Source organism: Streptococcus sp. 1643, from assembly GCF_006228325.1.
Classification (GTDB): Bacteria; Bacillota; Bacilli; order Lactobacillales; family Streptococcaceae; genus Streptococcus.
Genome location: NZ_CP040231.1, coordinates 1,401,935 through 1,459,605, shown reverse-complemented (window position 1 = coordinate 1,459,605; position 57,671 = coordinate 1,401,935). Strand labels below are relative to the sequence as shown.

Sequence of the window (57,671 nt, the reverse complement as noted above, 5' to 3'; positions counted from 1 at the left end):
CAAAGAAGCCTGCTATGGAGCGACAGCTGCCCTTCATTATGCTAAATTGCATGTGGAAAATTCTCCAGAGTCTAAGGTTTTGGTTATTGCCAGTGATATTGCCAAGTACGGTGTCGGAACTCCGGGTGAACCAACTCAGGGTGCTGGAAGTGTGGCGATGTTGATTACCCAAAATCCGCGCATTATGGCCTTTAACAATGATAACGTTGCCCAAACGCGCGACATCATGGATTTCTGGCGTCCGAACTATTCAAGCACTCCTTATGTAAACGGCATGTACTCGACCCAACAGTATCTTGATTGCCTGACAACGACTTGGGATGAATACAAGAAACGCTATGATTGGACTATGGATGACTTTGCGGCTATCTGCTTCCACTTGCCTTATCCTAAGTTAGCCCTAAAAGGCTTGCGTAAGATGATGGATAAGACTTTGTCTCAGGAAAAACAGGATAGTTTGCAAGAGAACTTTGACAAGTCCATTCTCTATAGTCAGATGATTGGGAATATCTACACAGGTTCCCTTTTCCTTGGGCTTCTCTCCCTTTTGGAAAATGCAGAGAATTTGAAGGCTGGAGATAAAATTGTCCTCTACAGTTACGGAAGTGGAGCGGTTTCAGAGTTCTTTAGTGGAGAACTGGTTGAAGGCTACGAGGCCCACCTTGATAAGGATCGCTTGAGCAAACTCAAGCAACGTACAGCATTGTCTGTTGCAAACTATGAAAAAGTCTTCTTCGAAGAGGTGCAGTTGGATGAATCTGGCTCAGCCCAATTTGCAGCTTATGAACATCAAGACTATGCCTTGGTGGAGATTGTCGACCACCAACGCCGTTATAGCAAGGTTGAAAAATAATGAAGATAAGTTGGAATGGATTTTCTAAAAAATCATACCATGAGCGCCTGGAGTTGTTGCGAGCTCAGGCGCTCCTTAGTCCTGAAAAGCAAACGAGTCTGGAGCAGGATGAACAAGTCAGCTTGGCTGTTGCAGACCAGCTGAGTGAGAATGTGATAGGAACTTTTTCTCTGCCTTATTCGATCGTTCCAGAACTTTTGGTGAATGGTCAGGATTACACAGTTCCTTATGTGACAGAAGAACCCTCAGTGGTTGCTGCCGCTAGCTATGCCAGCAAAATCATCAAGCGAGCAGGCGGTTTTACTGCTCAAGTACATGAGCGCCAGATGATTGGTCAGGTAGCCCTTTATCAAGTTGCTGATCCTGAACAAGCGCAAGAGAAGATTGCCAGCAAGAAAGCCGAACTCTTGGAACTTGCCAATCAAGCCTATCCTTCTATCGTCAAACGTGGTGGTGGGGCGCGTGATTTACATGTAGAGCAGATCAAAGGTGAAACAGACTTTCTCGTCGTCTATCTCCATATCGATACCCAGGAAGCCATGGGAGCCAATATGCTCAATACCATGCTAGAAGCCTTGAAACCAGTCTTAGAAGAACTCAGTCAGGGACAGAGTCTCATGGGAATTCTGTCCAATTACGCGACAGATTCTCTAGTGACAGCAAGCTGTCGTATTGCCTTTCGCTATTTGAACCCTCAAAAGGACCAAGGACGAGAAATTGCAGAGAAGATAGCTTTGGCCAGCCAGTTTGCGCAGGCTGATCCTTACCGAGCGGCTACTCACAATAAAGGGATTTTTAATGGTATCGATGCTATTTTAATCGCCACGGGTAATGACTGGCGTGCCATCGAAGCTGGGGCTCATGCCTTTGCCAGTCGAGATGGACGCTATCGAGGTCTTAGTCAATGGAAGTTGGACATGGAAAGAGAAGAATTGGTTGGTGAGATGACCCTACCTATGCCTGTAGCGACCAAGGGTGGCTCTATTGGTCTCAACCCCCGTGTAGCTCTTAGTCACGAACTACTGGGAAATCCTTCTGCCAAGGAATTAGCTCAGATTATCGTGTCCATCGGTCTTGCCCAAAACTTTGCGGCTCTGAAAGCCTTGGTGAGTACGGGCATCCAGCAAGGTCACATGAAGTTGCAGGCCAAATCCCTAGCTCTCTTAGCTGGTGCTAGTGAGTCCGAGGTTGCTCCCCTCGTTGAGCGCCTCATCGCAGATAAAACCTTTAACTTAGAGACAGCCCAGCGCTATCTCGAAAACTTAAGATCATAAAAAACTCAGACGAATTCGTCTGAGTTTTTTGTACTTAAATACTTTTTCCAGGTAATAGGGTGACGGGTAAGAAGTAACCAGTTGTCGCGACTTCCTTGCCTTCGATCTTTTGCAAGAGCAGATCAACAGTGAGGTGGGCAATCTCTTCCAAGGGTTGCTTGATGGTCGCCAGTTGAGGGTAGTAATTCTCGATAAAGTAGGTACCATCATAGCCGATGACTTTGAGTTCTTCAGGAACAGAGATTCCCAGTTCTTGAGCGATTTTGATCACTAGGATAGCTGTCAGATCATCCGAAGCAAAGATAGCATCTGGTTTCTGATGGGTCAAGATATTCTTGATTTCCATTTCCTTTCTGACGGGAGAAAAGTCACTTGAAACATTGATAATAGGAGCTTTCGGGAGTATAGAGGCAAAGCCAGCATGACGCAGTCCAGTCGGTGAGTTCGAGTTGTCATTTCCTGTAATCATGATGATAGACTGGGCACCTGTCTTGACCAAGGTTTGGGCAGCGAGAACCCCGCCACCGTAGTTGTCAGAGGAGACAACAGGGATGTCTGGAGACAAGTTTCGGTCAAAGGAAATGATCGGTGCCGTCACACGATTGTAGTCTTCGATTCCCAAGTTGTGACTTCCAGAAATGATACCGTCGACCTGATTGGCCTCCAGCATTTCAATGTACTCCCGTTCTTTTTCAGAGTCATGTTCGCTGTTACAGATGATGGTCTTGTATCCATTCTTAAAGAGTTGGTGTTCCAACTTACCAATCAATTCTGCGTAGAAAATGTTGGAAATGTTAGGAAAAATCAAGCCGATTAACTTAGCTGATTTTCCTTGGAGGCTACGAGCTAAATTGTTGGGCTTATAGCCCAATTCTCTCATGGCTTCATTGACCTTTTGAATGGTTTTCTCAGATAGATAACCCTTTTTATTGATGACCCGTGAGACGGTAGTGGGGCTGACGCCTGCTAGTTTTGCGACATCAGTTAGTTTTGCGACCATAATCTAATTCATAGTAAGTTCCAGTTGGGTTTCCAGACTTGATGAGGATACCATTTTGGTCCGCATGTGGGAAGACACGACCAGAAAATACTTTTTCTCCTTTATTGATGAAAATTTCAAAGACTGACTTGTCGATGAAGATAGTGGCAGTAGTAGCTTGGTTATCGATAGGGCAAGAACGAGTCGTACCAAATTCTTGGGCGTACTGTTCACCAGCCTGACTACGATCCACTGTCACCTGTCCATTGACAAGGTCAAAGTTGATTGAAAGACCCTTGCCTTCTTTCTCAGCAAGTAAGACAATCTCGCTCTGGCTATTGGCCTCCAAGTTGAGCTCTAGTTCATAGGTGTTATTGGTTTGAGCACGATTTGAAAAAGGTTCTTCAGAGGCACGAAGTTCTTTGATAGCTGCGACAGGGTATTGGTAGAGTTTCCCATCTTTGATAGTGAGTTCTTTGACCAAGGAGAAAGTTCCTTGGTGGTCAAAACGATCAGAGGGGTAGGCTACATCTGGTAGCCCAAGCCAACTTACTGCTAGTGCACGTCTGTCAGGAGCGTTAAAAGCTTGAGTCGCATAGGCTTCGAAACCATAGTCTAGGTTGTGAAGGGGTGACACATCTACCATTTTGGCATTTTCAGGATCAAAGGAAACCCCGATTTTGTACATGTTTGGATAGATATTATCATAGTCTAGAACTTTTTTATCCAATCCTTGTGGACAGTAGAGAAGGACAGGTTGCTCCCCTACAAAGACCAGATTTGGGCATTCCATCATGTAGGCAGTGCGATCGTTAGCAAAGTTAAGGTCGCCAACTGCTTGCCAGTTTGTATAATCATTGTCCACAGCCTTGTAGAGACGGACGAAGCCTTTTTTCTCCAAGTCCTGTCCACCGACGATGGCATAATATTGACCTTTAAAGTTAAAAATTTGCGGATCGCGGAAGTGGTCAGTAGAGTCTGCTGGCTGGTCAATCAAGATCTTGTCAATCTTTGTAATCTTGCCATCCTTATCCATCAAAGCCCCAATCTGGTAAGGGTGACGGATCCAGTTTTCATCACGGACATTCCCTGTATAGAATAGGAACAACTGATCGCCAAACTGCATGGCAGAACCAGAGTAGGCACCGTGGCTATCCAATGGAGTATTTGGCAAAACTTTGACTCCAGTTTCTGTGAAGTGCACTAAATCATCACTTTCAAGCTGCACCCAAGACTTCAACCCATGGGTTGCACCAAAGGGGAAGTTCTGGTAAAAGAGAATCCATTTGCCATCAAAATAAGAAAAGCCATTTGGATCATTGAGAAGCCCCATTTTAGGCTCGACATGGTAACGAGTATGCCAAGGAGATTGTGCCATCTTTTCCTTGATTTGCTTGATTTCATCATTAGACCAGTCTTCATAGCGTCTATAACGGCGCTCGGTTGTCCATCCCATTTTATCTTTCCTCCATAAGTTCTATTCTATTATTAATAGTAACCGTTTTCGGCAAAAAAAGCAAGTCTTTTATGTTAAAAAAGAGAAAAATATGTCAAACGATTGCCAGAAATCGAGTAAAGGAAATCTAGCAAATTTTCACAAAAAAATGAAAGAAAATGTAAATAAAAGCCTTGATTCCTCAAATATAAAGATATTTTTTTGAGGAAAAAGAAAATATCCCTCAAAAACGAGCAAGAATAATCAGGAGTAAAAGAAGTAAAATAAAAATTTCTGCAAAACGCTTGACATATTTTAGAAACGTGATAAAATAATAGTCGTAGGGCGAATAAAATCGCTTTCAAACAAGAACAAAATTTTTATAAGGAGATTTTTGCAAATGAACAATCAGGATATTGCAAAAAAGGTCATCGAAGCCCTTGGCGGACGTGAGAATGTCAACAGTGTAGCCCACTGTGCGACTCGTCTGCGTGTCATGGTCAAAGATGAAGGGAAAATCAAGAAGGAAGTGATTGAGAACTTGGATAAAGTTCAAGGAGCTTTCTTTAACTCAGGCCAATACCAAATCATATTTGGGACTGGTACAGTAAACAAGATGTATGACGAAGTGGTTGCACTTGGTTTGCCAACATCTTCTAAAGAAGATATGAAAGCAGAAGCTGCTAAACAAGGAAATTGGTTCCAACGTGCTATCCGTACTTTCGGTGACGTCTTTGTACCAATCATCCCAGTTATCGTAGCAACTGGTCTCTTCATGGGTGTGCGTGGTCTCTTGACTGCTCTTGGAATGACACTTCCAGCTGACGTGACAACATATACTCAAATCTTGACAGATACAGCCTTCATCATCTTGCCAGGTTTGGTTGTATGGTCAACCTTCCGCGTATTCGGTGGAAATCCAGCCGTTGGTATCGTCCTCGGTATGATGCTGGTTTCTGGTTCGCTTCCAAACGCCTGGGCTGTAGCATCAGGTGGTGAAGTAACAGCTATGAACTTCTTTGGCTTCATTCCTGTTGTTGGTTTGCAAGGTTCCGTTCTTCCAGCCTTCATCATTGGGGTGGTCGGAGCCAAGTTTGAAAAAGCTCTCCGCAAAGTGGTTCCAGATGTCTTGGATCTCTTGGTGACGCCATTCGTGACACTTTTGGTGATGTCTATCCTTGGACTCTTTGTCATCGGACCAGTCTTCCATGTTGTTGAGAACTACATCCTTATCGGTACAAAAGCGATTCTTGGCTTGCCATTTGGTCTTGGTGGTTTCTTGATTGGTGGGGTTCACCAATTGATTGTCGTATCAGGTGTACACCACATCTTCAACTTGCTTGAAGTGCAATTGCTTGCTGCCGATCATGCCAACCCATTCAACGCCATTATCACTGCAGCTATGACAGCTCAAGGGGCTGCAACTGTTGCCGTTGGTGTCAAAACTAAAAATCCTAAACTGAAAACACTTGCTTTCCCAGCTGCTCTTTCTGCCTTCCTCGGTATTACAGAGCCTGCTATCTTCGGGGTGAACTTGCGTTTCCGTAAACCATTCTTCCTTTCATTGATTGCTGGTGCTATCGGTGGTGGACTGGCTTCAATCCTTGGTCTTGCTGGTACTGGTAATGGTATCACCATCATCCCTGGTACAATGTTGTACATTGGTAACGGTCAATTATTCCAATACATCCTTATGGTAGCTGTATCATTCGTTCTTGGTTTTGCACTTACTTACATGTTTGGTTACGAGGACGAAGAAGAAGTTGCTAGTGAAGTAGCGACAGAACGTTTGGTTCAAGAAGAAACAACTGGTAACATTCCAGTAGCTCCTCAAAATGAAACAATCCAAACTCCAATCGTTGGGGACGTAGTTGCCCTTGAGAATGTTGATGACCCAGTCTTTTCAAGTGGTGCAATGGGACAAGGGATTGCAGTGAAACCAAGCCAAGGCGTGGTTTACGCACCAGCTGATGCAGAAGTATCAATCGCCTTTGCTACAGGACATGCTTACGGTTTGAAGACAGCAAACGGAGCTGAAATCTTGATCCACGTTGGTATCGACACGGTGACTATGAACGGTGAAGGCTTTGAACAAAAAGTTGCTCAAGGCGACAAGGTCAAAGCTGGTGATGTTCTCGGAACCTTTGACTCAAACAAAATCGCTGCTGCAGGTCTTGACGACACAACAATGGTTATCGTAACCAACACAGCAGACTACGCTTCTGTGACACCAGTCGCAAGCGGTTCAGTTGTCAAGGGTGACGCTATCATCGAAGTGAAAGCCTAGTCCTCTTCGAAAATCAGATTTAAAAATAAAACGAACAAATATTATGTTTGTTCGTTTTTACTTGGATGGTAAGATTTACAGAGGAAAATCTAAAATATTGAGAAATCTAGCCCTTTAAAATGTGCTATAATAGAGAAAACAAAGATAAGAGGTTTATCATGACAAAATTATATGGAAGCTTAGAAGCGGGCGGTACAAAGTTTGTCTGTGCTGTCGGTGATGAAAACTTTAATGTTGTGGAAAAAACACAATTTCCTACAACAACTCCAATCGAAACAATCGATAAAACCATTGAGTTCTTCTCAAAATTCGATAATCTTGCAGGTCTTGCCATCGGTTCCTTCGGTCCCATTGATATCGACAAAAACTCAAAAACCTATGGCTTTATCACAACGACTCCAAAACCTCACTGGGCAAATGTAGACCTACTTGGTGCCCTTCGTCGTGCCCTCAACGTACCCATGTATTTCACAACTGACGTAAACAGTTCTGCCTATGGTGAAGTGGTTGCGCGTAACAATGCTGGTGGCCGCATCGAAAACTTGGTTTACTACACGATCGGTACAGGGATCGGTGCAGGTGTTATCCAACGTGGTGAGTTTATCGGTGGTGTGGGTCACCCTGAGATGGGTCACTACTATGTGGCTAAACACCCAATGGATGTAGAAAAAGAATTTAACGGCGTTTGTCCTTTCCACAAGGGCTGTTTGGAAGGCTTTGCGGCTGGTCCAAGTCTCGAAGCCCGTACAGGTATTCGTGGTGAAAATATTGAACTCAACAGTTCTGTCTGGGATGTTCAAGCCTACTATATCGCTCAGGCTGCGGTCAATGCTACAGTGACTTTCCGTCCAGATGTGATCGTCTTTGGTGGTGGCGTCATGGCACAGCAACACATGCTGGACCGTGTACGTGAGAAATTTACAGCTCTTCTCAATGGCTACCTACCAGTACCAGACGTGCGTGACTACATCGTGACGCCAGCAGTCGCAGGAAATGGTTCTGCCACACTTGGGAACTTTGTCCTTGCTAAGAGTGTCGCAAAATAAAACAAAGAAAACATCCGCTTGGGAAACCAAACGGATATTTTCTTTGAAGACAATTTTTTTGAGCCTTTCCTTAAGTGATTACGGACGGTAGCGACTTTCTTCGAAATTCCATATCTTAACTTTGAGCCTAATGTCTCAAAGTTTCCGAACACCTGAAACCATTAGATTTCAGGTGTTTTTATCACGGCGGAAAGGCTAGGTAAATCCTCGCTTCACTATTGACAAATAGGCATGATTTCCATACCAAAGTATATTTAGTATTAGGCTATATTCTATCCTCAAAACATCTGCCAGAAGAAATCAATAATATAAGTCAAACCATAAGTATAAACCACTAGGGTAAAGGGCTTGGTCAAAACGATGATAATCATATAGCGCTTGAAGGTCATCTTGGTGAGGGCAGCCAGCATACAGAGAAAGTCAGCCGGGCTAACTGGCCAGATCATCATAAAGATAAAGAACCGCTCGAAACGATTGCCCTTATCTAGCCAACCGATGTACTTGTCATAGGTGCGCTTGCTGACGACGGACTGGACAAAGGCGGCTCCGTAGAGACGGACGAGGTAAAAGATAATGGCACAGCCAATCACGATACCGATATAGTTATAGATGGTTCCGATGATGTGGCCGTAAATAAAGACCCCAGCCACTGAGGTCAGAGCTCCCGGAATAATCGGAACAACGGTTTGTAGGATCTGTAAAAAGATAAAGAGTGGTGGTCCCCAAACCCCAGCTTGCTGGATAAAGGCTGATAGGGTTTCCTTTGACTGTAACACTCCTGCCTGATAGGCCCAAATACAGAAAATCAAGGTACCGACTCCCCCGACGATAGATGAGATATTGATGACTTGCTGTAGAAGGGGAGAAACAGCTTTCATTTGCTTATCCTGTGACATGTAAACTCCTCATAGATAGTATGATTCTACTATACCATATTTTGTGGAGAAAAACTATCTGGATTATCTGACTGGAGAAATAAGTGTGGTAAAATGAGAATAAGAAAAAGACGGTATAGGAATGAGGGGTATCATGTTAGGTTTAAACTTTAAAGGAAGCTGGCGCCAATATCAAAAACAGGTATTGGATCGTTTTCAGGACTATCAAGCAGACGGTCATGTTCATCTAGTGGCTGCTCCAGGGTCTGGAAAGACAACCATTGGTATCGAGCTAATCGCTCGTTTTGGCAACCCAGCCCTCATCTTAGTTCCGACTGTCACCATTCGTGAACAATGGGTAGATAGGATCCAAACTGCTTTTCTAGAGGATGGTCAGAGGCTTTCAGACCTCGTTTCCCAAAACTTAAAGGAGATGAAGGCATTAACGATTGTGACCTATCAGGCTTTTCATAGCGCCATGAACCAACTGCAATCACAAGAAGATGGAGAAGCAGAGGATTTTGTGGGGTTTGATTTGCTTGCAAGCCTAAGAACTCAGAAAGTTGCGACTCTTTGCTTGGACGAATGCCACCACCTGCGCAATGAATGGTGGAAAAGTCTGGAAGCCTTTCGCAAACAGTATGAACCGCTGCAAGTCATCTCCCTGACAGCGACACCACCTTATGACAGCGAGCCTGAACTCTGGGAACGCTATATCCGTATGTGTGGGGAGATCGATCAAGAAATCACGGTACCTGAACTAGTAAAGGAAGACACTCTTTGCCCTCATCAGGATTTTGTCTATATGTGTTCACCAACAGCTGAAGAGGCGGAACGTCTCAAACAGTTTGAGGAGACTAAGTGGGACTATATTCATCACCTTATAGTCGATCCTGATTTTCAAACATTTGTAGCAGGCTCTAAGGTCCTCAAAGGGGATATTTCATCTGATTTGCTCTTAGAAGATCCCAAGTACTTGTCTGCTATGTTGATTTATATGCATTCTCAGGGGTTAACGATTCCTCCCTCTTTGCAAAATTTACTGGGAACCCAGAAGCTTCCAGCATTGACCTCCTACTGGCTGGAGACGCTGTTGCAGAGCATACTCTATCAGACACCAGAATGGTATGAGGATCCAGATGGATATAGGAAAAAGTTAGAGGCTGACTTGAAGGCGCGTGGGTTGGTGGAAAAACGTCAGGTTTATCTGGTTAAGTCTAAGGCTTCTGACCAGCTTTTAACCCAATCTCTAGGGAAGTTGTCTGCCATTGCCGATATCTTTTTGACGGAGTATGAGAGTCTAGGTCAGGAACTGAGACAGTTAGTACTAGCTGACTATATTCGCAAGGATTTTGCCACCTATCTGGGAGATGATCAGACAACCATTTCTCAGTTGGGGGTTCTCCCTTATTTTGAAAACATTCGTCGAAAAGCTCAGGAGCAAGAGATACCTGTTTCTTTGGCTGTCTTGTCAGGTAGTGTCGTTATTTTGCCTACCGATGTGACAGCAGAGTTGAAGGAGCTCTTGCCTCAGGTTCCTCTTAGTTTCTCATCTATTGGTCACTTGGACCAAAAAGATTATGTGCAGGTTGGTTTTCCGAGCTCAGCTAAGGGAATCGTAGCGGCAGTGACGGAGCTTTTTCAACGAGGGCGGATTCAAGTCCTAGTCGGAACCAAATCTCTCCTCGGAGAGGGTTGGGATGCTCCTTGTGTTAATTCCCTAATCCTCGGAAGCTTTGTGGGGAGCTTTATGCTGAGCAACCAGATGCGCGGGCGTGCCATTCGTATCTGGCCGGGACATCCAGAAAAGACCAGCAACATCTGGCATCTGGTAGCCGTTCAAGCGCAAGCACTCATCACTCTTCCTGGTGAGGAGCCTAGACCAGAGAGCAATCAGGATCTGCAGACCTTGTCGCGACGGATGGAGCATTTTCTTGGATTGGCCTATAATCAGGAGAGTATTGAGACCGGTTTGGATCGTTTGGATTTTCCAAAGCCCCCTTTTAAGAAAAAGCAAATTAGTGAGTATAATGAGCGAGTTAAGAGTCTCTCCAAGGATCGAGCAGGCTTGAGACAAAAATGGCAAGATGCTCTTGTCGTAGCGGATCAGTTCGAGATAGTTACAGAAGTTGCAACTCAAAAACAGAAAATCCCAGTCATGCTCTTGCTTGATGCATTAAAATGGGTTCGCATGTCATTGCTCTTGTTGGCAGTGGATTTGTTGGTCTTGCTATTTAGACTGAGATTGATCGGTGTTTGGTGGCTTACGACAGCATGTCTCCTCTTTTTGGTCTTTGCATCTTGGCGCTACCTCCGCTATAAGAGTCCCTATAAACGCTTGCAGTCTCTGGGTGAGCAGATCCGAAAGGTTCTGCTAGATTCGGGGCATCTAACGGATGATCAATCCCGTGTTCAGGTAGAGGAGGACAAGGAAAACTACATGGTCTTTGCCTATCTCAAGGGAGGAAGCATGAGGGACAAGGAGTTGTTTGCTCAGACTGTGGGAGAGTTCTTTGCACCAGTGGACAACCAGCGCTATCTCTTGAAGGCAGAGAAAGTCCGACAAGGTCAGTCACCTTACTATGTCGTGCCTAGTCTTTTTGACAAGCGCAAGGAAGAAGCACAGAAATTCCTCGACTTTCTGACGCCGACTATCGGACATTATCATCTCGTCTACACACGAACAGAGACCGGACGGAAAACCCTTCTCGAAGCTCGTATCAAAGCTCTCTCCAATAAAAATGACCGTACCTTGACTAAGAAGAAGGTTAAAAGCCAGTTGGAGTAGGAGCGTATGGGAAAATCCATCTGAAACATGATATAATAATAGAGAAAATAAATTTTTAATAGTTGAAACAGTTGAATAGAATGAAGCGTTTAGAATAAACTATTCTTACAAAGCTTAAGAAAGGTTTTTTATGGCAAAGAGAAAAGATTTTTCTGAACTAACCAGGGTACAAATCCCAGCAGCTCTACATCTCATGCGTATGGGCTATACATATCTTCCTCGCAATGGGAAGGAAATTGCAGAAAGAGATCCAGATACCAACATCCTTGTATCTGTTTTTAAGGAGCAATTTTTAAAATTAAGAAATGTATTTTTGGATAAACTTGCTATTAAGGAGGTGAATGACATTGTCTTGTGTAATTGGAACTGTTTTTAGAAATTTTGCAATTATTTCAGGAGACATGAGAATGAGTAATTCGGATGAAATTACGAGTGAAAAAACGTCAAAGGTTTTTAAAGTAAATAATAAAGTTTTGGTTGGAATGACAGGTTCAGCACAGCCGGTAATAACTTTAAAAGAGAATGGTTATTTTTCATTAGAGGATTGTCCGAGTGCAGAAGATTATTTTGAATTTTTATGGCTTTTAACTGGGAACAAACAAGTTATTCAGCAAAATCAAAGTAACGTTCTAGTTATAGGAGTAAGTAAAGAGGGGATTGGATTTGGAGGAAATTTTCACATGGATGATGAAATGCTTAATAATCAGTTATATATATCTGAAAAATTAGATGGATGGTCACCTATATTGACTCCTCCTAGCGTGAACCAAAAATATTATCAAAAGGTCATTGATAATAGAATAATCGAAATTGTTTTATCTCAGACTAATATTCAAAATTTTAGTCGAGGCATGCTAATTAAAAATATAAAAGAACTTCATAGAGAAATTATTCTTGAAATTTCTAAAAAAGATAAATCAGTTAATAGTAATATTGAACAACACGTGATTAAATGGTGAATATGACTAATAAAATTATTGAATACAAAGACCTAATTGCTTTCCACCCAGGTCAATATATTGGAGAGCTAATTGAAGATTATAACATGACCCAGAAAGAATTTGCGGAGAAGTTGGGGGTATCGCCAAAGATGATCAGAAAATTAGTGAAAGGTGAGCAGTCAATTAGTAATGAGATTGCTCAGAAGTTAGAGAAACTTACCAATATTTCGATGAAAACTTGGCTCAATCTTCAAAATGCTTACGATGTAAAAATGGCAGAGTTCTTAGAGTAATCATGGTATAATGTCAATTATGAATAATAACAACCAACGTGCCCTTTGCCAACAACTCTGGGCTAGAAACAAATACCTCGTTTTGAGCCATTCCAGCAATATTTATAATGAGATTCGCCAATATCTCAAGAATGAAGTGGTGGAGGTCAGCCATGTTCAAGAACTGATTGACCGTGCTTGCCAAATTCCTGAGCATAGGGGTCAGGTTTGCAATGCCTTTCAGCATATTTGGGGCTATTTCAAAAAGAAAGCGACAGATGTTGAGCGCAAAGACTATATGCTCTTGCTGGATCGCTACCGCTTTGGTCAGGCTTCTAAGGAAGACTTGATTGCTAAGACTCGAGACTTGCTTGATCGCTATCCAAATACCTACTTGCAACATTCGACTTTACTGAAAGGAGACTCCCATGAGACTTTGGCATGAGGCTTTGATTTCGCAACTTCCTCGTCCTCAACTTTTGGGGCAACATCGAGAGTGCTGCGCCCTACGTGGCAATGGCTGGGGCAGAAAGCATGCGACGGTGGACTATGTCTTTACTCACTCGCCCTATCGTCTCTATGCCTATCATGACTTGATCATGGAGGAGATGGCTGACCGTGGCTACAATGTCAGTCCAGAGTGGCTGGATAAGAACTACCGTGGCAAGACCTGCCCTCCTTATCAAGACTTACCCGAGGAGAAGCTAACCAGTCCCATCTATAGTGAGCATGATACAGGATACTATGAGGAGTGCTTAGATAATCTCCGAGACAAGGGGATAGACCTATAGTCTTTTCTAATAACAAGCCATAGTCACTTATAAGAATTATTAATAACACGTTTTAGTATTCTAACTAAAATACAGCCACAAAACAAGCTATACAAAGGATTTGAGACACTGGTCTCAAGTCTTTTTCTTTTGATCAAAAGAGTGATATAGTTTCAAACTATATCAAAGCCTAATTATTTACAATTATACAGACAGTTTCTTTTCTGTTAAGATAGTTTCAACAACAAATTTTGGAGGACACATCATGTCAACTACGATCATCGGTTTCCCTCGTTTGGGTGAATTCCGCGAATTAAAATTTACAACTGAAAAATATTTTAGAAAAGAAATCTCAGAAGAAGAACTCCTTGCAGCAGCAAAAGACTTGCGTGCAAAACACTGGAACATCGTCAAAGAAAAAGGCATCACTGAAATTCCATCAAATGACTTTTCTCACTATGACAACTTCCTGGATGCTGCTTTCCTTTTCAACGTAGTTCCTGCATCAGTACAAAACTTAGAATTATCTGATCTTGAACGTTACTTTGCTTTGGGACGTGGTTACCAAGGAGAAAAAGGGGACGTTCGTGCCCTTCCGATGAAGAAATGGTTCAACACCAACTACCACTACATCGTTCCTAAGTTTGAAAAAGATACTCAAGTAAAATTGGCTGGTCACAAGATCTTTGATGAGTTCCAAGAAGCAAAAGAACTTGGATTGAACACTCGTCCAGTCCTTGTAGGACCATTCACTTTCCTTCAATTATCAGACTTTGAAGAAGGCGTGAAAGCAGAAGACTTCGTAGACAGCTTAGTGGCTGCATACCAAGAAGTTTTTGCTAAATTGGCTGAACTTGGTGCGGCTCGTATTCAATTGGACGAAGCGGCTCTTGTCAAAGATTTGACAGCTGAAGAAAAAGCTCTCTTCTTGAACCTCTACAACAAACTCTTGGCTGACAAGAAAGGTCTTGAAGTCTTGCTTCAAACTTACTTCGGTGACGTTCGTGACGTTTACGCTGACCTTGTGAAATTGCCAATTGACGCCATCGGTTTGGACTTCGTTGAGGGTAAGAAAACTCTTGAACTTGTGAAAGGTGGCTTCCCAGCTGACAAGACTCTCTATGCAGGTATTGTTAACGGTAAGAACATCTGGCGCAACAACTACGAAAAAAGCTTGGCTGTTCTTGAGCAAATCCCAGCTGAAAACATTGTCTTGACAAGCTCATGCTCCCTTCTTCATGTGCCATTTACAACTGCTAATGAAGAATTTGAACCAGCTATCTTGAATCACTTTGCCTTTGCAGTTGAAAAATTGGATGAGATCCGTGATTTGGATGCTATCCGCGACGGTCAAGGTGAAGAAGCACTTGCTGCTAACAAAGAACTCTTTGCGACTGAACGTGTGGGTGAAAATGTAGAACTTCGTGCGCGCATCGCTGGATTGACAGACGCAGACTACACTCGTTTGCCAGCTTTTGCAGAACGTGAAGCCATCCAAGAAGAAGCTTTCAAACTTCCAGCACTTCCAACAACAACCATCGGTTCATTCCCTCAAACTAAGGAAGTCCGTGCTAAACGTTTGGCTTACCGTAAAGGTGAATTGTCACAAGAAGAATACGATGCTTTCCTTGCTGAAACTATCGACGAATGGATCAAATGGCAAGAAGAAGTTGGATTTGACGTGCTTGTACACGGTGAGTTCGAGCGTAACGACATGGTTGAGTACTTCGGTCAAAACTTGTCAGGTTACCTCTTCTCTAAGAATGGATGGGTACAATCATACGGTATGCGTGGGGTGAAACCACCAATCATCTGGGGTGACGTCACTCGTCTCAACCCAATCACTGTCAAATGGTCTAGCTACGCACAAAGCCGTACTGACAAACCTGTTAAAGGTATGTTAACTGGACCGGTTACCATCCTCAACTGGTCATTCCCACGTGAAGACATCTCTATCAAGGATTCTACTCTTCAAATCGCTCTTGCTATTAAGGATGAAGTTCTTGACCTTGAAGCTGCAGGCGTGAAGATTATCCAAATCGATGAGGCTGCTCTTCGTGAGAAATTGCCACTCCGTCGTAGCGACTGGTACGAAGACTACCTTGACTGGGCTATTCCAGCCTTCCGCTTGGTACACTCTACAGTTGCACCAGATACTCAAATCCACACCCACATGTGTTACTCAGAATTTACAGATATCATCCCAGCTATCGACAACATGGATGCGGACGTTATTTCCTTTGAAGCAAGCCGTTCAAACCTTGAAATCTTGGACGAACTCAAAGCGAAAAACTTCCAAACAGAAGTGGGACCTGGGGTTTACGATATCCACTCACCTCGTGTGCCAAATGAAGGCGAAATCGACCACACAATCGATGCTATTCTTGCTAAAGTTCCAAGCAAGAAAGTTTGGATCAACCCTGACTGTGGTTTGAAAACACGTGGTATTCCAGAAACAAAAGAAAGCTTGATCCGCCTTGTCGAAGCAGCAAAAGCTGCGCGTGAGAAATTGTAAGATAAGATTTCTCTCTTGACACTGACTGTTCAAGGAACTGCTTGGCCCTAGCTGCTCAGCAATCATGAAATCAAAAGAAAAGGATAATGACTATGTCACGCCAAACACCGTCACTTTCATTTGAAGTGTTCCCTCCAAACCCAGCTGTGGGTAATGATAAGATTATTTCAGCTCTTCAAGATATGCGGGAGCTGACACCGCACTTTATCAGTGTGACCGCCAGCAATAATAAATTTAATATCAAGGAAACAACGGTTCGTTTGGCTGACTTTATCCAGAATGACTTGGCGATTCCAACGATTGCCCACTTGCCAGCTATCTATCTGACCAAGGAAAAGGTTGCTGAAACCATTGTCGACTTGGATAAGGTTGGGGTGCAGAAAATCTTGGCTCTTCGTGGGGATATTATTCCAGACGTGGAACCACAAAAGGATTTTCGCTACGCCACTGATTTGATTGAGTTTATCAAGGAGCAAGCCCCTCACTTTGATATTGTTGGTGCTTGTTATCCAGAAGGGCATCCAGATTCACCAAATCAGATTTCAGATATTCAAAATCTTAAGAAGAAAGTAGATGCAGGATGTTCTAGTCTTGTAACCCAGCTTTTCTTTGACAATGAGCGCTTCTATGATTTCCAAGACAAGTGCATCTTGGCTGGGATTGATGTTCCCATTCATGCAGGGATTATGCCAATTCTGAATCGAAATCAGGCTCTCCGTCTCTTGAAGACTTGTGAGAATATCCATCTTCCACGCAAATTTAAAGCCATCTTAGACAAGTATGAGCATGACCCTGAGTCGCTCAGAGCAGCAGGACTTGCCTATGCAGTGGATCAAATCGTGGACTTGGTAACCCAGGATGTCGCAGGTGTGCATCTCTACACCATGAACAATGCTGAAACAGCAAAATACATCCACCAAGCAACCCATGCCTTGTTTAATCATCAGTCTTTAGGGTAATCGATTCTTTAACCACTGAGACGGCAGCTTGTCATTTACATGCTTTTAAATGAAAAATGGCAGTTGCGAAAGCCAAAGAATTTGCTAAATAAAATAAACAACAAACCATTCCTCTTTTCATGGGGGAATGGTTCCTTTTTAATAGAAAAGCCCGCACTTTTTAAGAAAAATATGATAAAATAGACTCTGTACGTACTTGATACAAAGATGAGGGTATTTAGATTGTAGAAATTTGTTTAAAGTGGATTATTTTTTAAACAAAATATGATAATAGGTGTCTCAAAAAACATGAACGGAGTGAGTATTTAAAAGATATTTCACGCTATAGTGGTATCCTAGAGAATAACTCTGTTATTTTCTAGGACGGAATTTTTTAGACTTCAGGCTAAAAAATAAGGGATGAAATTCCGAAGGAAGTTGCTCCCGTCCGCACTATTCAAGTGAAATATCAAAAAAACTACTTAATTGAATTTGGGTCTCATTTCTGTAGAAAAAAGATAAGCTTCCTAGCACTCATCGAGTGCGGCGTCACCTTCCTATTTTTCTACAGAAATGTTCGGCAAGCCGAACCGTCCAGAATATCTTGTGTAATTGAACCCGGCCGAAAAGCTGTGTAAAAAAAGATAAACTGTCTTGTCTTCATCGAAGACTTCGTCAGTTTCCTATTTTTACTTTGCTTTTGACGTCCTTGGTATCTTGATCTTTGTAGGCAAGGCGTATAATTTCATCAATCCAAAGGGGATTAAAATGACAAAACAAGTGTTTCAAACGACTTTTGCGGGTCGTGAGTTAATCGTAGAGACTGGTCAGGTTGCTAAGCAAGCAAATGGCTCTGTTGTCGTGCGTTACGGTGAGTCAACTGTCTTGACTGCTGCCGTTATGTCTAAAAAAATGGCAACTGGGGATTTCTTCCCACTTCAAGTCAACTACGAAGAAAAAATGTATGCGGCTGGGAAGTTTCCTGGTGGCTTTATGAAACGTGAAGGACGTCCTTCAACTGATGCGACCTTGACAGCGCGTTTGATTGACCGTCCAATCCGTCCGATGTTTGCGGAAGGTTTCCGTAATGAAGTGCAAGTGATCAACACGGTCCTTTCTTACGATGAAAATGCCTCTGCACCAATGGCAGCCATGTTTGGTTCATCCCTGGCATTGTCTATCTCAGATATTCCATTTGACGGACCAATCGCTGGGGTACAAGTAGGTTATGTAGACGGCCAAATCATCATCAACCCTAGTCAAGAACAAGCAGAGCAATCGCTTCTTGAATTGACAGTAGCTGGTACCAAGCACGCTATCAACATGGTTGAGTCTGGTGCCAAAGAATTGTCAGAAGAAATTATGTTGGAAGCCCTTCTTAAAGGGCACGAAGCAGTCAAAGAATTGATTGCCTTCCAAGAAGAAATCGTTGCTGCAGTTGGTAAGGAAAAAGCAGAAGTGGAACTGCTTCATGTGGATGCTGACTTGCAAGCTGAAATCATCGCAGCCTACAACAGTGACCTCCAAAAAGCGGTTCAAGTAGAAGAAAAATTGGCTCGTGAAGCTGCAACTCAAGCTGTTAAAGACCAAGTCACTGCTGTTTACGAAGAAAAATATGCGGACCACGAAGAATTTGACCGTATCATGCGTGATGTGGCTGAAATCTTGGAACAAATGGAACACGCTGAAGTGCGCCGTTTGATCACAGAAGACAAGGTTCGTCCTGATGGTCGTAAGGTCGATGAAATCCGTCCTTTGGAAGCGGTTGTTGACTTCCTTCCTCGTGTGCACGGTTCCGGTCTCTTCACTCGTGGACAAACTCAAGCCCTTTCAGTTTTGACCTTGGCGCCGATGGGAGAAACTCAAATCATCGATGGTTTGGATCCAGAGTACAAGAAACGCTTTATGCACCACTATAACTTCCCACAATACTCTGTAGGGGAAACAGGTCGTTACGGTGCGCCTGGTCGTCGTGAAATTGGTCACGGTGCTCTTGGTGAGCGTGCTCTTGCGCAAGTTTTGCCAAGCTTGGAAGAATTTCCATACGCAATCCGCTTGGTAGCAGAAGTCTTAGAATCAAACGGTTCATCTTCTCAAGCCTCTATCTGTGCGGGAACGCTTGCCCTTATGGCTGGTGGTGTGCCAATCAAGGCACCAGTAGCTGGTATTGCCATGGGTCTTATCTCAGATGGAAATAACTATACAGTATTGACAGATATCCAAGGTTTGGAAGACCACTTTGGAGACATGGACTTTAAGGTTGCCGGAACTCGTGACGGGATTACAGCCCTTCAAATGGATATCAAGATCCAAGGAATTACTGCAGAAATCTTGACTGAGGCTCTTGCTCAAGCCAAGAAAGCTCGTTTTGAAATCCTTGATGTGATTGAAGCAACGATTCCAGAAGTTCGTCCAGAATTGGCTCCAACTGCACCGAAAATTGATACCATCAAGATTGATGTGGACAAGATTAAGATTGTCATCGGTAAAGGTGGAGAAACCATTGATAAGATTATCGCTGAAACAGGCGTTAAGATTGATATCGACGAAGAAGGTAATGTTTCTATCTACTCTAGCGACCAAGATGCCATTAACCGTACCAAAGAAATCATCGCTGGCTTGGTTCGTGAAGCCAAAGTGGATGAAGTTTACCATGCTAAAGTTGTTCGTATCGAGAAATTTGGTGCCTTTGTCAACCTCTTTGATAAGACAGATGCACTTGTGCACATTTCTGAAATGGCTTGGACGCGTACTAATAATGTCGAGGACTTGGTGGCTATTGGAGACGAAGTCGATGTCAAAGTTATCAAGATTGATGAAAAAGGACGTGTTGATGCTTCTATGAAAGCTCTTCTTCCTCGTCCACCAAAACCAGAGCGTGATGAAAAAGGTGAAAAGTCTGAGCGACCTCACCGTCCACGTCATCACAAGGATCACAAACCTAAGAAAGAATTTACAGAAACACCAAAAGATTCAGAATAAGAAAAGGAGAAATGTATGGGATGGTGGCGCGAAACCATTGATATCGTAAAAGAAAATGATCCAGCGGCACGCAACAGTTTGGAAGTTTTGCTGACCTATCCGGGTGTCAAAGCCTTGGCTGCCCACCGTCTCTCGCATTTTCTCTGGAAACATGGCTTTAAGCTTTTAGCTCGTATGCACAGCCAGTTTTGGCGTTTTTGGACGCAGATAGAGATTCACCCTGGTGCTCAGATAGAATCAGGTGTTTTTATCGACCATGGTTCAGGCCTGGTGATTGGAGAGACAGCGATTGTTGAAAAAGGCGTTCTTCTCTATCACGGAGTGACTCTTGGTGGGACAGGGAAGGATATTGGCAAACGTCATCCGACTGTGCGTAAAGGAGCTCTCATATCGGCCCATGCCCAAGTCATCGGACCGGTAGAAATCGGTGAAAATGCCAAAGTCGGTGCCGCTGCGGTTGTTGTGGCAGACGTACCTAGTGATGTGACAGTTGTCGGAATTCCTGCTAAAATTGTCCGTGTTCATGGACAGAAGGATGAACCAACGATCCACGAAGTCGAAGAAAAACGGGAGTACTATGTCAATAAACTAGAGCAGGCTAGAGAAGCCAGTCACAGATCGTCGGGGTTGTAGAGGTTACCTATATGATTCAAGCAAGAAACAAGTTAAGCCAAGAGGAGTTATCTGAGGCGAAAAAACTAATTAACTGTTGCCAAGCCTATGACGGTACCTACCGTGATCCCTATCTTTCTAACATGCTTAATTTTGACCCAAACATGCCCGCCTTTTTCCTTTATTATGAAAAAGGCGAACTTGTTGGTTTATTAACTGTCTATGCAGATGACCAAGATGTGGAAGTGACGATGCTGGTTCATCCAGATCATCGCCGTCAGGGGATTGCGCGTGCATTGTTTACTAGTTTTGAGAGAGAAACAGCTTCTTTTCCCATTAGGTCAGTCACTTTTCAGACAGAACGTATTTTTTTAGAGAATTATCCTGATTTTGTCAGCAACTGGGGATTGGTCGAGGACGAGGATACAGAAACCTGGTTAGGTAAGGATAGAAGGCCTTATCCGTTAGAAAAGCATTCCAATCTTGAAGTTTTGTTAGCAGATAGTTCGTATCAAGATCAAATTAGTCAGTTAAAATTTCAGGCATTTTCAGAGGAACATGAATCGAGAGAAGTTGTGGATAGATATGTCGCTGAAGCTCTGAAGGATTCAGAAAGTCGCCTATATATTTTATTAAAAGACGGTCAGGTTATTGGAACTTGCACGATTGATTTATCGAGCGATACGAATTACTTCTACGGTTTAGCAATATCAGAACTTGAACGTGGCAAAGGCTACGGAAGCTATTTAGCAAAATCCCTTGTCAACCAACTAATTGAGCAAAATGATAAGGAATTTCAGATTGCCGTGGAAGATAGCAACGTAGGTGCCAAGCGCTTGTATGAAAAAATCGGCTTTGTCAAACAGACACAGGTAGTTTATCTGAATGAGAAAGAGTAGAAAAATGCTATTAGAAGAATTCGAAAATGTACCTGCGGTTATCGAACCAACTGATCGAAGTATTCGTGGTGGTGGAGAAATCTGTGACACGATTATTTTATCTTTTAATGGAGAAATCGTTGAACGAGTAAAGCAGTTTGTAGATGTTTATGAAGGTGGCTATCTAACCAATCTAAATGGTAGATTTCCATGGTATATCTATGAAAAAGATGGGAGTAAGGTAGCAGTTGCTATAGCTACGATTGGAGCCCCGATGGTTGTTGGACTCTTAGAAGAACTCAAAGCAAGAGGATTTAAGAACTTTATTGTGTTGGGTTCTTGCGGAGTTCTAGATCAGTCTATTCAGGCAGATAAGATTATCCTACCAAGTTCAGCTCTACGTGATGAAGGTACAAGTTACCATTACGCTCCTGCTAGTGATGAGATAGCTTATGATGAAACTCTACTCTTAACCATGGAAGAAGCTTTGAACAAATCTGGTATTGAGCACATTCGAACAAAGGCTTGGACCACAGATGCTTTCTATCGTGAAGCAGCCGATAAGGTCAAGCGTCGCTTGGCTGCTGGAGCTCAAGTGGTGGACATGGAAGCTTCAGCTATCATGGCTTGGAGTCAATTTCGCAAGAGTAAAGTCTATCAGTTCTTCTACACAGCTGACTATGTGGATCATCATAACCGAGCCTGGGATGCCCGTCATGAAGAGCGGACAGCTGATGCCATGACTTTTTTCACTATCGCTTTGATAATAGCCAAGGAACTAGAAAGGTAACTACAAGAATGGCAGTATATTTTTACGGCTGTATCACCATGGATGGCTACTTGGCAGACAGCCAGCACAGGATAGACTGGCTGCATCAGCTTGGTTCTGTAGAGGATACAGGCTATGATGACTTTTACAGGCAAATGGATATCACCATCATGGGCAAGCGGACCTTTGAGGAAATCCAAGATTTGCAAGATGTAGAAAGTTTTTATCAAGCTACGGAAAACTATGTCTTTACACATGATAGGCACCTGCCTGTCAGCAATTACCAGCCAGTAGCTGGGGATGTGGTGGACTTTGTTCAACAGATTGACAAAGGCAAAAATGTCTTTGTGATTGGTGGTAATTCCTTGGTAGGACCGCTCTTGGATGCGGATCTTTTCGACCACCTCATTATTCAGATAGCGCCCCTTATCCTAGGAAAGGGGGTTCCCCTCTTTACTCAAGAGGAAGGGCAGCGCTTTTACCAACTGGATAGCCTCAGACAATTTGGCCCTTTTGCAGAGCTGGTTTTCAGCCGAAAAAGTCAGAAATAGAGAAGGGAGTGGACCGCATGATTAAAATTTATGACACCATGTCTCGTGATTTGCGAGAATTTGTACCTATTGAGGACGGCAAGGTTAAGATGTATGTCTGTGGGCCAACTGTATACAACTATATCCATGTCGGCAATGCCCGCTCAACAGTAGCTTTTGATACCATTCGTCGTTATTTCGAATACCGTGGCTACGAAGTTGCCTATATTTCCAATTTCACGGATGTAGACGATAAGATTATCAACCGTGCCAAGGAAGAAGGTATCACGCCTCTGGAGGTTGCGGACAAGTACATCGCTGCCTTTCGTGAGGATGTGACGGCTTTGGGCGTGAAACCTGCGACTCGTCATCCGCGTGTAGTAGAGTTTATGGCTGACATCATTCGTTTTGTGGAAGACTTGATTGAAAAAGGTTATGCCTACGAGAGTCAAGGAGATGTTTACTTCCGAGTGGAAAAATCCCATAACTATGCTAAGTTGGCTAACAAAACCTTGGAAGATTTGGAGCTAGGTGCATCAGGTCGTACCGATGAAGAAACGGCTCGCAAGGAAAATCCTGTAGACTTTGCCCTTTGGAAAGCTGTAAAACCAGGCGAGATTTCTTGGGACAGTCCTTGGGGACCTGGTCGTCCGGGCTGGCATATCGAGTGTTCGGTCATGTCAACAGAGATTTTGGGAGATACCATTGATATCCACGGTGGTGGAGCTGATTTGGAGTTTCCTCACCATACCAACGAAATTGCCCAGTCAGAAGCAAAAACAGGCAAGACTTTTGCTAACTACTGGATGCATAATGGCTTTGTCAATATCGACAATGTCAAGATGTCCAAGTCCTTGGGCAACTTTATAACCGTACACGATGCCCTTAAAACTCTTGATGGGCAAGTGTTGCGTTTCTTCTTTGCCACTCAGCATTACCGTAAACCTATCAACTTTACGGAAAAAGCAGTGCGTGATGCCGAGACCAATCTTAAGTATCTAAAAAACACTTATGAGCAACCATTTTCTGGGACTGTAGATATTCAAGAGTTACAAGCCTTTAAAGACAAGTTTGCAGCAGCTATGGATGAAGATTTTAACGCTGCTAACGGAATCACAGTTGTCTTTGAAATGGCCAAATGGATCAACTCAGGCAACTATGATGCAAGTGTTAAGCAAGCTCTTGCAGATATGTTGGAGGTTTTTGGGATTGTCTTTGTCGAGGAAGATTTGGATGCAGACATTGAAGCCTTGATCCAAAAGCGTCAAGAAGCGCGTGCTAATCGTGACTTTGCGACAGCAGACCAAATCCGTGATCAATTAGCGGCTCAAGGAATTAAGCTCCTTGACACCAAGGATGGAGTGAGGTGGACTCGTGATTGATGTCAATCTCATTAACGGGATTGCGCTAGCTTTTGAGGGAGATGCAGTTTACTCCATGTATATCCGTCGCCATCTCATCCTTAAAGGCATGACCAAACCCAATAAACTCCACCAAGAGGCGACTAAGTATGTGTCAGCCAAGGCTCAGGCTCGTTTGATTGCCCTCATGTTGGAAGAGCAAGTTCTGACGGAAAAAGAAGAAGAAATCTACAAACGTGGTCGCAATACCAATAGCCACACAAAGGCTAAAAATGCTGATGTGGTGACCTACCGCATGTCTACAGGTTTTGAAGCAGTGATGGGCTATCTCCATCTGACTGAAAATGTGGAGCGTCTAGAGACCATAATTTCTTGGTGCATCCAAAAAGTGGAGGGCTAGGACATGATTGCAAAGGAATTACAAGACTGGTTTCCTGAAGCTCAGATTTCAGATCAGCCGATTGAGAAACCAGGCTATCTCACTCTCCCTTTAGCTTCTCAGCAGTGGATTTTACTGGAGGAAGCTGGGCTCAGCGAGCGTGAAAAGCAGCTGGTTGCCCTTTTGACCCAGCAGGAGCAGGCTCATTCGCTCAATCCTTGGTATCCCTATCTGATCGAGGGGAAGGGGCAGGCACCGCAAACATTTAAAAAAATTCAGCTGGTTTATTGTCATCTTTCCTATTTCCAACAGGAAAATCTAGCCTCTTGGCTAGACATGATGCGGACTCTTTTTCCCAACTTCCAAACAGTGCTACAAGTGGGGGCTCAGGATTATGTATTTGTGCTTCAACAAGATAAGTACACCTCTGTTCGCTCAATCTTATCTGATACGATTGAAGCGGTTGAGTATGACTTTGGTCTTCGTCTGTCGATCATGTTAGGCCAGGTTTGGCCTCAGACAGGCCCTCAAGCCCTATCAGACTTGATCAAAGCGGAGCGAGATTTGTTTAAGACTTGGTGGCGTCAGGGGCATCAAGGTGTACATACCTTTTCACAGCTCTATCTTTGGAGTATGGGAGAAAGACTAGTAGACCTGAAGGTAACCAAGGAATGCCTGCACCAGATGATCTTGGATCAGGACCAGATTCAGGAAATCATTCTTTCTCTCTGGGAAAATAGTGCTGTCCTAACTAAAACAGCCCAGCAACTCTATCTACATCGCAATTCTCTCCAATACAAGATTGATAGATGGGAAGAATTGACAGGGCTTCAGTTGAAGGAATTGACCGACCTGACCTTGTGTTATCAGTTGATTTTACCAGATATTCTTTAAAGTTTTGTGCAAGTTGCACAGAACTTTTTTATTTTTTTGGTCATCTTGCCATAGAAAAGTAAAGCGTTTTCATCTATAATAAAACTATCAAAAGACAAAAGGAGTTCACCTCGATGGTAGAATTAAATCTTAAAAACATTTACAAAAAATATCCAAACAGCGAACACTACTCAGTTGAAGACTTCAACTTGGACATCAAAGACAAAGAATTTATCGTTTTCGTAGGTCCTTCAGGATGTGGTAAATCAACAACTCTTCGTATGATTGCTGGTCTTGAAGATATCACAGAAGGTACTGCATCTATCGATGGCGTGGTTGTCAACGACGTAGCTCCAAAAGACCGTGACATCGCCATGGTATTCCAAAACTACGCTCTTTACCCACACATGACTGTATATGACAACATGGCTTTCGGTTTGAAATTGCGTAAATACAGCAAGGAAGACATCGACAAACGTGTGCAAGAAGCTGCAGCAATCCTTGGCTTGAAAGAGTTCTTGGATCGTAAACCTGCTGACCTTTCTGGTGGTCAACGTCAACGTGTTGCCATGGGTCGTGCCATTGTCCGTGATGCAAAAGTATTCTTGATGGACGAACCTTTGTCAAACTTGGATGCCAAACTTCGTGTATCTATGCGTGCTGAAATTGCGAAGATCCACCGTCGTATCGGTGCTACAACCATCTACGTAACTCACGACCAAACAGAAGCGATGACATTGGCAGACCGTATCGTTATCATGTCAGCTACTAAGAACCCTGCTGGTACAGGTACTATCGGACGTGTAGAACAAATCGGTACCCCTCAAGAAGTTTACAAAAATCCAGTTAACAAGTTCGTTGCAGGATTTATCGGAAGCCCAGCTATGAACTTCATCAATGTGAAATTGGTTGGTGGTGAAATTGTTTCTGACGGTTTCCGCTTGAAAGTGCCAGAAGGTGCTTTGAAAGTTCTTCGTGACAAAGGCTACGAAGGAAAAGAATTGATCTTCGGTATCCGTCCAGAAGATGTGAATGCAGAACCTGCTTTCCTTGAAACATTCCCAGAGTCAGTTGTCAAAGCTACTATCTCCGTATCAGAATTGCTTGGTTCAGAATCTCACCTTTACTGCCAAGTTGGTAAAGACGAATTTGTTGCAAAAGTGGATGCTCGTGACTACTTGCAAACAGGTGCAACAGTTGAACTTGGATTTGACTTGAACAAAGCACACTTCTTCGACGTAGAAACTGAAAAAACTGTCTACTAAGCAAATGAAATGTCAAAACACTGCTAGAGAAATCTGGCAGTGTTTTTTTAATGATTGGTATTGGCATAAAAACAGGCTTTTCTAGTTTTCATATCCTTAAAAAAGTGATAAAATGGTAGGAAGAATTGGAGAGTATAGATGCCGAAAGAAGTGAATTTGACGGGCGATCAGGTAGTCGCTTTAACGAGAGAATATTTAACAAAGGAAGACGTTGCTTTTGTACAAAAAGCATTGATTTACGCAGTTGACTGTCATAGTGGGCAGTTTCGGAAATCAGGTGAGCCCTATATTATTCATCCCATTCAGGTGGCAGGGATTTTAGCTAAACTCAAGCTAGATGCCGTGACGGTTGCCTGCGGTTTTTTGCATGATGTGGTTGAGGATACAGATGCGACACTGGATGATTTGGAGAGAGAGTTCGGTCATGATGTTCGGATTATCGTTGATGGGGTGACCAAGCTTGGTAAGGTTGAGTACAAATCACTCGAGGAACAATTGGCTGAAAATCACCGCAAGATGCTTATGGCCATGTCAGAGGATATCCGTGTTATCTTGGTTAAATTATCGGACCGTTTGCACAATATGCGGACTCTCAAACACCTTCGAAAGGATAAGCAAGAGCGTATCTCCAGAGAAACCATGGAAATTTATGCACCACTTGCTCATCGTCTAGGGATTTCCAGTGTCAAGTGGGAGTTGGAAGATCTATCTTTCCGTTATCTCAATCCAACTGAGTTTTACAAGATCACCCACATGATGAAGGAAAAACGCAGAGAACGTGAGGCTTTGGTCGATGAAGTTGTAACCAAGTTGGAAGAGTACGCTACAGAAAGAAATCTCAAAGGAAAAATCTATGGTCGTCCTAAGCATATCTATTCGATCTACCGCAAGATGCAGGATAAGAAGAAACGCTTTGAGGAAATTTATGACCTGATTGCCATTCGCTGTATCTTAGATACCCAGAGTGATGTCTATGCTATGCTGGGTTATGTGCATGAACTTTGGAAACCTATGCCAGGCCGCTTCAAAGACTATATCGCCAATCGTAAGGCCAATGGTTACCAGTCTATCCATACAACTGTTTATGGGCCAAAAGGGCCGATTGAGTTCCAGATTCGGACCAAGGAAATGCACGAAGTGGCTGAGTACGGGGTTGCGGCTCACTGGGCTTATAAGAAAGGCATTAAAGGGCAGGTCAACAGCAAGGAATCTGCTATTGGGATGAACTGGATCAAGGAGATGATGGAGCTCCAAGACCAGGCTGATGATGCCAAGGAATTTGTGGACTCTGTTAAAGAAAACTATCTGGCGGAGGAGATTTACGTCTTTACTCCAGATGGTGCGGTTCGCTCCCTTCCAAAAGATTCAGGACCGATTGACTTTGCCTATGAAATCCATACCAAAGTCGGTGAAAAAGCGACTGGTGCCAAGGTCAATGGCCGTATGGTTCCACTGACAACCAAGCTCAAGACAGGGGATCAGGTTGAAATTATCACCAATCCCAACTCCTTTGGTCCGAGTCGTGACTGGCTCAACATGGTCAAGACCAGCAAGGCGCGCAACAAGATTCGTCAGTTCTTTAAAAATCAAGACAAGGAATTATCCGTTAACAAGGGCCGTGAAATGTTGATGGCTCAATTCCAAGAAAACGGTTATGTGGCTAATAAGTTTATGGACAAGCGCCATATGGATGAGGTCCTTCAAAAGACCAGCTACAAGACAGAGGAGGCTCTCTACGCAGCCATTGGTTTTGGAGAAATCGGTGCGATTACCGTCTTTAACCGATTGACCGAAAAGGAACGTCGTGAGGAAGAGCGTGCCAAGGCCAAAGCGGAGGCAGAAGAACTTGTCAAAGGTGGCGAAGTTAAGGTCGAAAACAAAGAAACCCTCAAGGTCAAGCATGAGGGTGGTGTGGTCATTGAAGGTGCTTCAGGTCTCCTAGTTCGGATTGCCAAGTGTTGCAATCCAGTTCCGGGTGACGACATTGTCGGCTACATCACTAAGGGACGCGGTGTAGCTATTCACCGTGTGGACTGTATGAATCTCCGTGCCCAAGAAAACTATGAGCAGCGTCTCCTTGATGTGGAATGGGAAGATCAATTCTCAAGCAAGGAATACACTGCCCACATCGATATCTATGGTCTCAACCGTACAGGGCTCTTAAATGATGTTTTACAAGTTCTCTCAAACACGACCAAGAATATCTCAACCGTTAATGCTCAACCAACTAAGGATATGAAATTTGCTAATATCCATGTCTCATTTGGTATTTCCAACCTCTCTACACTGACCACAGTCGTGGACAAGATTAAGAGTGTGCCAGAGGTTTACTCCGTCAAAAGGACCAACGGCTAATTCTTCCTTCAGTCACTAGAAAGGCTATTATGAAAATCATTATCCAACGGGTTAAAAAAGCCCAAGTGAATATCGAAGGTCAGGTTCAGGGAAAAATCAATCAAGGTCTCTTATTGTTGGTCGGTGTTGGCCCAGATGACCAGGAGGAAGATCTGGACTATGCTGTGAGAAAGCTTGTCAATATGCGGATTTTTTCAGATGCAGAAGGCAAGATGAATCTGTCAGTCAAGGATATTGAAGGAGAAATCCTTTCTATTTCTCAGTTTACTCTCTTTGCGGATACTAAGAAAGGCAATCGCCCAGCCTTTACAGGTGCAGCCAAGCCGGATATGGCAGCTGCCTTCTATGAGGCTTTAAACCAAAAGCTAGCTCAGGAAGTCCCTGTTCAGACAGGTATTTTTGGAGCGGATATGCAGGTGGAGCTGGTAAATGATGGGCCAGTTACCATCATTCTTGATACTAAAAATAGATAAGAAAACCAAGCCAGCTGGCTTGGTTTTTGTTTATAGACACTCCCAGAAGGTGATGTGTTTGTTGTAAAAGTCGGGATAGTTTTCTCTTAGGTGGCTAGCCGTTATATAGTATAAAGTAGAATGACAGGAAGTAAAGACTGGAGTAAGAGAGTAGAAATATTGAGGGTCAGTGATGGCTAAAAAGACAAATAATAGAAGGTCAACGGAGAGAATCCCTAAGTAGTAGAGGCGAATTTTTTTGTTCATCTGAGGATAAATCTCAGAGAACTGTTTTTTGAGTCGGAAGACTAAGCGAGACAGCAGTAGTCCCTGAGTAAGGATGAAAATGAAGCAAAAAATCAGACCTCTCTCCAAAGAAAGTTCGTATCGGGGTCTGAAAGTTACCAACAGTAGCAAATCGCAGAGTACAATGGCTACAAAATGGATTCTAAAGAGCTTTTTCATAAGATGACCTCCCTCTTTTATCTAGCTTCATTCTACACCAAATGAATGGGACTTACAACTAAAATGACAAAAAATCCCTGAAATGAACTTCTTTCAAGGATAAGGGCTTAGTTGATTTTTTCGACATAGAGTTGTTTGGCGATATCCATACTAACTTGGAGGTCTTCACCTTTGTTGACCAGTGTAAAGGTATTGGAAAAATTATCAAACTGCTTGACTTGGACTTGGTCACCGATATGAATTTCATGCTTTTCTAAGTATTTGAGCAGATCAAAGCTATCGTGAACCCGAGTCAGGAGATAGGTACCGGCTTCTTTGGTATCTGCTAGAGGTAGGTTGTTGATTTCGACCAGGAGCTCTCCCTTAGCTGGGATGGTTCCTCCGTGGGGGCAGGTTTTAGGGAAGCCCAGTAGTTTATCCAGTCTCTCTACGAAGAGGTCAGATACAGTGTGCTCTAGGACCTCAGCTTCCTCATGGATCTGGTCACTGGTATAGTCGAGATGGTGAACTAGAAAGACCTCAATCAACCGGTGTTTGCGATAGAGTTCGGAGACTAGTTTGAGCCCAATATCTGTCAATAGATAGCCATTCTCCTTATCCTTGAGGATGAGATTTTCACTTTTCATGCGTTTGATCATCTCTGTTACGGCAGGTGGAGAGACTTGCATACGGGTAGCAATTTCCTTATTGGTGATTTTCTGCATCTCCGTACCGATTTCATAAATACATTTTAGGTAGTCTTCTTTATTTGGCGTCATTCGTTTCCTCTTGTCTTTTCTCTCCATCTAGTATATCAAAAAAAGCTAGATTTCTCTAGCCTTCTACCCTAATGGCTTTGATTTTAGTCCAGTTCTTTCACTGCAGCAATAGCAGCTTCAAAGTCTGGTTCCGTGTTGATGTTGTCAACGTATTCTACGTAACGGATGACATTGTCAGTATCGAGAACAAAGACAGCACGTGCAAGGAGATGCCATTCGTTGATCAAGAGGGCATAATCGCGCCCGAAAGAATGGTCAAAATAGTCTGAAAGCATGATGGCATTGTCAAGGCCTTCAGCCCCGCACCAGCGTCCTTGGGCAAATGGTAGGTCCATAGAAACAGTAAGAACGACGGTATTGTCAAGGTTAGCTAGTTCTTGGTTGAATCGACGTGTTTGCGTTGAGCAGATACCAGTATCGATAGAAGGGACAACACTCAAGACTTTTTTCTTCCCATCAAAGTCAGCTAGCGTTTTTTTAGAGAGATCGGTTGTCGTAAGAGAAAAGTCAAGTGCCTTGTCTCCGACTTGCAGTTGTTTACCTGTAAAAGTTACAGGATTTCCGAGAAAAGTGGTCATGAAACTACTCCATTCTTTTTTTCTTTTATTTTACCGAGAATTGTCAGATTTTTCCAATGATTTGACTGGAAAGTGAAAAAAACGCCAATTCGGTAAGAATGACGTTTTTCAGATTTGTTGTCTATTTGATATTTCTCGAAGGTAGTGCGGACGGGAGCAACTTCCTTCGGAATTTCATCCCTAATTTTTGAGCCTTAGGTCTCAAAAATTCCGTCCTAGATAAGATCAAAGTTCTTATCTAGGATACCACTACAGTGAGAAATATCTGGTAAAAGCTCACTTCGTTCGTTCTGATTTAAGAAATCTCTATTCTTATAAACGTTGTTTTGTAGTTGGAGATATAACTAACAAAGCTAGTATTAGAAGTAATGTAAAGAGAGACAAGAACCTAGTAATAGATAAGCCAATAGCTAGCTTATTTAGACAAACCTTCAGCAATCTTGTCAAGGTTGTATTTCATCATGTTGTAATAGCTGTCACCTTCTTTACCTTCTTCAGCAATTGAGTCAGTAAAGATTTGCGCGTAAATTGGGATATTTGTGTCTTGTGAAACAGTCTTCATTGGACGGTCATCGACACTTGATTCAACAAAGAGGGATGGAACTTTTGTTTGGCGAAGCTTTTCAACCAAGGTTTTGATTTGTTCAGGTGTTCCTTCTTCTTCTGTGTTGATTTCCCAGATGTAGGCGCTTGGGACACCGTAGGCTTTAGAGAAGTATTTGAAGCATCCTTCGCTGGTTACGATGAGTTTCTTTTCAGCAGGGATATTGTTAAATTTCTCTTTGGCTTCCTTGTCTAGTTTGTCTAGTTTTTCAGTATAGTCTTTGAGATTTTTTTCGTAGAATTCCTTGTTGCTAGGGTCTTTTGCAATCAACTGTTTAGCGATATTTTTAGCATAAATCATCCCATTTTCAAGGTTGAGCCAAGCGTGTGGGTCTTCTTTGCCTTTCTCGTTTTGGCCTTCAAGGTAGATAACATCAACGCCTTCGCTGACTGCAAAGTAGTCTTTGTTTTCAGTTTTCTTGGCATTTTCGACCAATTTGGTAAACCAAGCATTGCCACCTGTTTCAAGGTTGATACCGTTATAGAAAATGAGGTCAGCCTCAGAAGTTTTCTTTACGTCTTCAGGAAGTGGTTCGTACTCGTGTGGGTCTTGACCAACAGGAACGATACTGTGAAGATCGATCTTATCGCCAGCGATATTTTTGGTAATATCAGCGATGATTGAGTTTGTAGCAACAACTTTTAGTTTTTGACCAGAAGTAGCATCTTTTTTTCCGCTAGCACATGCTACAAGTGCAATGACGGAAAGAAAGAGTACAAGCAATGTACCTAATTTTTTCATTAGATTCCTCCAGAAAGGGTCTCCCCTTATTTATTGATTTTTTTATTTTTTAGTTTCAAGTATCGTTGCTTTGGAGAGATAAAGAAACTGATTAAGAAGAAGCTGGCGGATGTGAGCACGATGCTGGATCCTGCTGCGAGGTTGAAGCTATAGCCGATAAAGAGTCCCAAAACAGAAGCGGTTGCCCCTAGGGTTGATGAAAGAAAAATCATGCTCTTTAGGCTATTCGCATAAAGGTAAGCCGTCGCAGCTGGGGTGATCAACATGGCCACGATAAGAATGGTTCCAACACTTTGCATGGCAGTGACTGACACAAGGGTCAAGAGCACCATGAGCAGATAGTGGTAGAAATTGACAGGCATTCCCATGGCTTTAGCCAGGAGCTCGTCAAAGGATGTAATCAATAGTTGTTTAAAGAAAATCCCGATAATCAAGAGAATCAATGCCCCCACACCAATGGTGATCCACATGTCCGTATCTTGGACAGCGAGGATATTCCCGAAAAGGATATGGAAGAGGTCTGTCGAACTCTTTGCAACACTAATCAAGATGACACCTAGGGCTAAGAAAGATGAAAAGGTAATACCAATGGCAGTGTCACTCTTGATGATAGAGTTTCCCTTGATGTAGGTAATGATGATGGAAGCCATCAAGCCAAAGATAATGGCTCCAATAAAGAAATCAATTCCCAGGATAAAGGAAAGGGCTACGCCGGGCAAAACTGCGTGAGAAATGGCATCCCCCATGAGAGACATTCCACGTAGGATGATAAAACATCCCACAGCTCCAGCAACCACCCCGATGACTATAGCTGTTATCAAGGCGTTTTGTAGGAAATGGAAATGTTGCAATCCATCGATAAATTCTGCTATCATAGCTCACCTCCATTGAAAAAGAGTTTGCTACCGTAGGCCTTCTTAAGATTGGCTTCGGTAAAGGTTTCTTTAGTCGGACCAAGGTCTATTAATTCTCTATTGAGAAGCAAAACTTGATCGAAATAATGGGGGACTTTGCTGAGGTCATGATGCACGATGAGAACTGTTTTACCAGCTTTTTTAAGGTCTCTCAGCGTGTTCATGATAATCTCTTCACTAACCGAATCAATCCCGACAAATGGCTCATCTAGAAAGATATAGTCAGCTTCCTGCACTAAACAGCGGGCAATCAACACACGTTGAAATTGTCCGCCTGAGAGCTGGCTGATTTGGCGATCAGCATAGTCTGAGAGTCCAACGATTTCAAGTGCATCTGCCACTTTTTTCCAGTGGCTGGCTTTTAAGGTGTGAAAGAGTGGGATGGATGGATAGAGTCCCAGAGAGACGCATTCCTTGACCTTGATAGGGAAATTGTAGTCGATATGGATTTTTTGCTCGACATAGGCAACCCGATGCAAAGATTTCTTGAATTCTTTGTCATCGAGAAAGGCCTGACCTTCATGTGGGATAATTCCCAACATACTTTTTAATAAAGTTGATTTTCCAGCACCGTTTGGACCAATAATTCCAGTAATAGTTGGTCCTTGGAGCACTAGTGAAATATCCTTTAGTGCCAACGTCTCTTTGTAGGAGACACTGAGGTTTTCGATACGTATCATACAGTTGTATTCCTCCTGCCTTTTAATATACCTTAAAAAAAAAATTAAGTCAAGTTAATTTTTGAAAAATTTAAAATAATAACTGAAAAATGAAGTAAAAAGAGAAACCATTTTTAATTGCATTCCCAAGTGTTTTTTGCTAAGCTAAGAATAAGTGAAAAAATGAAAGCGAGAACAAGATGACACGTTATCAAGACGATTTTTATGATGCAATCAATGGTGAATGGGAAAAAACAGCTGTCATTCCAGCTGACAAATCTCGAACAGGTGGTTTTATTGACCTTGACGAGGAAATTGAAAAGTTGATGCTAGCAACTACGGACAAGTGGTTGGCAGGTGAGGATGTTCCAGAGGATGCCATCCTCGCAAACTTTGTTAAGTACCATCGTATGGTACGTGATTTTGACAAGAGAGAAGCTGATGGGATCAAGCCTGTTTTGCCAATGCTCAAGGAATACCAAGATTTGGAGAGCTTTGCAGATTTTACTAGCAAACTGGCAGAGTTCGAACTAGCTGGTAAACCAAACTTCCTTCCATTTGGTGTATCGCCAGACTTTATGGATGCCAGAACCAATGTTCTCTGGGCCAGTGCACCAGGGACGATTTTGCCAGATACGACTTACTACGCTGAAGACCATCCTCAGCGTGAGGAGCTCTTGACTCTTTGGAAGGAAAGTACAACGAATCTACTCAAAGCCTATGATTTTTCAGATGAGGAAATCGCAGACTTATTAGAGAAACGATTGGAATTGGACCGTCGTATCGCAGCTGTGGTGCTTTCTAACGAAGAAAGTTCAGAATATGCCAAACTTTACCATCCATACGCTTATGAAGATTTCAAAAAGTTTGCCCCTGCCCTACCTTTGGATGATTTCTTCCAAGCAGTGATTGGACAGACTCCAGACAAGGTTATCGTAGATGAGGAACGTTTCTGGCAAGCAGCAGAGCAATTCTATAGTGAAGAAGCTTGGCCTTTGCTTAAGGCAACCTTGATATTAGCTGTGGTCAATCTCTCAACAAGCTATCTCACAGACGAGATTCGTGTCTTGTCAGGTGCTTATGGTCGTGCTCTTTCAGGTGTTCCAGAAGCTCAGGACAAGGTCAAGGCAGCCTATCACTTGGCTCAAGGTCCTTTCAAGCAGGCTCTTGGCCTCTGGTATGCGCATGAAAAATTCTCTCCAGAAGCCAAGGCAGACGTAGAGAAAAAAGTAGCGACAATGATTGACGTTTATAAGGAACGCTTGGCTAAGAACGACTGGCTCACTCCTGAAACGCGTGATAAGGCCATTGTCAAACTCAATGTCATCAAGCCTTATATCGGTTATCCAGAGGAATTGCCAGAACGCTACAAGGACAAGGTAGTGGATGAAACTGCCAGTCTCTTTGAGAATGCCCTAGCCTTTGCGCGTGTGGAAATCAAGCACAGCTGGAGCAAGTGGAATCAACCAGTTGACTACAAGGAGTGGGGCATGCCAGCTCATATGGTCAATGCCTACTACAATCCTCAGAAGAACTTGATTGTCTTCCCAGCGGCCATTCTACAGGCTCCATTCTATGACTTGCATCAGTCGTCTTCTGCCAACTACGGTGGTATTGGTGCTGTTATTGCCCATGAAATCTCTCATGCCTTCGACACAAATGGTGCGTCCTTTGATGAAAATGGTAGTCTCAAGGATTGGTGGACAGAAAGCGACTATGCTGCCTTTAAAGAAAAAACGCAGAAAGTTATCGACCAGTTTGATGGGCAAGAATCTTACGGTGCAAGAATCAACGGAAAACTAACTGTATCAGAAAACGTTGCTGACTTGGGCGGGATTGCTGCAGCCCTTGAAGCAGCCAAGAGAGAACCAGACTTCTCAGCTGAAGAATTTTTCCACAACTTTGCTCGTATCTGGCGCATGAAAGGCCGTCCAGAGTTGATGAAACTCATGGCCAGTGTCGACGTGCACGCGCCTGCTAAACTCCGAGTCAATGTTCAAGTGCCAAACTTCGATGACTTCTTTACAACTTACGATGTCAAAGAAGGAGACGGTATGTGGCGTTCACCAGAAGACCGTGTGATTATTTGGTAAAGTAAGTCCTTAACCAAGTATCATCTTGGGATTAATAATTCATTTTTAAAGTTTATCCATCTGATAATACAATACTACCGAGGTTAACATGAAGAAATTTTTAATGACGCTTTCAGCTATTCTTTCGATTTCAGTTTTAGCATCTTGTGGTCTCAATAAAGATAGGAACAATACAGAACCTTCATCTGCACTATCATCTGTCTCCAAAGACGATAAGACTAGTGTATCAACAGAAGCAAAGGCTGAAAATACTAGTGACTCGTCAACCAAGGAATCACAATCGACTGCTGAAAATAAGAAAGGAACTGGACAAGATTTATATAAAGAAGTGATTGAACGCTATAATCACTTTACAGACCTTTTAAAACAAGGTAATAGAGAAGATTTATACAAGGAAAATAAACAAGATAAGATTACTTCAGAAGAATATGGCCTAGTTTTCTCTCGAATGGATTATCATAATGCAACCGATTGGAAATACGCAATTGTTGATTTGAATAAGGATGGTCAAGACGAGTTGCTTATTGGCGATGAAAAATTTGTTTCAGCTATTTATTATTTGGAAAATCAAAAACCTAGCTTACTTCACACAGCATATATAGCTTCTGCAGGTGGTTTTCGCTCAGGATTTGATATTTATGAAAACGGTCAAGTCTCTTATGCAGACTGGCAGTCAACTCGTCCAGAAATGAATCTGGCTCTATATTCGTTTGATAAAAATGGAGTGCAGAAGATTAAAGAAGCAACTATTCAAATCGGTGGCAACGAAAAAGCAGAGCAAGTTTTAGATATTTCTTCTGAAAAGCTTGATTTGTCTAACATTGGTTGGAAAGAATTGAATCCGGCTAATTAGTTTTGAATTACTTTTCTAGTCAATATTGATTCTTCTGAGCAAATATTAACATAAAAATAGAAGCTACAAAAAACCAAGGAAATTATCCTTGGTTTTTTGCTTGTTAGAAAAAGGGATTAAAGGTCTTTTCGTGAGCGATAGTCGTAGCTGGACCATGTCCAGGATAGACATCGTAGTTAGGAAGGGTGAAGAGTTGCGTCTGAATGCTATGGAGGAGTTGTTCCGTGCTACCTGTAGGAAGGTCTGTCCGTCCGATGGTTTCACGGAATAGAGCATCTCCAGTCAAGACTAGATGGGCATCAGGAAAGACGATAGAAACGCCGCCGATAGAGTGCCCTGGGGTTGGTAGAACTGTAAAACGAAATTCCTTAAGCTGGTATTCTTCATGAAAGGCAAAGGTGTGTTCTGCTGGTTTTGCGATCACATCTGCCATATCGTCGTGACGAGGGAGACCAGAGAGATTATCTACAGGTGTATAAAGCCAGCTAGCTTCACTCTCTGCTACATAAACTGGAGGATTTCCAAAAGTCTCGCGAACTAAGTCCAGACTCATAATATGGTCGTAGTGGGTGTGGGTCAGGAGAATCGCGCAGACTGGTTTGTTGATTTTCTCAATAGTCTTTCGAATAGCTTCCCAATGGCTACCAGGGTCGATTACAATCAGGTGTTGGTCTCCCTCTATGTAGTAGGTGTTTTCATAGGCAACGGGATTCACGGTTTTATGGATTTTCATACTGGCTCCAATCTCAAAGAATGTACTAAACTAAGTATAGCATAGAAGAGAGAAATAAAGTGAAAAGAAAGTCCCACTTTTGTATTCAAGGTTGGTTGATTTATATTAAAAAAGAAGGAAATTGCTGTGAGAAGACTTGTTATATTTTTAGTTGAATGGTAATAAGAACATAGAATAAATAAGAAATAACTGATAAAAATACAGTTTCTTTTATTGAGAATGCACTTAGATTTTATAGTTATAATTATAAATAAAATATGTTAAAAAATAATATTTGCGAAGTGTATCCAAATATAAATACAATAGTTTGATACATTAAGAAGTATTTTATTAATTTTCATATAGTAAAAAAGATACGGTTTACATGCTGTAAATAAAGGATTTGAATAGAGTTTTATGAATCAAATAATTTGAATATTATTATTTTTTTGAATAAAATTTAAAAAGTTATTGAAAAAGATATAAAAAAATGTTAGTATGAATATGCATATTGAATATGAGGATATAATCCTTTTGAAATATCAAAATTTAAAAGCCTTTTTAAGGAGAGAAAGAAATTTTGTTTTTCTATATTTCAATATCAACATAATAAAAATAGGGAGGTTGTGTATCTTATGAAGAGTAAGCAACAGGATTTTAGAACGGAGAAGTACATTCGTTATGGCATTCGGAAGTACAGCTTTGGGGCAGCGTCGGTGGCAATTGCGGCCGGTTTGATGATGTTCCTAGGTAATGGTGCGGTATCGGCAGCGGAAGTACAAGGTGCAGATGCAACAGTGGCAACGACAACACCAGTAGCAACAAAGGATTCGGAGTCAACTATAACGGCGGAGAAATCTGAAGCTAAGGTGTCAGAAAAAGTAGTAGAGACTAAAAAAGTTGATAAGACTGCTCTGACTAAAAAAGTAGTTGAGTTAGAAGCGAAGATTGCATCTGCAAAGAAAGCTGATGCAACAGCGATAGCTACTGCAAATGAAGTATTGACTGCGGCAAAGGCAGTTCTTGCAAACGAAACTGCAAAACAGGCTGATATCGATGCAGAGCATGCTAAAGTTGAAGCTTTGATTACAGTTGTAGTTGAGTCAGACGAAGCTGGGAAACAAGTTGAGGAAACAGCAGCAACTACAGCAGTCAAACCAGTGGCGACCACTGCTACAGAAAAAGCTGTAGAAGAATCTAAAAAGGTTTTGGAACAGGTCACGTCAGAAGCGGAAGTGACAAATGTTCTTGCAGATGAAGCAGTCCGGAAAAATAAGCTTGAGGCTGAAAACAAAGCGGCAATTGAGGCAGCGATAGCTAATAATAATGAAGTTATTGCGGAAGCTAAAAAAGTGTTAGTTACGGATAGCGTTACAGCTAGACAAGGCAATGAACAATTGTCACGTTTGAACGAGTCAATTCTTGCAGTATATAATGAACTAAAAAAAGCAGGAATCGGAAAAGATGGAAACTTTGGAGTCGCTTTGGCTGCTCAAGATTTCTATGCCGAAGAGGGTTCTAACACAACTCATGCATCAGAAACAAACGCTTCAAATCATACTGGTAAAGATACCTATACAATTCCGGTACAAGAAATTAAATTAATTACGGGTACTGATGCTACAGGGCTAGAGATTGAAGTCTATTCTAATCAACGGACTGGTGAAGATACCAATGCTGGAAATGGGATGCATACAGAACAAGGCGGAAAAACTGGTCATAACAACAAAGGACGTGTAGACTATCCATTAACCCCTGATGCCGCTAAAAAGTTAGCTGAAGAAGCACCACTTTGGAGAAATAAACTCCGTGCGGATGGGTCAAGAATTTCAAACGCTGCGACGTCAATATACTCTGCTAACGGTGGTTATGAATACCTAGCTACAGAAATTTATGGCTATGGGTATGAACACGGAGTTGACAGAGTTTATATTAAAGGTTTGAAAGATCGTATCGCTGTTTCTGAAAATGCTAAGCAAGCTGGTTGGAGTCTTACCTCTGTAACCCCAACTAACCTTGTGCCGGGATTGACATACGATTCAGAAACAGACACAATTCAAGGAAAAGTTATAGCGGATATTGAAAATGGAGTTTATGATTTACGATTTAATATTACTGCGACCAATACAGATGGTCGAACAGTAACTTTCCAAATTCAGAATCTTCGTGCTGGTTGGGTCGGGTGGCAAGATAGCACACCTCCTAAAATAAAGTCAGACTCTGAGCGTTATGATCGTAAAGTAGGTGATGATGCTAATGTAAACATTCAATTCTATGACGAATCAGGTGCTAGTGCAACACCAGCAAATAGTCGAGGAACTTATAACTACACGACGGTTGAAGGAAAAGTTGTAAGAGTGCCTCAAAGATTTTCTAGAGCAGTGACAGGAGTTTCAGGATATAACACCATTGGTGAACAATTAGATGATTCTAAAGTCCTAATTCCAGGTACTAGCTATAGTGTTGCAAACAGTACTTCTGATGAGCAAGCTGCTGATCAAACGAATATGGGGAGAGGAATCATTTCTGGAAAATTAACTGAAGCAGGAATTTACACAGTCTCCGTATTTGCAAAAGATTATGATAAATTGGCTAATAATAATGTCTGGAACCAATCTGGACAAGAAGCACATGCTACTGTAACATTAGTCGTGAAACCAAAGGTTGAGGTTCAAAACGTTGAAACTTACTCAACAGTTGTACCAGTAAAAATTTCTAAAGGTGCATCAAGTGCTAAGGTAACAATGCCTGATGGTACTGTAACCAATCTAAAAGCAGTTAATGGCAAATGGCTCGTAGACAGTGCTTCAACCAACACAGCTGTTTCTGAAAATCAAGAATTAGGTATTGTAGATTCCGATACAGTCTTTAATATTCCTGTGACATCAGAGGCAACTGCCAAAGTTGGTGTTGATAATATCAAAGTAGAAGCATCTGCTGAAAATGTTAAGGGAACTTTCTTACGTGAACAAGTTGAGTTAAATGGAACGGATGGGCAAAAACATACTGCTACTTTTAATAAGGCTACCGGACACTGGGAGTTACCTGGCGACTATGCTGAAAGTAAAACACTGAATGGTGATGGTACGACAAGATGGACTAAACGTCAAGTGTACACAGAAGCTCAGCAAGACGGTGGTATGAAATTTTATATCTATGAGTACATTCGACAGCTTGATAGCACTGGGAAAGTGACAAGTGTAGAAACGCCAACTCGTCCAGAAACGATTTATGTTTCTAAGAATACTAATCAGGTAGGAGATGGAATGTCAGTAACTGTCACTTACGATAAACATTCAAATACCTGGGCGTCATCTGATGGAACTGAAGTGACTGCTACTAAGCTTGAAAATGACTCTTGGGAAGTTCATACTAAGTCAGGGTTTGGTGGTATTATTAGAGGGACGATTGCAACAAATACTGATGTGGCAACTGTAGTAAATACAAAACCAACAGCAACTTCACAAGATTATACTTCTACTAAAGGAACTGCGGTAGATCTCCGTAATGAAGCAAAAGCTGCAGTGACAATCTCTGATGCAGAAGATACTAAGTACGGAAAAACAACTTACATTACTCGTATTACAGTAACATCTCCTTCAGGAGTTCAGAAGGTTTATGACACTAAACAAGATGCAAACAACTATAATCTTGCTAGTGGTTATACACTGAGTGAAGTGGGAGTCTATACAGTAACAGTTGACGTTATTGATAGTAATGGCAATTACACAACAGATGCTACAATAGGTGGAACTGAATCTGGTGTGGATCATGGGGCTGGCTCATCAACTGCTACAACAACCTACCATATTACAGTAACTGATACGATTGAAGGACATAATGTGACTTCGACTGATATTCAAGGTGCTACTCAAAAAGAAACTCCAATCTTTACATCTGTTGGAGATGGATCACCAGTAAAACCAAGTGCTTCTTCGCCTGCTAAGTTAGTAGATCCAAAAACAGGTGGATTTGTTGATACTCTAACAATTGATGGTCAGGGTACCTACTCAATTAATAATGAAACAGGTGAAGTAACTTTTGTTCCATTGAAGACATTTACCGGTACAGCTATACCTGTCACAGTTTCACTTACTGCAAAATTAGGAAAAGATGCTAATGATACGGATATTACAGCAACTGCTACAGCAATGTATACTCCAACTGTAATACCTGTTAAACCAACTTCTACAGATGATGAGTCTGAAGGACCTAAAGGACAAACACAAAACGGTACACCAACTTTTACTGGTGGTAAAGTTGAAGTAAACGGTGTAGAGAAGACTGTTGAAATTGATGAAAATGTTAAACCAACCTTTGATGATGGCACAACTAAGAAAGTTGTTCCGGGAGAAGGAACTTATACCATTGATGAAAATGGTGTGGTAACTTTCACACCAGAAAAAGACTTTGTTGGGAAGGCTTCAGGAGTTACAGTCAAACGAGTTGATAAGAACGGAACAGAAATAACTGCAAAATACACACCAACTGTACGTCCAATTACTTCATTTGTAGATACTGAGGGGAATACATTAATTCCAACCGAAGACGGTGAACAACCTAAGAAAGATATTCCAGGTTACCGCTTCGTAGAGACTAAGAAACTTCCAAACGGCGACACAGAACATGTTTATGAGAAGGTGAAGACTAGTCATAAGGATAAGGAAGGGAACGAAATTCCAGGACATCCAACCGAAGACGGTGAACAGCCTAAGAAAGATATTCCAGGCTACCGCTTCGTAGAGACTAAGAAACTTCCAAACGGCGACACAGAACACGTTTATGAGAAGGTTAAGACTAGTCATAAGGATAAGGAAGGGAATGACATTCCAGGTCATCCAACCGAAGAGGGTGAACAACCTAAGAAGGATATTCCAGGCTACCGCTTCATAGAGACCAAGAAACTTCCAAACGGTGACACAGAACACGTTTATGAGAAGGTGAAGACTAGTCATAAGGATAAGGAAGGGAATGACATTCCAGGTCATCCAACCGAAGAGGGTGAACAACCTAAGAAGGATATTCCAGGCTACCGCTTCATAGAGACCAAGAAACTTCCAAACGGTGACACAGAACACGTTTATGAGAAGGTGAAGACCAGTCACAAGGATAAGGAAGGCAATGACATTCCAGGCCACCCAACCGAAGACGGTGAACAACCTAAGAAAGATATTCCAGGCTACCGCTTCGTAGAGACTAAGAAACTTCCAAACGGCGACACAGAACACGTTTATGAGAAGGTGAAGACTAGTCATAAGGATAAGGAAGGGAATGACATTCCAGGTCATCCAACCGAAGAGGGTGAACAACCTAAGAAGGATATTCCAGGCTACCGCTTCATAGAGACCAAGAAACTTCCAAACGGTGACACAGAACACGTTTATGAGAAGGTGAAGACCAGTCATAAGGATAAGGAAGGCAATGACATTCCAGGACATCCAAGCGAAGACGGTGAACAACCTAAGAAAGATATTCCAGGCTACCGCTTCGTAGAGACTAAGAAACTTCCAAACGGCGACACAGAACACGTTTATGAGAAGGTTAAGACTAGTCATAAGGATAAGGAAGGCAATGAAATTCCAGGCCACCCAACCGAAGACGGTGAACAACCTAAGAAAGATATTCCAGGCTACCGCTTCGTAGAGACTAAGAAACTTCCAAACGGCGACACAGAACATGTCTACGAAAAAGTGAAGACCAGTCACAAGGATAAGGAAGGCAATGACATTCCAGGTTATCCAAGCGAAGACGGTGAACAACCTAAGAAAGATATTCCAGGCTACCGCTTCGTAGAGACTAAGAAACTTCCAAACGGCGACACAGAACACGTTTATGAGAAGGTTAAGACTAGTCATAAGGATAAGGAAGGCAATGACATTCCAGGACATCCAAGCGAAGACGGTGAACAACCTAAGAAAGATATTCCAGGTTACCGCTTCGTAGAGACTAAGAAACTTCCAAACGGCGACACAGAACATGTCTACGAAAAAGTTGTTACTGCCCCTCAACAAAAACCGACTGAGCAATCTCCAACTACTAAAGCAACCAAAGAATTACCTAATACTGGTACGGAAGATCATGCAGCTTTGGCAGCTCTAGGAGTACTTGGTTTGATGAGCGGATTTGGACTTGTGTCTCGCAAGAAAAAAGAAGACTAATTCTATACTCGAGATTCTAAGTAGTATCCATTAGTTTCTGAAACAAAAAACCAACTAATCGTTAGATTAGTTGGTTTTTTGTCTATTCTCGATTTTTCCAAGCTTGGTAGCGGGTGTCGATCAAGAGTTGGGTTAGTCGTCCCATGGTTTCTCTTTCTTCGGGAGTGAGGGATTGAGCTTGGACAAAGAGATGGTGAATGTGTTCAATGACCTTGAAGGAAGAAAGATCGTTGATAGAGGAGATGCCTGCATCAAGAATAATTCCAAAAAAGAGGTCAAAGTAGAGTTGCAGTTCAGTATCAGGGACCGTCTCAACCCATTCCTTGAAGGTAGTATCGACTTGCTGGCTGTCACTATTGGTCTCGTCTAGTTGGACAAAGTGATTGTCTTCAACCTGCCAACTAAAGGTGTCGTGCTGAGCAAGGCCACCTAAGGCGGTGCTTCGAACGACGATTTTTTTATCCGGAATTTCCAGCATCATCCCGATGATAGACCCTTGTGGAATAAATACTTTCGTTCTTTCCATCATGTTTTGATAGCCAGGTGTTTCGGTTAGTTCCTTGTGAAGCCCAGGGGAATCAAAAGTATAGACAGCTACAATGTTTTTCTGTAAGTTTGGATCAAGTTGACTAGCAGCATAGACTGCTAGATTGCCCCCTTTTGAATGTCCTGCTAGAATCACCTTTTGGTTAGGATGTTGAGCAAAAAAGTCCTCTAAATACTGGAGGGCATGTTTTTGAGCAGGTATTTCCTTCATATAGGTCATATGGAAATCTTCTTTCCAACCAATGATACTGTCATCCGTTCCACGAAAAACAAGCAAATAGGTATCGAGACTGATACGATAAGCCATAGCTGCGAACTGTTTTTGCAATTCAGGATCGATGTCGTTGATAAAGTCTGAGAGCTTGCAATTTTTAAAGCGTTTGTGTTGAGTGAGCTGATCCAACAACTGGAGACGGTTTTTATTGGTCAACATCGTCGTTTCTCTAGGGATCTGAGTTGCTAAGTCAATGAGACGCTGTGGTTCTTGGGTAACTATATCATCAAAAGCAAGATAGGTCAACTCAGTCAAGGCAAGAACATCTAACTCATTTACGGGGAGGTCATAAAAGGAATCGTATGCTACATCATTCAGGTAGTCAAAAATATTGGCCATAAAAGCTCCTTTCTCTATGTTTATCCTATCACATTTACCTAGAATTAGCTAGTGGGCTTGTTTGAATGACCTAGTAGGGTTTGATTGAAATACATAGAAGATAGATTGCTCCTATTTCAAACCTCTAAACGAGCTTATTTGTATGTTTTTACTATCAATCCCATTTTCCTTTAAAAAATTCTTCATCTCATTTACATCATCAGGCTGACCTGTGATGAGATAGCTGGCTTGATTGCCGTATTCATCAATAGCACGTTTTAAAAATTCTTGACTTTGAGAAAGTTCATCGCTCGTTTTATAAGTAAAATTCGGTGTTTTTTGAGTCAGTTCTTTCATCTCATTATCGAAAATAGTAACTCCTTTGTCAAAATGGTTGAGAATAATCGGACATTTACCAGCCCATTCTTTGATAAGGGGGCGTAGAGCAGAAATTCCGACATCAGATGCAAAGCAAACTAGTGGCTGATTCGTATCTTTAGCAGTCAAAGAGGAATCCAGCCAACTCATCTCAATCTCACTTCCAGCTGGTAAATGTGTCAAGGTTTCCTTAAAGTGGCTACCACTATTATGCGTTAAAATGAGGATTTCATCTTCATCATGTGTGGAGGCAATGGTTAGCCATCGACTGGTCTGCTCTCCCTTAGCTCCGTTTTTCCTAGCAGCGGACGACGTATCGGGGAGCTTAAACTGAGCGTAAGCCCCAGCTTTCCAGTTTTGATGACTCGGTTTTGTGATGTGAATTAAATACAGATCTCCGCTGGGGTTTTCGATGGATTTTATCGATAATGTCTGGCTTCGTCCAAGATAAGCGATGGCACCCCAAGTTATAATACATAGAGCTCCAAGTGTTGATAGAATGATAATAAACATTTTTTTACCTCTTTTCATTTTTTATGACTCCTAATTTTAATCACTGAATGAACGAAAAAATAAATTCATTCATTTGTTTCCAAAAAATAAAGAAAACCATTTTCTTTATTTTAGAACTCCTTTTATGAAGTTGGTTGCAAGTATTTCAACAGTTTTGCCAATATCTGGAAAATCTTTTTCCGTGATATGCATATCCATATAGTAAAACAGATTATAAACCTGTAAAATATCTTGAATCTTTTCTGGCGAGTACCCTTCAGCCTGCATGCGATTTGTAAAAGTTTTAACTAGAAACTGATGAAAAGGATTTGCGACTTTGCCTTCTTCCGAGGAATAGTAGCTGTGCAACTCATCTGCGATGGCAGGATTGTACCATTCTGCAAGGATTTTATTGGAAGAAACGAGAGTTCTGGACTGAGCAAATAGTTGACCAATGAGGTCGATCATGTCAATTTCCCAATCCAGTTCTTCGATCATAGCTTGGCGAACGCGGTTGTTTTCATCTATATAGATGTCTAGAAAAATGGCTTCTTTACTCTCGTAATAGTTATAAAAAGAACCAACTGCAACACCAGCTTGCCTAGCAATTTCTGAAATACCTGTTGCCTTGTAACCTTTTTTTGAAAAAACTTCATAGGCTGCTGTTTTTAAAGATTGTTTTTTGTCCAATAGGATTTAACCTCCTTAGTTTTCATGAATGAATAAATTTATTTGTTCATTCATATTCTAACAAATCATGGATTGCTTGTCAATAAGAAGGCTAGATCTATTAAATAAGTTAAAGAAACGCTAACTAAATGAGCACAAAAAGGAAAATATAGGATAAGGCTGGAACTATAATTAAAAATAAGGTATGATATCAGTGGGAATGTTCTCTATTTAGCATCTGTTTTCTGATCTGAATTTGGGAAATAGCTGCTAAACAGTCTGAGATACTGATCCGTAAATCTGATATGAAGGGTTTTGATACTTTGAAAAATAGCAAAGGAGGAGCGCATGCACAAGATTTTACTAGTAGAAGATGACCAAGTTATTCGACAACAAGTGGGGAAACTGCTCTCTGAGTGGGGGTTTGAGGTCGTTTTGGCAGAAGATTTTATGGAAGTATTGAGCCTTTTTGTTCAGTCAGAATCTCATTTGGTCCTCATGGATATTGGTTTGCCACTCTTTAATGGTTATCACTGGTGCCAGGAGATTCGTAAAATTTCCAAGGTACCTATCATGTTTCTGTCTTCGAGAGATCAAGCGATGGATATCGTCATGGCAATCAATATGGGGGCAGATGACTTTGTGACCAAGCCTTTTGACCAGCAGGTGCTCCTTGCCAAGGTTCAGGGCTTGTTGCGCCGTTCCTATGAATTTGGGCGGGATGAAAGTCTGCTGGAGTATGCGGGTGTGATCCTCAATACAAAGTCTATGGACCTGCACTATCAGGGGAAAGTTCTGAGTTTGACCAAGAATGAATTTCAAATTTTGCGGGTCTTGTTTGAACATGCTGGCAATATCGTGGCGCGTGATGACTTGATGCGGGAACTCTGGAATAGCGACTTTTTCATCGATGACAATACCTTGTCTGTCAATGTTGCTCGCCTGCGCAAAAAGTTGGAGGAGCAAGGTTTAGCAGGCTTTATCGAAACCAAGAAAGGGATAGGATACGGACTGAAACATGCTTGATTGGAAATCATTTTGTCTAGCCTATCTGCGTTCTCGCAGTCGCGTTTTTACCTATATTTTTTCATTAGGCTTTCTCGTCCTTCTCTTTCAGTTTTTATTTGCTAGTCTAGGAACTTATTTTCTTTATTTCTTTCTGCTCAGTAGTTTTTTGACCTTCTTATTTTTGGCTTGGGATATTTTTGCAGAAGCTCAGGTTTACCGGCAGGAAGTACTCTATGCTGAGCGAGACCCCAAGTCTCCTCTAGAATGTGCGCTAGCAGAAAAGCTCGAAGAGCGTGAATCTGAATTGTATCAAAAGAAGTCTGAGGCTCAGAGCAAGCTGACGGATTTGCTGGATTACTACACCTTGTGGGTTCATCAGATCAAGACCCCCATTGTGGCTAGTCGACTTTTAGTGGCAGAAGTCTCTGATCGGGAGGTCAAGCAGCAACTGGAACAGGAAATCTTCAAGATTGACTCCTATACCAATCTGGTGTTGCAGTATCTTCGTTTGGAAAGCTTCCACGATGACTTAGTATTTGAAAAGGTTCAAGTGGAGGATCTGGTGAAGGAAGTGGTTCGTAAGTATGCCCTTTTCTTTATCCAAAAAGGACTGACGCTCAATCTCCATGACCTTGACAAAATTATCGTGACTGATAGGAAGTGGTTGTTGGTCGTCATTGAACAAATCCTTTCAAATAGCCTTAAATACACCAAAGATGGTGGGTTAGAGATTTATATGGAAGGTCAGGAGCTCTGTATCAAAGATACGGGAATCGGGATTAAAAACAGCGATGTTCTCCGAGTCTTTGAACGTGGCTTTTCAGGCTACAATGGTCGTCTAACCCAGCAATCATCTGGACTGGGCCTCTACCTATCTAAGAAAATTTCTGAAGAACTCGGCCACCAGATTCGCATCGAGTCTGAGGTTGGGATAGGAACAACCGTTCGCATCAAGTTTTCCAATAGGAATCTGATGATTGAGTAAGCAAGCATAGTTGATGATAACCTTATCCATCTGTGGAATTTTTGTTCTAGTCTATATCTCTATTTTCATGATAACGTTTAGAAGTTACTGTAAGATTGTCCAGATGTAAAAAATATTACACTAGGAAACAACTAGAATATAGTCAAACAATAAAAGAGGCAAAAATGAAAGAAAATTATTTTGACGGAGGAATCCTAGATTATAGTGGATACTCTATCTTAGTAGCCATAATTTTCAGGCTTACCTTGGGGAACGCAACACCTTGGGCGGTTTGCATGATGCAAAATTGAAAACCAAACACACGGTAGTAGATGGTCAACGTCTATACTTTGACGGGACTGGAAAACAACTGTTCGGCAACTGGATCAAGGGGTTTCTTCTAACCATCATCACGTTTGGGAACTATGGCTTCTGATTGAAAATAAAAATGGAGCAATGGATTGTCGAACACACCAATCATGTTTAAAGATTAAAACGGCATCTTCTTTCAGAGGAGATACCGTATTTTTCTTTTTCGGATAAGGAAACAAAAATTTCTTCCTTTCTCTATCTGTTCAATTGATAGATTTCGTTGGAGAAAGACTGTAAAATTTTTGATATAATATCAAGGATGGACTGATGGATATTTAAAGGATTATTTTCAAAAGAATGACAGGTGAGAATTAAAATATGTAAAATTGAAAAGAAGTCTCTCTGCCACCATCTAAGCAGAAACAAGATTATATGAAATAAAAGGAGTAACCAATGACTGGAAATTATTCAACACGTGAATATCGTGAGAAATTATATGATGATCTTCATGTTCGATTAAGAGATACAGTGATTTTGATGTGTGCGATTTTTATTGCCTCTATAGGTTTAAATATGAATTCAACAGCTGTCATTATTGGAGCCATGCTGATTTCCCCTCTTATGACATCGATTGTTGGACTCGGATTTGGTTTAGCTATTTTTGATACGCGTTTAATCAAGCAATCTTTAGAGGTTTTATTTACTCAAGTATTGGTCAGTTTGCTTGTCTCGACTTTGTATTTCTGGATTTCCCCCTTATCTTATGCAAGTAGCGAGTTGATTGCACGAACCTCTCCAACCATTTGGGATGTTCTCATTGCTATTGCTGGTGGGATAGCAGGTGTAATTGGGTCAAGGAAAAAAGAAGCAAACAATATCGTGCCAGGAGTAGCCATTGCAACAGCTCTGATGCCACCTATCTGTACTGCAGGATATGGTTTAGCTAACGGAAATGTACGATTTTTATTTGGGGCTCTCTATCTTTTCTTGATCAACTGTGTCTTTATCATGCTAGCCAACATTATTGGAACAAGAATTTTGATGAGAAAATCTCCCTTAAGTTCATTTAAAGAGCTAAACATTAAAATGAAAATTGGCTTGATATCCTTGATTGTATTATTGGTTCTTCCAGCCAGTTATTCAGCAGTCACTCTGACGATAGATCAAGCGCGAAAAGAAGGGATCAAACAGTTTGTAGGAAAAGAGTTCTCTAATCATACGGTCATTAATCAAGTCTACAAGTCTAGGGACAATGAATTGGTCTTGACAGTTGTTGGAGATCCGATTTCAGAAGAAGAATTAGAAACGCTCCATCAAAAACAAGCCTCTTACGGTATTCAATCTGTTCAATTAAAAGTCAATCAAGTCCATAATTCGACAAAATTAGATAGTGAGATGACCAAGGAATTTTATGAAAACATTAACAAGTATATCGATCAAAAACTCTCTGAAAAAGATTCACAAAAAGATCTCGTAAAAGAAAATGAAGCAGACAAGGATTGAGGATATTGAACTTTTCTAACTCGAGGAAGCAAATCTTGGGAGGATATCCTATATCCAACAGTTAGTGGATAGAAAGGATTGTTGATGAGGATACCATTTGTGGTGGTTTGACCAATCACGACTAGCTCAGGTTAAATAAAATATAAAAAAGCAACAACTATTTCAGTTGTTGCTTTTTCTTACTGAAAAATGTTTCTCAGACAGTGATCGTTTTATTTTTCCACACGTGATTTGTTAGCGATATCAGCTAGGATAGCTTGAACAAAGTCATCGACTGAGACAGTTTGTGTTTCTTTTTGGCCATAGCGACGAACGTTGACAGTTCCGTCTTCCATTTCCTTATCACCAACGATCAATTGGTAAGGAATCTTGCTAGTTTGAGAAGCACGGATCTTGAACTGCATTTTTTCGTTGCGTTCATCCACATCAGCACGGACACCACAGTCACGGAGTTTCTTAGCCACTTCCCATGCGTAGTCTACGTGTTTTTCGTTAGAAACGGGGATGAGAGTTACTTGGTGTGGGGCAAGCCATGTTGGGAAGGCACCCTTGTAGTTCTCAATCAAGATAGCTGTGAAGCGTTCCATAGTTGAAATAACTCCACGGTGGATCATAACTGGACGGTGTTCTTCACCATCAGCCCCGATGTATTTGAGGTCAAAACGTTCTGGAAGCAAGAAGTCAAGCTGGATAGTCGAAAGGGTTTCTTCTTTTCCGAGAGCTGTCTTAACTTGGATATCCAATTTTGGTCCGTAGAAGGCTGCCTCACCTTCAGCTTCAAAGTAGTCAACGCCCATTTCATCAAGGGCTGCACGAAGCATGGTTTGGGCATTTTCCCACATCTCATCGTTGTCAAAGTACTTGTGAGTATCTTGAGGGTCACGAAGAGAGAGACGGAAGCGGTATTCAGTCAAGTTGAAGTCTTCATAAACATCGATAATCAACTGAAGGGCACGTTGGAATTCTTCTTGGATTTGTTCTGGAGTAACGAAGAGGTGACCGTCGTTAAGTGACATTTCACGCACACGTTGAAGACCAGTGAGGGCACCAGATTTCTCGTAGCGGTGCATCATACCGATTTCAGCGATACGGATTGGCAATTCACGGTAGGAGTGAACATGGTGTTTGAAGACTTGGATGTGGTGTGGACAGTTCATTGGACGAAGAACAAATTCTTCCCCGTCACCCATGTCCATGGTTGGGAACATGTCTTCTTGGTAATGATCCCAGTGACCAGAAGTCTTGTAAAGCTCAACAGAAGCAAGTGGTGGAGTGTAAACGTGTTGATAGCCAGAAGCCAGCTCCTTGTCGACAATGTAGCGTTCCAATTCACGACGGATAGTCGCACCGTTTGGCAACCAGAATGGAAGTCCTTGACCAACTTCTTGTGAAATCATGAAGAGGTCAAGCTCTTTTCCAAGTTTACGGTGGTCACGTTCTTTAGCTTCTTCACGCATTTGAAGGTAGTTTTTCAAGTCTTTCTTGTCAAACCAAGCTGTACCGTAAATCCGTTGCATCATCGCGTTGTCGCTATTTCCACGCCAGTAAGCACCTGCTACATGAAGAAGGTGGAAGATTTGGATACGGCCTGTTGATGGGACGTGAGGTCCACGGCAAAGGTCCACGTATTCCCCCTGACGGTAGATAGTCAAACCGCCTTCGTCCTCAGAGTGTTCTTCGATCAATTCCAACTTGTAAGGGTCGTTCTTGAAGATTTCACGCGCCTCGTCTTTAGTGACTTCCTCACGAATAGATGGGAAGTTTTCTTTGACGATTTTTTTCATTTCTTCTTCGATACGAGGAAGATCTTCGTTGGAGATTTGACCAGCTTGATTGTCCGTATCGTAGTAGAAGCCATCTTCAATAGCTGGACCAACTCCCAAGTGAATATCAGGGAAAAGGCGACGAGCTGCTTGGGCAAACAAGTGGGCAGCTGAGTGACGCAAGATTGGAAGGGCATCTTCGTGATCAGGTGTCACGATTTCGATGCTTCCATCTTCAGTGATAGCACGAGTCGTGTCGATGAGTTTGCCGTTGAATTTACCAGCCAAGGCTTTTTTAGCGAGGGAATTGCTGATAGATTGGGCAATTTCAAAAGTTGTAACGCCAGATTCGAATTCACGAACAGCGCCATCTGGGAAAGTAATCTTAATCATGGTTTTCTCCTTAAATATTTATTCTATTTTTGTTGGACAATTTTAAGAGCCGAGCAACTTCTTCCGCAGTCTGATTCTCTGATTGACTACCATCTGTTACGAGACTAGGATAGCCTAATAGCACCGCTTCCTTACGAACCATTTGAGCAAAAAGAATGTCTCGTTGCATCCAGTTTTCAAAAGCTTGCTCGGGGTTGGTTGTACCCTCTAAGACATAAGGAACCCATTCTCTCTGTATATAATGCTTTTTTTGAAAATCAGCTGTCGGAGTCAAGCATAGATAGGAAGATGCTGGACATTCAAGCTTCTTTACCAAGTGAGGCAAAAGTCCTGCTCCCTCCACCAAGAGAGGTCTGTTTTGATTCTTTATCAAGTAAGATTTTACATAAGGAAAAATCTCTTCATAAAAGCGCCATTCTTCATCTGCCATCTCTTCTGGATTTCTCATCCAGATTTGTTCTGGATTTCTATCCTGCCTAAGAAGGCAAATTGGCTGTGAGTCTTCACTTGCTTGACTCATCATCTTTTCTACCAAATCATCCAGTTTGATATGAAGTAGTTGATACTGTCTAGCAAGAAGTGAGGCAATTGTTGACTTTCCACTGCAAGGCGATCCGCCAATCATATAAAGCATCATTCTTCCTCCTTCTGACAAAACAAAAACGACATCCTAAAAGGACGTCGCAACGTGGTTCCACCTTCATTCATGTTCCTCAAAAAAGAGGGACACCTCTGATTGGCTTTAACGTGGCCACCGTTTTATGTTTGCATAAAAGTCAGTAGAGTAGTATCAGTTTAGGCTTTCTATGCGTTTCCAGCAACCACGCACTCTCTAGTAGAAAGGGACTAAGTGACTTGTCTCTATGCATTATTATAGCATGATTGCGAGAATTTTCAAGGTTTTTGTATAATTTTTTTATTTTTCTCTCGCTGGAAGACATGCTTGATCCCCACACCAGCAGCCAACCCAAGTAGGGCAAAGAGTTCATAGGCTAGGAAGTAAAGTAGGATGAACTCACCAAAGGTGATGATGGTAAAGCAATAGAGCAGACCAATACCGAGTAGCCACCAAAGTGAGAAATGAAATCGATAGCTATAAAGTAGCGATACGATAAAGGTTACCAGAGGTGAGAAGAGGATGATGTTATAAATGTACAGTCCCTTCAGTGTATATGGGTCAGAGATGAGTAGAGAGAGGAGCTCATAGAGGGGCCAGTAAAAAAAGAAAGTGACAAGGTAGTATGGGATATACTTAAGATAATTCCGCATGGCAATAGTCCTCCAATCTGGAAAAATTGAGAGATATTGTAGACCACATAATCCTAAATGAAGGGGAAATCTCTACTTATATTATAGCACGATTTAGAAGCTCTTACAATTTAATCCAGTGATCAGTGATAGTGATCTTTTCGAGTGTTTTCTGTTATAATACTAACAAAAGAAGTAAGAGAATGAGGAGAAAGAATGACCAAAATAGCAGTTCTTTCAGACATACATGGAAATACGACAGCTTTGGAAGCTGTACTGGATGATGCTAAAGCTGCAGAGGTAGATGAGTACTGGCTTTTAGGGGATATTCTGATGCCAGGGACAGGACGTAGAAGGATCTTGGACCTCTTAGCTAGCTTGCCTATTACAGTAAGAGTTCTGGGAAATTGGGAGAATAGTCTCTGGCGAGGTCTGCATCGCAAGTTAGATCCTACAATAGCGAGTCATCGTTATCTCCTGCGTCAAAGTCAGTACATCTTAGAGGAGGTCAGCCCTGAAGAAATCGAAGACCTCAATAATCAACCCATGCAAGTTCATCGTCAGTTTGGTGATTTGATGGTGGGAATCACTCACCATCTCCCTGATAAAAACTGGGGTAGAGAATTGATTCATACGGGAAAACAAGAAGATTTTGATAGATTGGTCACGAATCCACACGCCTCTATCGCAGTATATGGCCATATTCATCAACAGTTGCTTCGTTATGGAAGTGATGGACAGTTGATTCTTAATCCAGGTTCCATTGGACAACCTTTCTTTCTAGATGCGAAGTTGCGTAAGGACCTGCGGGCCCAGTATATGATCTTAGAGTTTGATGAGGCAGGTTTGTCTGATGTTGATTTTCGTCGTGTGGATTATGATGTGGAAACTGAATTGCAGTTGGCTAAAGATTTGAAGCTCCCCTATTTCCAGGTCTACTATGAAAGTTTGGTAAATGGAATTCACCACACTCATAACCATGAATTGTTAGGTCAGATTAGTGAACAAGAAGGTTATGATCAGGATGTTGAACTCTGGATGGAAAGAGACAAGAAAGATTGGTTTTAAGAGGACTTCTAGCTAGAAATCAGATAGTCTAGTGACTGCTGCTGTTTCGCGATAAGTCGAACTGGATACGAATTGACGGCTTCTCAAATTTATGTTAGAATAACGGAATATAACTAATTTGAATCTCATACTAATTGATATTCAAAATAAGAGGAGACAGATAATGAAACCAGAAGAGTTACACGCCATTGCCTCGGAGTTGGGCTTGCAATTTGACGAAGATTCGCGTAGTATTTATGGCACGCAGTCAGGCTATTTACTTTTCCTGCAAGAAACTGATGTGAAAAATCAGTTTCGACTTTGTGTCAGTGTGAGTTTGAATGGTAATCCTGCGGATTCAGAAGAAAATGAATTGGTTTGGGATGAGTTTAAGAGTGAATCTCTTCCAAACTTGTCGACCTTGTCTATCAATCAGTACCTTGTTTCTTTTGTCGTAAAAGGTGCCATGCGCAAATCAAAAACAATTGAAAAGTTACAGACGCTCATAACAGACCTCGTTGCATTCCTTGAAACCCATCATTTCGTCCAAGTCTGTGCCTACAGTGGTCAGGAGGGTCCTGTTGGTCTCTATCAATTAGGTGATTCAATTTTCCTTATCAATGAGGAAAGCTATCAATTGCTGAAGAGCAATCTTCAGATTGAGGTGGATTCTTATCAAAATCAAAAGGAAAATGTTCTTCTTGGAGCAGTTGGTGCGTTGCTTGGAGCCTTGATTGGTGGAGCAGTTGCTCTATTTATCGCTCGTCTAGGTTATGTAGCTATGGTAGCGGGGATTGTTCTGGGGATTTGTACCATTAAAGGATATGAAATCCTTGGAAGAAAGGTATCTCGAAAGGGGATTGTAATTTCCTCTATTTGGATGGTGATTACTGTCTTTCTAGTGAATCAAATTGATTTGGCGATGGAAGTCGTTTCCAAACTAGGGGTTGAGTTTGCCTTTGCTTTCCGAGCGGTGAATGAATTAATCTTTAACGGTGATTTCCCAAAAAATTATTTTTATAATCTAGCTATGTTAGCTGTGTTTACCTTAGTTGGTGCTGGGGCGTCTATCAGCTCGGTTTGGTCAAGTCATAAAACAAAAGGGATTGTCCGTAAAATTGCATAAAAAATAAGTCTTTGTATGCCCTCTACCGCTCTGGTTGCCAAGAGGGATACAGGACTTTTTGCATGGAAAAGGTAATCAGTCGATAATATTTGACAGGAAAACCAAAAACGGTATAATGTTTATACGGGAAAAGATGAATAAAATATCAATGAAAGGAGAAGAAGATGCAAATTTCAAGCCGATTTACAATTGCGACTCATATGATGATTATTATTGCAATGCAGGATACAGACAGCAAGGTAACCAGTGATTTTCTTGCGGCTAGTGTCGGAGTCAATCCAGTCATTATCCGTAAGACTTTATCGCAACTCAAAAAAGCAGGATTGATTTCAGTTGCTCGTGGTACGGGAGGAACTGAGATAATAAAAGACCTTAAGGATATCAGTTTGTTGGATGTCTACCAAGCTGTAGAGTGTTTAGGAAAATCTGGTAAGCTCTTTAGTTTCCATGACAATCCAAATCCTAATTGCCCAATTGGTGCTAATATCCATGCAGTCTTGGACCAAAAGTTGTTCGATGTTCAAGCAGCTATGGAGAACCAACTGCGTCAGACAAGTCTGGCTCAGGTTGTAGCAGATGCTCAGAATAAACTCTCTAAGTAAGAGGACTAAGGTTCTCTTTTTCTATTGCTATAATTATGGTACAATGTAGTCATCAAAGGAGGAGACTATGTACTTTATCACAGGATTTTTTGTCCTACTTTTTCTCGTTTCGTTTTTAAGGGACAATCGCAGTCTCTGGAATCCAGCTCTCTTGCTTTTGTCTCTGCTCTTTTCTTATATGTCCATTGCCAATCTTTTTTACGAAGCTGGGCAGGAAGAAGTGCACATGATTTTCTTTGCAGGGATTTTTCTCCTGCTGCCTTTTTTAGTTTTTCTAAGTGGCTTTTTTCTGATTTATAACGGATTTGTATTGTTGAGAAAAGAAGGAAAATCCAAGGCAAATTATTTGTCTCTGGGGCTAGGGTGTGTGATTCTATTCTTTTTTGTAATCATGGCGATTCGAGTGAGCGATACCAAGGGCTTGTTTTACACCAATCATCTAGTGAATATTATCTTTTTCTTTTTGATTTATTCGTATTTGATTTTTGGTTTTGCCTTTGCAGGATTTCTGCTTTATTCCATTCTGTATCTTTTCATTCCTAAGAAAAAACATTATGATTTTATTATCATTCACGGAGCAGGCTTGTTGAATGGAGAAAAAGTCACTCCCTTACTGAAGAGTCGCATTGACAAGGCAGTAGAAGCTTATCACCAGTCTCTCAATCCCAATGTTAAAATCATCGCAAGTGGTGGTCAAGGTGGGGATGAGAAGATTTCCGAGGCTCAGGCAATTTGTAATTATTTGCTGGAAGAGACGGATGTTCCGAGAGAAGCGATTCTCCTAGAGGAAGACTCAACGACGACCTATGAGAATCTTCTCTTCTCAAAAGAAATGGGAGAGAAGCTGGTGGCCAGACCACGTTTTCTCTTTGTGACCAATGATTACCATGTTTTTCGTACCAGTACCTATGCTCGCCGTATTGGGATGAAGGGAGATGGTCTTGGTTGCCGTACAGCCGCCTACTATATCCCATCGGCCTTTATCAGAGAATACATTGCTCTATGTGTGAAGATGAGATGGCTTTTTCTCGCCTTCTATATTTTATTAATTTTAGCTCTGATTT

At 41.9% G+C, this 57,671-nt stretch carries 48 protein-coding genes and 3 pseudogenes (2 of these 51 running past the window's edge); 34 read left to right on the top strand and 17 right to left on the bottom strand.

Going from position 1 to position 57,671, the window contains the following annotated elements; translation table 11 throughout:
- A protein-coding gene (locus FD735_RS07680) for a hydroxymethylglutaryl-CoA synthase (protein ID WP_139659115.1) crosses the window boundary here: on the top strand, positions 1-853 show its 3' portion. The gene continues 320 nt to the left of window position 1, outside the view; only the last 853 of its 1,173 coding nucleotides appear in the window; its start codon lies beyond the left edge, outside the window; its stop codon occupies positions 851-853.
- Positions 853-2,127, top strand: coding sequence for a hydroxymethylglutaryl-CoA reductase, degradative (locus FD735_RS07675; RefSeq protein WP_139658884.1), 1,275 nt, complete (start codon positions 853-855; stop codon positions 2,125-2,127). The genes FD735_RS07680 and FD735_RS07675 overlap by 1 nt, the downstream gene beginning before the upstream one ends.
- Before the next feature lie 34 nt (positions 2,128-2,161).
- On the opposite strand, the gene FD735_RS07670 is transcribed toward FD735_RS07675, so the two are convergent.
- Together FD735_RS07670 and FD735_RS07665 are read right to left on the bottom strand one after the other, a co-directional pair.
- On the bottom strand, positions 2,162-3,127 hold the full coding sequence (locus FD735_RS07670; protein WP_139658883.1) for a LacI family DNA-binding transcriptional regulator: 966 nt from the start codon (positions 3,125-3,127) through the stop codon (positions 2,162-2,164).
- Positions 3,108-4,562 carry a sucrose-6-phosphate hydrolase gene (locus FD735_RS07665; RefSeq protein WP_139658882.1) on the bottom strand — a complete coding sequence of 485 codons (1,455 nt, stop codon included), beginning with the start codon at positions 4,560-4,562 and terminating at the stop codon, positions 3,108-3,110. The genes FD735_RS07670 and FD735_RS07665 overlap by 20 nt, the downstream gene beginning before the upstream one ends.
- Positions 4,563-4,941: 379 nt before the next feature.
- On the opposite strand from FD735_RS07665, the gene FD735_RS07655 reads away from it, so the two are divergent.
- Positions 4,942-6,828 (top strand): sucrose-specific PTS transporter subunit IIBC, encoded by a 1,887-nt coding sequence (locus tag FD735_RS07655; protein ID WP_084937373.1) that lies wholly within the window; start codon positions 4,942-4,944, stop codon positions 6,826-6,828.
- Between the two features lie 158 nt (positions 6,829-6,986).
- The gene (scrK, locus tag FD735_RS07650; RefSeq protein ID WP_000164288.1) at positions 6,987-7,874 is read left to right on the top strand and encodes a fructokinase ScrK; all 888 of its coding nucleotides are present in this window, start codon (positions 6,987-6,989) and stop codon (positions 7,872-7,874) included.
- A gap of 278 nt (positions 7,875-8,152) precedes the next feature.
- On the opposite strand, the gene FD735_RS07645 is transcribed toward scrK, so the two are convergent.
- Positions 8,153-8,770: a TVP38/TMEM64 family protein gene (locus tag FD735_RS07645; protein ID WP_000076177.1), complete on the bottom strand. Its 618-nt coding sequence runs from the start codon at positions 8,768-8,770 to the stop codon at positions 8,153-8,155.
- Positions 8,771-8,903: 133 nt separating this feature from the next.
- On the opposite strand from FD735_RS07645, the gene FD735_RS07640 reads away from it, so the two are divergent.
- The 19 genes and pseudogenes from FD735_RS07640 to dtd all read left to right on the top strand — a co-directional run bounded on the left by FD735_RS07640 (position 8,904) and on the right by dtd (position 29,450).
- Entirely contained in the window at positions 8,904-11,537 is a 2,634-nt protein-coding gene (locus tag FD735_RS07640) for a DEAD/DEAH box helicase family protein (protein WP_139658880.1), read from the top strand.
- Between the two features lie 130 nt (positions 11,538-11,667).
- A complete protein-coding gene (locus FD735_RS07635) occupies positions 11,668-11,913 on the top strand; it encodes a hypothetical protein (RefSeq protein WP_001129122.1) in 246 nt (81 codons plus the stop codon).
- Between the two features lie 31 nt (positions 11,914-11,944).
- Complete coding sequence (locus FD735_RS07630) at positions 11,945-12,496, top strand: hypothetical protein (RefSeq protein ID WP_000071345.1); 552 nt, start codon at positions 11,945-11,947, stop codon at positions 12,494-12,496.
- Between the two features lie 2 nt (positions 12,497-12,498).
- Positions 12,499-12,768, top strand: a pseudogene (locus tag FD735_RS07625) (HigA family addiction module antitoxin); the annotation flags it as partial.
- 22 nt (positions 12,769-12,790) lie between these two features.
- Positions 12,791-13,195, top strand: a complete 405-nt coding sequence (locus FD735_RS07620) for a YbgA family protein (protein WP_013670267.1) — start codon at positions 12,791-12,793, stop codon at positions 13,193-13,195.
- Positions 13,179-13,541, top strand: coding sequence for a TIGR02328 family protein (locus FD735_RS07615; RefSeq protein WP_001241790.1), 363 nt, complete (start codon positions 13,179-13,181; stop codon positions 13,539-13,541). The genes FD735_RS07620 and FD735_RS07615 overlap by 17 nt, the downstream gene beginning before the upstream one ends.
- A gap of 244 nt (positions 13,542-13,785) precedes the next feature.
- Complete coding sequence (gene metE / locus FD735_RS07610; protein WP_139658879.1) at positions 13,786-16,035, top strand: 5-methyltetrahydropteroyltriglutamate--homocysteine S-methyltransferase; 2,250 nt, start codon at positions 13,786-13,788, stop codon at positions 16,033-16,035.
- 92 nt (positions 16,036-16,127) lie between these two features.
- Positions 16,128-16,994, top strand: coding sequence for a methylenetetrahydrofolate reductase [NAD(P)H] (gene metF / locus FD735_RS07605; RefSeq protein WP_139658878.1), 867 nt, complete (start codon positions 16,128-16,130; stop codon positions 16,992-16,994).
- A gap of 747 nt (positions 16,995-17,741) precedes the next feature.
- The gene (gene pnp, locus FD735_RS07600) at positions 17,742-19,955 is read left to right on the top strand and encodes a polyribonucleotide nucleotidyltransferase (RefSeq protein ID WP_139658877.1); all 2,214 of its coding nucleotides are present in this window, start codon (positions 17,742-17,744) and stop codon (positions 19,953-19,955) included.
- A gap of 15 nt (positions 19,956-19,970) precedes the next feature.
- Positions 19,971-20,588 (top strand): serine O-acetyltransferase, encoded by a 618-nt coding sequence (gene cysE / locus FD735_RS07595; protein WP_139658876.1) that lies wholly within the window; start codon positions 19,971-19,973, stop codon positions 20,586-20,588.
- 11 nt (positions 20,589-20,599) lie between these two features.
- On the top strand, positions 20,600-21,466 hold the full coding sequence (locus tag FD735_RS07590; protein ID WP_139658875.1) for a GNAT family N-acetyltransferase: 867 nt from the start codon (positions 20,600-20,602) through the stop codon (positions 21,464-21,466).
- 4 nt (positions 21,467-21,470) lie between these two features.
- On the top strand, positions 21,471-22,235 hold the full coding sequence (locus FD735_RS07585; protein WP_139658874.1) for a nucleoside phosphorylase: 765 nt from the start codon (positions 21,471-21,473) through the stop codon (positions 22,233-22,235).
- Between the two features lie 8 nt (positions 22,236-22,243).
- Entirely contained in the window at positions 22,244-22,765 is a 522-nt protein-coding gene (locus FD735_RS07580; protein WP_000301980.1) for a dihydrofolate reductase family protein, read from the top strand.
- Positions 22,766-22,782: 17 nt separating this feature from the next.
- The gene (gene cysS, locus FD735_RS07575) at positions 22,783-24,126 is read left to right on the top strand and encodes a cysteine--tRNA ligase (RefSeq protein ID WP_139658873.1); all 1,344 of its coding nucleotides are present in this window, start codon (positions 22,783-22,785) and stop codon (positions 24,124-24,126) included.
- Complete coding sequence (locus FD735_RS07570; protein WP_000567911.1) at positions 24,119-24,505, top strand: Mini-ribonuclease 3; 387 nt, start codon at positions 24,119-24,121, stop codon at positions 24,503-24,505. Before cysS ends, FD735_RS07570 begins: the two co-directional genes overlap by 8 nt.
- A gap of 3 nt (positions 24,506-24,508) precedes the next feature.
- Positions 24,509-25,378 carry a helix-turn-helix domain-containing protein gene (locus tag FD735_RS07565; protein WP_084943836.1) on the top strand — a complete coding sequence of 290 codons (870 nt, stop codon included), beginning with the start codon at positions 24,509-24,511 and terminating at the stop codon, positions 25,376-25,378.
- 113 nt (positions 25,379-25,491) lie between these two features.
- On the top strand, positions 25,492-26,622 hold the full coding sequence (locus FD735_RS07560) for an ABC transporter ATP-binding protein (protein WP_000229940.1): 1,131 nt from the start codon (positions 25,492-25,494) through the stop codon (positions 26,620-26,622).
- 138 nt (positions 26,623-26,760) lie between these two features.
- Positions 26,761-28,977, top strand: a complete 2,217-nt coding sequence (locus FD735_RS07555; RefSeq protein ID WP_001123780.1) for a bifunctional (p)ppGpp synthetase/guanosine-3',5'-bis(diphosphate) 3'-pyrophosphohydrolase — start codon at positions 26,761-26,763, stop codon at positions 28,975-28,977.
- 29 nt (positions 28,978-29,006) lie between these two features.
- Positions 29,007-29,450 carry a D-aminoacyl-tRNA deacylase gene (gene dtd / locus FD735_RS07550; RefSeq protein ID WP_139658872.1) on the top strand — a complete coding sequence of 148 codons (444 nt, stop codon included), beginning with the start codon at positions 29,007-29,009 and terminating at the stop codon, positions 29,448-29,450.
- A 30-nt stretch (positions 29,451-29,480) separates the two neighbouring features.
- On the opposite strand, the gene FD735_RS07545 is transcribed toward dtd, so the two are convergent.
- The 6 genes from FD735_RS07545 to FD735_RS07520 form a co-directional block, all read right to left on the bottom strand.
- Positions 29,481-29,894: a hypothetical protein gene (locus FD735_RS07545; RefSeq protein WP_139658871.1), complete on the bottom strand. Its 414-nt coding sequence runs from the start codon at positions 29,892-29,894 to the stop codon at positions 29,481-29,483.
- Between the two features lie 107 nt (positions 29,895-30,001).
- Positions 30,002-30,652 carry a metal-dependent transcriptional regulator gene (locus FD735_RS07540; RefSeq protein ID WP_042768908.1) on the bottom strand — a complete coding sequence of 217 codons (651 nt, stop codon included), beginning with the start codon at positions 30,650-30,652 and terminating at the stop codon, positions 30,002-30,004.
- An 83-nt stretch (positions 30,653-30,735) separates the two neighbouring features.
- Positions 30,736-31,230 (bottom strand): thiol peroxidase, encoded by a 495-nt coding sequence (tpx, locus tag FD735_RS07535; RefSeq protein ID WP_000206539.1) that lies wholly within the window; start codon positions 31,228-31,230, stop codon positions 30,736-30,738.
- A gap of 415 nt (positions 31,231-31,645) precedes the next feature.
- A complete protein-coding gene (locus FD735_RS07530) occupies positions 31,646-32,575 on the bottom strand; it encodes a metal ABC transporter substrate-binding protein (RefSeq protein WP_049520903.1) in 930 nt (309 codons plus the stop codon).
- Between the two features lie 26 nt (positions 32,576-32,601).
- Positions 32,602-33,450, bottom strand: coding sequence for a metal ABC transporter permease (locus FD735_RS07525; RefSeq protein WP_000559774.1), 849 nt, complete (start codon positions 33,448-33,450; stop codon positions 32,602-32,604).
- On the bottom strand, positions 33,447-34,169 hold the full coding sequence (locus FD735_RS07520) for a metal ABC transporter ATP-binding protein (RefSeq protein ID WP_000619170.1): 723 nt from the start codon (positions 34,167-34,169) through the stop codon (positions 33,447-33,449). The genes FD735_RS07525 and FD735_RS07520 overlap by 4 nt, the downstream gene beginning before the upstream one ends.
- 179 nt (positions 34,170-34,348) lie before the next feature.
- On the opposite strand from FD735_RS07520, the gene FD735_RS07515 reads away from it, so the two are divergent.
- Together FD735_RS07515 and FD735_RS07510 are read left to right on the top strand one after the other, a co-directional pair.
- Complete coding sequence (locus FD735_RS07515; protein WP_139658870.1) at positions 34,349-36,241, top strand: M13 family metallopeptidase; 1,893 nt, start codon at positions 34,349-34,351, stop codon at positions 36,239-36,241.
- Positions 36,242-36,329: 88 nt separating this feature from the next.
- Positions 36,330-37,094 carry a hypothetical protein gene (locus FD735_RS07510; RefSeq protein ID WP_139658869.1) on the top strand — a complete coding sequence of 255 codons (765 nt, stop codon included), beginning with the start codon at positions 36,330-36,332 and terminating at the stop codon, positions 37,092-37,094.
- A gap of 103 nt (positions 37,095-37,197) precedes the next feature.
- Here FD735_RS07510 and FD735_RS07505 read toward each other — a convergent pair whose 3' ends face one another.
- Positions 37,198-37,827 carry an MBL fold metallo-hydrolase gene (locus FD735_RS07505; protein WP_139658868.1) on the bottom strand — a complete coding sequence of 210 codons (630 nt, stop codon included), beginning with the start codon at positions 37,825-37,827 and terminating at the stop codon, positions 37,198-37,200.
- Positions 37,828-38,441: 614 nt separating this feature from the next.
- Between FD735_RS07505 and FD735_RS07500 the strand changes: the two genes are divergently transcribed.
- Positions 38,442-43,964, top strand: coding sequence for a YSIRK-type signal peptide-containing protein (locus FD735_RS07500; protein WP_139658867.1), 5,523 nt, complete (start codon positions 38,442-38,444; stop codon positions 43,962-43,964).
- A gap of 82 nt (positions 43,965-44,046) precedes the next feature.
- Here FD735_RS07500 and FD735_RS07495 read toward each other — a convergent pair whose 3' ends face one another.
- The 3 genes from FD735_RS07495 to FD735_RS07485 all read right to left on the bottom strand — a co-directional run bounded on the left by FD735_RS07495 (position 44,047) and on the right by FD735_RS07485 (position 46,668).
- Entirely contained in the window at positions 44,047-45,123 is a 1,077-nt protein-coding gene (locus FD735_RS07495; protein ID WP_139658866.1) for a DUF2974 domain-containing protein, read from the bottom strand.
- A gap of 111 nt (positions 45,124-45,234) precedes the next feature.
- Positions 45,235-46,011 carry a ferredoxin reductase gene (locus tag FD735_RS07490; RefSeq protein ID WP_139658865.1) on the bottom strand — a complete coding sequence of 259 codons (777 nt, stop codon included), beginning with the start codon at positions 46,009-46,011 and terminating at the stop codon, positions 45,235-45,237.
- An 87-nt stretch (positions 46,012-46,098) separates the two neighbouring features.
- Positions 46,099-46,668, bottom strand: coding sequence for a TetR/AcrR family transcriptional regulator (locus FD735_RS07485; protein ID WP_033605317.1), 570 nt, complete (start codon positions 46,666-46,668; stop codon positions 46,099-46,101).
- 321 nt (positions 46,669-46,989) lie between these two features.
- On the opposite strand from FD735_RS07485, the gene FD735_RS07480 reads away from it, so the two are divergent.
- The 4 genes and pseudogenes from FD735_RS07480 (at position 46,990) to FD735_RS07460 (ending at position 50,428) form a co-directional block, all read left to right on the top strand.
- Positions 46,990-47,667, top strand: a complete 678-nt coding sequence (locus tag FD735_RS07480; protein ID WP_139658864.1) for a response regulator transcription factor — start codon at positions 46,990-46,992, stop codon at positions 47,665-47,667.
- Entirely contained in the window at positions 47,660-48,634 is a 975-nt protein-coding gene (locus tag FD735_RS07475) for a sensor histidine kinase (protein ID WP_139658863.1), read from the top strand. Before FD735_RS07480 ends, FD735_RS07475 begins: the two co-directional genes overlap by 8 nt.
- A gap of 164 nt (positions 48,635-48,798) precedes the next feature.
- Positions 48,799-49,049, top strand: a pseudogene (locus tag FD735_RS09960) (hypothetical protein).
- 329 nt (positions 49,050-49,378) lie between these two features.
- The gene (locus FD735_RS07460; protein WP_049484801.1) at positions 49,379-50,428 is read left to right on the top strand and encodes a DUF389 domain-containing protein; all 1,050 of its coding nucleotides are present in this window, start codon (positions 49,379-49,381) and stop codon (positions 50,426-50,428) included.
- A 212-nt stretch (positions 50,429-50,640) separates the two neighbouring features.
- Here FD735_RS07460 and thrS read toward each other — a convergent pair whose 3' ends face one another.
- The 4 genes and pseudogenes from thrS to FD735_RS07440 form a co-directional block, all read right to left on the bottom strand.
- The gene (gene thrS / locus FD735_RS07455; RefSeq protein ID WP_125389116.1) at positions 50,641-52,584 is read right to left on the bottom strand and encodes a threonine--tRNA ligase; all 1,944 of its coding nucleotides are present in this window, start codon (positions 52,582-52,584) and stop codon (positions 50,641-50,643) included.
- Between the two features lie 10 nt (positions 52,585-52,594).
- Entirely contained in the window at positions 52,595-53,221 is a 627-nt protein-coding gene (locus FD735_RS07450) for an AAA family ATPase (protein ID WP_139658862.1), read from the bottom strand.
- A pseudogene (locus FD735_RS09955) lies at positions 53,218-53,405 on the bottom strand (hypothetical protein). Before FD735_RS09955 ends, FD735_RS07450 begins: the two are co-directional and overlap by 4 nt.
- Before the next feature lie 73 nt (positions 53,406-53,478).
- Positions 53,479-53,853, bottom strand: coding sequence for a hypothetical protein (locus tag FD735_RS07440; RefSeq protein WP_001246988.1), 375 nt, complete (start codon positions 53,851-53,853; stop codon positions 53,479-53,481).
- A 195-nt stretch (positions 53,854-54,048) separates the two neighbouring features.
- Between FD735_RS07440 and FD735_RS07435 the strand changes: the two genes are divergently transcribed.
- The 4 genes from FD735_RS07435 to FD735_RS07420 form a co-directional block, all read left to right on the top strand.
- A complete protein-coding gene (locus FD735_RS07435) occupies positions 54,049-54,900 on the top strand; it encodes a metallophosphoesterase (protein WP_000161111.1) in 852 nt (283 codons plus the stop codon).
- 163 nt (positions 54,901-55,063) lie between these two features.
- Entirely contained in the window at positions 55,064-56,005 is a 942-nt protein-coding gene (locus FD735_RS07430) for a hypothetical protein (RefSeq protein ID WP_125457561.1), read from the top strand.
- A gap of 164 nt (positions 56,006-56,169) precedes the next feature.
- Positions 56,170-56,607: an Rrf2 family transcriptional regulator gene (locus tag FD735_RS07425; RefSeq protein ID WP_125414434.1), complete on the top strand. Its 438-nt coding sequence runs from the start codon at positions 56,170-56,172 to the stop codon at positions 56,605-56,607.
- Positions 56,608-56,674: 67 nt separating this feature from the next.
- A protein-coding gene (locus FD735_RS07420; RefSeq protein WP_125414433.1) for a YdcF family protein crosses the window boundary here: on the top strand, positions 56,675-57,671 show its 5' portion. It continues 26 nt past the right edge of the window; only the first 997 of its 1,023 coding nucleotides appear in the window; the start codon lies at positions 56,675-56,677; the stop codon falls past the right edge of the window.

Bases quoted from the DNA above. Each gene is read 5' to 3' on its own strand.
- FD735_RS07675 (WP_139658884.1), top strand. From the start codon at position 853: ATGAAGATAAGTTGGAATGGATTTTCTAAAAAATCATACCATGAGCGC.
- FD735_RS07670 (WP_139658883.1), bottom strand. From the start codon at position 3,127: ATGGTCGCAAAACTAACTGATGTCGCAAAACTAGCAGGCGTCAGCCCC.
- FD735_RS07665 (WP_139658882.1), bottom strand. From the start codon at position 4,562: ATGGGATGGACAACCGAGCGCCGTTATAGACGCTATGAAGACTGGTCT.
- FD735_RS07655 (WP_084937373.1), top strand. From the start codon at position 4,942: ATGAACAATCAGGATATTGCAAAAAAGGTCATCGAAGCCCTTGGCGGA.
- scrK (WP_000164288.1), top strand. From the start codon at position 6,987: ATGACAAAATTATATGGAAGCTTAGAAGCGGGCGGTACAAAGTTTGTC.
- FD735_RS07645 (WP_000076177.1), bottom strand. From the start codon at position 8,770: ATGTCACAGGATAAGCAAATGAAAGCTGTTTCTCCCCTTCTACAGCAA.
- FD735_RS07640 (WP_139658880.1), top strand. From the start codon at position 8,904: ATGTTAGGTTTAAACTTTAAAGGAAGCTGGCGCCAATATCAAAAACAG.
- FD735_RS07635 (WP_001129122.1), top strand. From the start codon at position 11,668: ATGGCAAAGAGAAAAGATTTTTCTGAACTAACCAGGGTACAAATCCCA.
- FD735_RS07630 (WP_000071345.1), top strand. From the start codon at position 11,945: ATGAGTAATTCGGATGAAATTACGAGTGAAAAAACGTCAAAGGTTTTT.
- FD735_RS07620 (WP_013670267.1), top strand. From the start codon at position 12,791: ATGAATAATAACAACCAACGTGCCCTTTGCCAACAACTCTGGGCTAGA.
- FD735_RS07615 (WP_001241790.1), top strand. From the start codon at position 13,179: ATGAGACTTTGGCATGAGGCTTTGATTTCGCAACTTCCTCGTCCTCAA.
- metE (WP_139658879.1), top strand. From the start codon at position 13,786: ATGTCAACTACGATCATCGGTTTCCCTCGTTTGGGTGAATTCCGCGAA.
- metF (WP_139658878.1), top strand. From the start codon at position 16,128: ATGTCACGCCAAACACCGTCACTTTCATTTGAAGTGTTCCCTCCAAAC.
- pnp (WP_139658877.1), top strand. From the start codon at position 17,742: ATGACAAAACAAGTGTTTCAAACGACTTTTGCGGGTCGTGAGTTAATC.
- cysE (WP_139658876.1), top strand. From the start codon at position 19,971: ATGGGATGGTGGCGCGAAACCATTGATATCGTAAAAGAAAATGATCCA.
- FD735_RS07590 (WP_139658875.1), top strand. From the start codon at position 20,600: ATGATTCAAGCAAGAAACAAGTTAAGCCAAGAGGAGTTATCTGAGGCG.
- FD735_RS07585 (WP_139658874.1), top strand. From the start codon at position 21,471: ATGCTATTAGAAGAATTCGAAAATGTACCTGCGGTTATCGAACCAACT.
- FD735_RS07580 (WP_000301980.1), top strand. From the start codon at position 22,244: ATGGCAGTATATTTTTACGGCTGTATCACCATGGATGGCTACTTGGCA.
- cysS (WP_139658873.1), top strand. From the start codon at position 22,783: ATGATTAAAATTTATGACACCATGTCTCGTGATTTGCGAGAATTTGTA.
- FD735_RS07565 (WP_084943836.1), top strand. From the start codon at position 24,509: ATGATTGCAAAGGAATTACAAGACTGGTTTCCTGAAGCTCAGATTTCA.
- FD735_RS07560 (WP_000229940.1), top strand. From the start codon at position 25,492: ATGGTAGAATTAAATCTTAAAAACATTTACAAAAAATATCCAAACAGC.
- FD735_RS07555 (WP_001123780.1), top strand. From the start codon at position 26,761: ATGCCGAAAGAAGTGAATTTGACGGGCGATCAGGTAGTCGCTTTAACG.
- dtd (WP_139658872.1), top strand. From the start codon at position 29,007: ATGAAAATCATTATCCAACGGGTTAAAAAAGCCCAAGTGAATATCGAA.
- FD735_RS07545 (WP_139658871.1), bottom strand. From the start codon at position 29,894: ATGAAAAAGCTCTTTAGAATCCATTTTGTAGCCATTGTACTCTGCGAT.
- FD735_RS07540 (WP_042768908.1), bottom strand. From the start codon at position 30,652: ATGACGCCAAATAAAGAAGACTACCTAAAATGTATTTATGAAATCGGT.
- tpx (WP_000206539.1), bottom strand. From the start codon at position 31,230: ATGACCACTTTTCTCGGAAATCCTGTAACTTTTACAGGTAAACAACTG.
- FD735_RS07530 (WP_049520903.1), bottom strand. From the start codon at position 32,575: ATGAAAAAATTAGGTACATTGCTTGTACTCTTTCTTTCCGTCATTGCA.
- FD735_RS07525 (WP_000559774.1), bottom strand. From the start codon at position 33,450: ATGATAGCAGAATTTATCGATGGATTGCAACATTTCCATTTCCTACAA.
- FD735_RS07520 (WP_000619170.1), bottom strand. From the start codon at position 34,169: ATGATACGTATCGAAAACCTCAGTGTCTCCTACAAAGAGACGTTGGCA.
- FD735_RS07515 (WP_139658870.1), top strand. From the start codon at position 34,349: ATGACACGTTATCAAGACGATTTTTATGATGCAATCAATGGTGAATGG.
- FD735_RS07510 (WP_139658869.1), top strand. From the start codon at position 36,330: ATGAAGAAATTTTTAATGACGCTTTCAGCTATTCTTTCGATTTCAGTT.
- FD735_RS07505 (WP_139658868.1), bottom strand. From the start codon at position 37,827: ATGAAAATCCATAAAACCGTGAATCCCGTTGCCTATGAAAACACCTAC.
- FD735_RS07500 (WP_139658867.1), top strand. From the start codon at position 38,442: ATGAAGAGTAAGCAACAGGATTTTAGAACGGAGAAGTACATTCGTTAT.
- FD735_RS07495 (WP_139658866.1), bottom strand. From the start codon at position 45,123: ATGGCCAATATTTTTGACTACCTGAATGATGTAGCATACGATTCCTTT.
- FD735_RS07490 (WP_139658865.1), bottom strand. From the start codon at position 46,011: ATGAAAAGAGGTAAAAAAATGTTTATTATCATTCTATCAACACTTGGA.
- FD735_RS07480 (WP_139658864.1), top strand. From the start codon at position 46,990: ATGCACAAGATTTTACTAGTAGAAGATGACCAAGTTATTCGACAACAA.
- FD735_RS07475 (WP_139658863.1), top strand. From the start codon at position 47,660: ATGCTTGATTGGAAATCATTTTGTCTAGCCTATCTGCGTTCTCGCAGT.
- FD735_RS07460 (WP_049484801.1), top strand. From the start codon at position 49,379: ATGACTGGAAATTATTCAACACGTGAATATCGTGAGAAATTATATGAT.
- thrS (WP_125389116.1), bottom strand. From the start codon at position 52,584: ATGATTAAGATTACTTTCCCAGATGGCGCTGTTCGTGAATTCGAATCT.
- FD735_RS07450 (WP_139658862.1), bottom strand. From the start codon at position 53,221: ATGATGCTTTATATGATTGGCGGATCGCCTTGCAGTGGAAAGTCAACA.
- FD735_RS07440 (WP_001246988.1), bottom strand. From the start codon at position 53,853: ATGCGGAATTATCTTAAGTATATCCCATACTACCTTGTCACTTTCTTT.
- FD735_RS07435 (WP_000161111.1), top strand. From the start codon at position 54,049: ATGACCAAAATAGCAGTTCTTTCAGACATACATGGAAATACGACAGCT.
- FD735_RS07430 (WP_125457561.1), top strand. From the start codon at position 55,064: ATGAAACCAGAAGAGTTACACGCCATTGCCTCGGAGTTGGGCTTGCAA.
- FD735_RS07425 (WP_125414434.1), top strand. From the start codon at position 56,170: ATGCAAATTTCAAGCCGATTTACAATTGCGACTCATATGATGATTATT.